Annotated in this window: 48 protein-coding genes, 1 tRNA gene and 2 pseudogenes (1 of these 51 only partly in view); 30 read left to right on the top strand and 21 right to left on the bottom strand. The window is 58.9% G+C overall.

Annotated features, from left to right (window positions below; all coding sequences use genetic code 11):
* Positions 1-529: 529 nt before the first annotated feature.
* The 7 genes and pseudogenes from ALQ04_RS21195 to tnpC all read left to right on the top strand — a co-directional run bounded on the left by ALQ04_RS21195 (position 530) and on the right by tnpC (position 9,643).
* Positions 530-2,029, top strand: coding sequence for a DUF3375 domain-containing protein (locus ALQ04_RS21195; RefSeq protein WP_122317688.1), 1,500 nt, complete (start codon positions 530-532; stop codon positions 2,027-2,029).
* Between the two features lie 2 nt (positions 2,030-2,031).
* Positions 2,032-2,781, top strand: coding sequence for a DUF4194 domain-containing protein (locus ALQ04_RS21190; protein ID WP_183142240.1), 750 nt, complete (start codon positions 2,032-2,034; stop codon positions 2,779-2,781).
* Complete coding sequence (locus ALQ04_RS21185; RefSeq protein ID WP_122317687.1) at positions 2,778-6,083, top strand: ATP-binding protein; 3,306 nt, start codon at positions 2,778-2,780, stop codon at positions 6,081-6,083. The genes ALQ04_RS21190 and ALQ04_RS21185 overlap by 4 nt, the downstream gene beginning before the upstream one ends.
* On the top strand, positions 6,034-7,224 hold the full coding sequence (locus ALQ04_RS21180; RefSeq protein ID WP_259645058.1) for a Wadjet anti-phage system protein JetD domain-containing protein: 1,191 nt from the start codon (positions 6,034-6,036) through the stop codon (positions 7,222-7,224). Before ALQ04_RS21185 ends, ALQ04_RS21180 begins: the two co-directional genes overlap by 50 nt.
* Positions 7,225-7,364: 140 nt before the next feature.
* Positions 7,365-7,685: an IS66-like element accessory protein TnpA gene (tnpA, locus tag ALQ04_RS21175; protein WP_122317685.1), complete on the top strand. Its 321-nt coding sequence runs from the start codon at positions 7,365-7,367 to the stop codon at positions 7,683-7,685.
* Positions 7,686-7,813: 128 nt separating this feature from the next.
* A pseudogene (gene tnpB, locus ALQ04_RS26795) lies at positions 7,814-8,017 on the top strand (IS66 family insertion sequence element accessory protein TnpB); the annotation flags it as partial.
* A 63-nt stretch (positions 8,018-8,080) separates the two neighbouring features.
* Positions 8,081-9,643: pseudogene (tnpC, locus tag ALQ04_RS21165) on the top strand (IS66 family transposase).
* On the opposite strand, the gene ALQ04_RS21160 reads toward tnpC, so the two are convergent.
* Together ALQ04_RS21160 and ALQ04_RS21155 are read right to left on the bottom strand one after the other, a co-directional pair.
* A complete protein-coding gene (locus tag ALQ04_RS21160; RefSeq protein ID WP_122317684.1) occupies positions 9,624-10,073 on the bottom strand; it encodes a GNAT family N-acetyltransferase in 450 nt (149 codons plus the stop codon). The pseudogene tnpC and the gene ALQ04_RS21160 overlap by 20 nt on opposite strands.
* A gap of 161 nt (positions 10,074-10,234) precedes the next feature.
* Positions 10,235-10,311 (bottom strand) — tRNA-Arg (locus ALQ04_RS21155).
* A 387-nt stretch (positions 10,312-10,698) separates the two neighbouring features.
* Between ALQ04_RS21155 and gabD the strand changes: the two genes are divergently transcribed.
* From gabD to ALQ04_RS21140, 3 genes are all read left to right on the top strand, one after another.
* Complete coding sequence (gene gabD / locus ALQ04_RS21150; RefSeq protein ID WP_122317683.1) at positions 10,699-12,141, top strand: NADP-dependent succinate-semialdehyde dehydrogenase; 1,443 nt, start codon at positions 10,699-10,701, stop codon at positions 12,139-12,141.
* 144 nt (positions 12,142-12,285) lie between these two features.
* Positions 12,286-13,566, top strand: a complete 1,281-nt coding sequence (gene gabT / locus ALQ04_RS21145; RefSeq protein WP_122317682.1) for a 4-aminobutyrate--2-oxoglutarate transaminase — start codon at positions 12,286-12,288, stop codon at positions 13,564-13,566.
* Between the two features lie 161 nt (positions 13,567-13,727).
* Positions 13,728-15,113 (top strand): HDOD domain-containing protein, encoded by a 1,386-nt coding sequence (locus ALQ04_RS21140; protein WP_122317681.1) that lies wholly within the window; start codon positions 13,728-13,730, stop codon positions 15,111-15,113.
* Positions 15,114-15,177: 64 nt separating this feature from the next.
* Here the strand turns inward: ALQ04_RS21140 and ALQ04_RS21135 are convergent, their stop codons facing one another.
* On the bottom strand, positions 15,178-16,179 hold the full coding sequence (locus ALQ04_RS21135; RefSeq protein WP_310886514.1) for a sensor domain-containing diguanylate cyclase: 1,002 nt from the start codon (positions 16,177-16,179) through the stop codon (positions 15,178-15,180).
* 137 nt (positions 16,180-16,316) lie between these two features.
* Entirely contained in the window at positions 16,317-17,501 is a 1,185-nt protein-coding gene (desA, locus tag ALQ04_RS21130) for a delta-9 fatty acid desaturase DesA (protein ID WP_122317680.1), read from the bottom strand.
* Between the two features lie 157 nt (positions 17,502-17,658).
* On the opposite strand from desA, the gene dibA reads away from it, so the two are divergent.
* From dibA to ALQ04_RS21100, 6 genes are all read left to right on the top strand, one after another.
* Positions 17,659-19,593, top strand: a complete 1,935-nt coding sequence (gene dibA, locus ALQ04_RS21125; RefSeq protein WP_122317679.1) for a phosphodiesterase DibA — start codon at positions 17,659-17,661, stop codon at positions 19,591-19,593.
* Between the two features lie 206 nt (positions 19,594-19,799).
* Positions 19,800-19,982: a sulfur starvation response protein OscA gene (gene oscA / locus ALQ04_RS21120; protein ID WP_025258055.1), complete on the top strand. Its 183-nt coding sequence runs from the start codon at positions 19,800-19,802 to the stop codon at positions 19,980-19,982.
* Between the two features lie 145 nt (positions 19,983-20,127).
* Complete coding sequence (locus ALQ04_RS21115; protein WP_122317773.1) at positions 20,128-21,135, top strand: sulfate ABC transporter substrate-binding protein; 1,008 nt, start codon at positions 20,128-20,130, stop codon at positions 21,133-21,135.
* Positions 21,136-21,241: 106 nt separating this feature from the next.
* On the top strand, positions 21,242-22,063 hold the full coding sequence (gene cysT / locus ALQ04_RS21110) for a sulfate ABC transporter permease subunit CysT (protein ID WP_025258057.1): 822 nt from the start codon (positions 21,242-21,244) through the stop codon (positions 22,061-22,063).
* A 10-nt stretch (positions 22,064-22,073) separates the two neighbouring features.
* On the top strand, positions 22,074-22,946 hold the full coding sequence (gene cysW / locus ALQ04_RS21105) for a sulfate ABC transporter permease subunit CysW (RefSeq protein WP_122317678.1): 873 nt from the start codon (positions 22,074-22,076) through the stop codon (positions 22,944-22,946).
* A gap of 3 nt (positions 22,947-22,949) precedes the next feature.
* The gene (locus ALQ04_RS21100; protein WP_122317677.1) at positions 22,950-23,936 is read left to right on the top strand and encodes a sulfate/molybdate ABC transporter ATP-binding protein; all 987 of its coding nucleotides are present in this window, start codon (positions 22,950-22,952) and stop codon (positions 23,934-23,936) included.
* Between the two features lie 53 nt (positions 23,937-23,989).
* On the opposite strand, the gene ALQ04_RS21095 is transcribed toward ALQ04_RS21100, so the two are convergent.
* Positions 23,990-24,514, bottom strand: a complete 525-nt coding sequence (locus ALQ04_RS21095; RefSeq protein WP_122317676.1) for a DUF962 domain-containing protein — start codon at positions 24,512-24,514, stop codon at positions 23,990-23,992.
* 84 nt (positions 24,515-24,598) lie between these two features.
* On the opposite strand from ALQ04_RS21095, the gene ALQ04_RS21090 reads away from it, so the two are divergent.
* Positions 24,599-25,309, top strand: a complete 711-nt coding sequence (locus ALQ04_RS21090; RefSeq protein WP_122317675.1) for a Crp/Fnr family transcriptional regulator — start codon at positions 24,599-24,601, stop codon at positions 25,307-25,309.
* A 29-nt stretch (positions 25,310-25,338) separates the two neighbouring features.
* On the opposite strand, the gene ALQ04_RS21085 is transcribed toward ALQ04_RS21090, so the two are convergent.
* Entirely contained in the window at positions 25,339-26,016 is a 678-nt protein-coding gene (locus ALQ04_RS21085; RefSeq protein WP_122317674.1) for an Abi family protein, read from the bottom strand.
* A 254-nt stretch (positions 26,017-26,270) separates the two neighbouring features.
* Entirely contained in the window at positions 26,271-27,263 is a 993-nt protein-coding gene (locus tag ALQ04_RS21080) for an AraC family transcriptional regulator (protein WP_122317772.1), read from the bottom strand.
* Positions 27,264-27,656: 393 nt separating this feature from the next.
* Here ALQ04_RS21080 and ALQ04_RS21075 point away from each other — a divergent pair, with 393 nt between their 5' ends.
* The 11 genes from ALQ04_RS21075 (at position 27,657) to ALQ04_RS21025 (ending at position 40,803) form a co-directional block, all read left to right on the top strand.
* Entirely contained in the window at positions 27,657-28,238 is a 582-nt protein-coding gene (locus ALQ04_RS21075) for an alpha/beta hydrolase (protein WP_122317673.1), read from the top strand.
* Between the two features lie 99 nt (positions 28,239-28,337).
* Positions 28,338-29,270: a sigma 54-interacting transcriptional regulator gene (locus ALQ04_RS21070; RefSeq protein WP_122317672.1), complete on the top strand. Its 933-nt coding sequence runs from the start codon at positions 28,338-28,340 to the stop codon at positions 29,268-29,270.
* Between the two features lie 197 nt (positions 29,271-29,467).
* A complete protein-coding gene (locus tag ALQ04_RS21065) occupies positions 29,468-30,250 on the top strand; it encodes a MetQ/NlpA family ABC transporter substrate-binding protein (protein ID WP_122317671.1) in 783 nt (260 codons plus the stop codon).
* A 234-nt stretch (positions 30,251-30,484) separates the two neighbouring features.
* Complete coding sequence (locus ALQ04_RS21060; protein ID WP_122317670.1) at positions 30,485-31,381, top strand: TauD/TfdA family dioxygenase; 897 nt, start codon at positions 30,485-30,487, stop codon at positions 31,379-31,381.
* Positions 31,382-31,397: 16 nt separating this feature from the next.
* Complete coding sequence (locus ALQ04_RS21055; protein WP_122317669.1) at positions 31,398-32,279, top strand: ABC transporter ATP-binding protein; 882 nt, start codon at positions 31,398-31,400, stop codon at positions 32,277-32,279.
* Between the two features lie 76 nt (positions 32,280-32,355).
* Positions 32,356-33,222: an ABC transporter permease gene (locus ALQ04_RS21050; RefSeq protein ID WP_122317668.1), complete on the top strand. Its 867-nt coding sequence runs from the start codon at positions 32,356-32,358 to the stop codon at positions 33,220-33,222.
* 51 nt (positions 33,223-33,273) lie between these two features.
* Positions 33,274-34,284, top strand: a complete 1,011-nt coding sequence (locus ALQ04_RS21045) for an ABC transporter substrate-binding protein (RefSeq protein ID WP_122317667.1) — start codon at positions 33,274-33,276, stop codon at positions 34,282-34,284.
* Between the two features lie 187 nt (positions 34,285-34,471).
* A complete protein-coding gene (locus tag ALQ04_RS21040; protein WP_122317666.1) occupies positions 34,472-35,434 on the top strand; it encodes an RHS repeat-associated core domain-containing protein in 963 nt (320 codons plus the stop codon).
* Positions 35,435-35,576: 142 nt separating this feature from the next.
* Entirely contained in the window at positions 35,577-36,692 is a 1,116-nt protein-coding gene (locus ALQ04_RS21035; protein WP_122317665.1) for an efflux RND transporter periplasmic adaptor subunit, read from the top strand.
* Positions 36,689-37,759 (top strand): efflux RND transporter periplasmic adaptor subunit, encoded by a 1,071-nt coding sequence (locus tag ALQ04_RS21030; RefSeq protein WP_122317664.1) that lies wholly within the window; start codon positions 36,689-36,691, stop codon positions 37,757-37,759. The genes ALQ04_RS21035 and ALQ04_RS21030 overlap by 4 nt, the downstream gene beginning before the upstream one ends.
* Positions 37,756-40,803, top strand: a complete 3,048-nt coding sequence (locus ALQ04_RS21025) for an efflux RND transporter permease subunit (protein WP_122317663.1) — start codon at positions 37,756-37,758, stop codon at positions 40,801-40,803. The genes ALQ04_RS21030 and ALQ04_RS21025 overlap by 4 nt, the downstream gene beginning before the upstream one ends.
* Before the next feature lie 72 nt (positions 40,804-40,875).
* Here ALQ04_RS21025 and ALQ04_RS21020 read toward each other — a convergent pair whose 3' ends face one another.
* The 13 genes from ALQ04_RS21020 to ALQ04_RS20960 all read right to left on the bottom strand — a co-directional run bounded on the left by ALQ04_RS21020 (position 40,876) and on the right by ALQ04_RS20960 (position 53,761).
* Complete coding sequence (locus tag ALQ04_RS21020; RefSeq protein WP_122317662.1) at positions 40,876-41,337, bottom strand: hypothetical protein; 462 nt, start codon at positions 41,335-41,337, stop codon at positions 40,876-40,878.
* 167 nt (positions 41,338-41,504) lie between these two features.
* Positions 41,505-42,131, bottom strand: coding sequence for a bifunctional 2-polyprenyl-6-hydroxyphenol methylase/3-demethylubiquinol 3-O-methyltransferase UbiG (locus ALQ04_RS21015; protein WP_122317661.1), 627 nt, complete (start codon positions 42,129-42,131; stop codon positions 41,505-41,507).
* A 64-nt stretch (positions 42,132-42,195) separates the two neighbouring features.
* Positions 42,196-42,840 carry a methionine ABC transporter permease gene (locus tag ALQ04_RS21010; RefSeq protein WP_122317660.1) on the bottom strand — a complete coding sequence of 215 codons (645 nt, stop codon included), beginning with the start codon at positions 42,838-42,840 and terminating at the stop codon, positions 42,196-42,198.
* Positions 42,830-43,960 carry a methionine ABC transporter ATP-binding protein gene (locus ALQ04_RS21005; protein WP_122317659.1) on the bottom strand — a complete coding sequence of 377 codons (1,131 nt, stop codon included), beginning with the start codon at positions 43,958-43,960 and terminating at the stop codon, positions 42,830-42,832. Before ALQ04_RS21005 ends, ALQ04_RS21010 begins: the two co-directional genes overlap by 11 nt.
* 1 nt (position 43,961) lies before the next feature.
* The gene (locus ALQ04_RS21000; protein ID WP_122317658.1) at positions 43,962-44,750 is read right to left on the bottom strand and encodes a MetQ/NlpA family ABC transporter substrate-binding protein; all 789 of its coding nucleotides are present in this window, start codon (positions 44,748-44,750) and stop codon (positions 43,962-43,964) included.
* A gap of 16 nt (positions 44,751-44,766) precedes the next feature.
* Positions 44,767-46,164 carry an LLM class flavin-dependent oxidoreductase gene (locus ALQ04_RS20995; protein WP_122317657.1) on the bottom strand — a complete coding sequence of 466 codons (1,398 nt, stop codon included), beginning with the start codon at positions 46,162-46,164 and terminating at the stop codon, positions 44,767-44,769.
* Positions 46,164-47,357 carry an SfnB family sulfur acquisition oxidoreductase gene (locus ALQ04_RS20990; protein WP_122317656.1) on the bottom strand — a complete coding sequence of 398 codons (1,194 nt, stop codon included), beginning with the start codon at positions 47,355-47,357 and terminating at the stop codon, positions 46,164-46,166. Before ALQ04_RS20990 ends, ALQ04_RS20995 begins: the two co-directional genes overlap by 1 nt.
* A 23-nt stretch (positions 47,358-47,380) precedes the next feature.
* Positions 47,381-48,667 carry an SfnB family sulfur acquisition oxidoreductase gene (locus tag ALQ04_RS20985; RefSeq protein WP_122317655.1) on the bottom strand — a complete coding sequence of 429 codons (1,287 nt, stop codon included), beginning with the start codon at positions 48,665-48,667 and terminating at the stop codon, positions 47,381-47,383.
* Between the two features lie 396 nt (positions 48,668-49,063).
* Positions 49,064-49,789, bottom strand: coding sequence for a hypothetical protein (locus tag ALQ04_RS20980; RefSeq protein ID WP_122317654.1), 726 nt, complete (start codon positions 49,787-49,789; stop codon positions 49,064-49,066).
* A 560-nt stretch (positions 49,790-50,349) separates the two neighbouring features.
* On the bottom strand, positions 50,350-51,093 hold the full coding sequence (gene tcyN, locus ALQ04_RS20975; RefSeq protein WP_122317653.1) for an L-cystine ABC transporter ATP-binding protein TcyN: 744 nt from the start codon (positions 51,091-51,093) through the stop codon (positions 50,350-50,352).
* Between the two features lie 3 nt (positions 51,094-51,096).
* On the bottom strand, positions 51,097-51,765 hold the full coding sequence (gene tcyL / locus ALQ04_RS20970; protein ID WP_122317652.1) for a cystine ABC transporter permease: 669 nt from the start codon (positions 51,763-51,765) through the stop codon (positions 51,097-51,099).
* Positions 51,762-52,559, bottom strand: coding sequence for a cystine ABC transporter substrate-binding protein (tcyJ, locus tag ALQ04_RS20965; RefSeq protein WP_122317651.1), 798 nt, complete (start codon positions 52,557-52,559; stop codon positions 51,762-51,764). Before tcyJ ends, tcyL begins: the two co-directional genes overlap by 4 nt.
* 203 nt (positions 52,560-52,762) lie before the next feature.
* Positions 52,763-53,761: a D-cysteine desulfhydrase gene (locus ALQ04_RS20960; RefSeq protein ID WP_122317650.1), complete on the bottom strand. Its 999-nt coding sequence runs from the start codon at positions 53,759-53,761 to the stop codon at positions 52,763-52,765.
* A 197-nt stretch (positions 53,762-53,958) separates the two neighbouring features.
* Here ALQ04_RS20960 and epsC point away from each other — a divergent pair, with 197 nt between their 5' ends.
* Together epsC and betT are read left to right on the top strand one after the other, a co-directional pair.
* Positions 53,959-54,912, top strand: coding sequence for a serine O-acetyltransferase EpsC (gene epsC / locus ALQ04_RS20955; RefSeq protein WP_122317649.1), 954 nt, complete (start codon positions 53,959-53,961; stop codon positions 54,910-54,912).
* 197 nt (positions 54,913-55,109) lie between these two features.
* Positions 55,110-57,104: a choline transporter BetT gene (gene betT, locus ALQ04_RS20950; protein ID WP_122317648.1), complete on the top strand. Its 1,995-nt coding sequence runs from the start codon at positions 55,110-55,112 to the stop codon at positions 57,102-57,104.
* 195 nt (positions 57,105-57,299) lie between these two features.
* Here the strand turns inward: betT and ALQ04_RS20945 are convergent, their stop codons facing one another.
* Positions 57,300-57,671, bottom strand: partial view of a LacI family DNA-binding transcriptional regulator gene (locus tag ALQ04_RS20945; protein ID WP_122317647.1) — the final stretch only. Its footprint extends 675 nt past the window's final position; 372 of the gene's 1,047 nt are visible here — the last part of the coding sequence; its start codon lies off the right edge, out of view — the gene reads right to left on this strand; its stop codon occupies positions 57,300-57,302.

The raw sequence follows: 57,671 nt of genomic DNA, 5'->3' as shown, positions 1-57,671 counted from the left end.
ACTGAAATCGGTTTTTGACCACTAGCTAATCGTGCGTCAACAACTCTGAAGCGATGTGTGAGGGCGATGAACAGAAAGTGCTCGCCGGGGGAGGCAACAGCAAACTTCCACCGAGCAGACGCTAGCGATGCGTTTCTGGTGAAAGACTCTATCCTCGAACGTGCCTAGGCGTGCAGCATGCTTCGAGATAGCCCCCGTGGCTGCACTGGATCGCCGCAGCATGCCAATGGCAGTCCTGCACCACTGAGCCGCCACATGCTCTCACTGGGACCTCTTCGCCGAACTAGCCAAATACACCCTCGTGATGGTGGAGCCCTCCGCCAAATCGCCAATATCCAGTGCGCGCCCCCCCCCCGGAAATATATCGCTAACTCCCCGGCTGGTTTGGTCCTTCACTAACTCTAATTCGAATGACGCAGCCCCTGTGGACCATTAAATGGAGCCCACCCGCCAGGACAAATACGTATTATGAGGCACCGGGCTAGCTTGGTAAGCTCGCTCTCAGACAACCTTTGTCAATGTGGCCGTCATGGAAGAAAGCGCGCAACAGCGTTCAGAACGCTATGTATCCGCCCGCAGCCAACACCCTGCGTGGCTTTTGCTCGCCTCGCGCCGTGCTCCGCTCGTATTGGGCTGCCTGCGGACACTGCTCGAGCGGGCGCATGATGGGACCCCTATGGAGGATGCGCTGCAAGCGTTGTCCGACATGCTGGCTGCTTATGCCAGCCAGGAGCTTTACGAGATCGACCCGGATGCAACGCATCTCCAGGCAGGTCGTGAACTTCGTGAGTGGATTAAGCGGCGTCTGGTCGTAGAACGAGAGGGTCGTATCTACGCAACCGATGCGTTGGAGTCCGCCATCCAATTCGTCGATTCGCTGGATAGTCGGATCATGACCTCCACTGCATCCCGCCTTTCGGTGGTCCAGCGCGAGATCGAGAACCTTGAAATGGGTCTGAACCCCAGCCCAACTGGCCGCATTGTCAGCCTGCGCCGCAGAATCCAGGATTTGGAGCACGAGCTAGCGCAGGTAGAGGCTGGCCACATCATCGTGCTGGATGAAGCGCATGCGATAGAGGGAATACGCGAGGTATATAACCTGGCCGCCAGCTTGCGCGCAGACTTTCGACGAGTTGAAGACTCTTGGCGCGAGGCGGATCGCGCCCTTCGACAATCCATCATTAGCGAACAGTCTCATCGTGGAGAGATCGTCGATCGGCTGTTGGATGGGCAAGATGCTCTACTCAATACTCCGGAAGGACGTGTCTTTGAAAGCTTCCAGCAGCAACTAAGGCAGTCCGCTGAGCTGGAAACCATGCGTGAGCGCTTGCGCGCCATCCTACGTCATCCCGCGGTTCCAAAGGCGCTTAGTCGTCCCCAGCAACGTGAGCTTCGTTGGCTGGCGTTACGCTTGGTTCGGGAGTCGCAGGCTGTGCTCCAAGCGCGCGCCCGAAGCGAGCGCGATGTTCGTGGTTTCATGAAAACGGGGCTGGCTGCCGAGCATCATCGCGTCGGACAGTTACTCAACGACTTCTTCAATCTAGCTCTCAGCGTCGACTGGCAACGCCAGTCAGAACGTCGTAAGCCTGCCTGTATACCACCGGTTGGTGTAGCCATTACTGGTGTCCCGGCAATCGAGCGTCTCCGCTTCAAGAATCTGGATGAAGATGATGCGGGCGAGCCGGATCTGAGTTTAAAGCCTGCTGGGTTGGACCAGATTGAGGATGACTTCTGGGATGCCTTCGACGGGCTGGATCGTGAAGCGCTGATTCATGACACCCTGGCTGTACTGGTAGAGCAGGGTTGCCCTCTGAGTCTCGTGGAGCTTGCGTCTTTGCTTCCACCTGTTCACGACTTGGAAACCTTTGCGCTCTGGCTGGCGATGGCGCGCGAGGCTGGTATCGAGGTTCTGACAGAGGAGCGTCAACTCGTGGAGCTAGTTGACGAGGATGAACAACGCTGGCGTTTCAATCTGCCTTATGTCGGACTCGACCACGAGGCACTCAAGGACATCAATTGGGAGTTGTGAGTATGGCAGGGATCTTCGATCGAATTGCAGGTACCTCTGGCGCCGACAAAACAGATCTGACTGTGGAGCCGATGGCGCTGGAAGACGGCATGGATGAGGAACAGTCTTCCATGAGTGTCGCTTTAGAGGTCGATGAGCGCCGGACCCCGCAACGGGTACGTGAGGCCGTACAGGAAATGCTCAAGTACGGGCTGCTGGAAGAAAGTCACAAGCCCAACCTTTATCGCTCAGCGCTTTCCAATCTTGAGGCGGTCGACAGAACCTTGGAGCCTCTCGACCTTGCCATGGGGGTCGACGAGGTTCGGGGGCTGGTGTTTGTTACCGTTCGCCAGGGCGAGGTATCCGAGCAAGACGACTGGTCGCACCCCCTCGTGCGTCGGCAAAGACTGAATCTGGAGCAATCCCTGCTGATAGCCATTTTGAGACAGCATTTCATTGTGTATGAACAGGAAAGCGGTACAGGTGCCAGTCAGGCACTGATCGCGGTTGATGAGCTGATTCCCCAATTGCAGGTTTACCTGGGCGAATTGGGCAGTGAAGCGAAGGAGCGAAATCGCATCATCACACTGCTGGATCAGCTCAAGGGACATGGTTTGGTGTCGGCTCTGGATGCACATGATCGCGTCATCATCCGCCCTATAATCACTCACTTGGCCAATCCGGAAAATCTGCAGGCACTGGTGGCATGGCTGCGAGAGCAGATGGAGTACCCGGCTACGTCTGCTGCCGATGGTGAGGAGGACGTGGCGTGAAGCAAGAACTCCTCTGGCGTGACAGCGAGACCTTCATTCTCAGCAGCATCGAGCTCTATAACTGGGGCGGCTTTCAGGGCTATCACCATGCCGAGATCGATCCTTCCGGTACCGCCGTGATCGGCCCGACGGGGAGCGGTAAAACGACGTTGGTGGACGCGTTGATGACCTTGCTATGCGCCAGTCCGCGCTACAACTTGGCATCCACGGGAGGACATGAAAGCGACCGGGATCTAGTGTCCTATGTGCGGGGAGTCACCGGTCCTGGAGACGGCGGTTTAGAGCAATCTCATATCGCTCGTCAGGGTAAGACGGTAACCGCCATTGCAGCCACGCTCGAGCGTGATGGTACCCAGGTTCGACTAGGTGCCGTGCTCTGGTTCGAGGGCACAAGCTCCTCGGCATCGGATCTGAAAAAACTTTGGCTGTTAAGCGAGTCCCCCGAGCAGACTATCGAGCATTGGCTATCCCAGCATCACTCAGGAGGCATGCGGGCTCTGCGTCATATGGAGAAGGATGGGACGGGCATCTGGCCTTACCCAAGCAAGAAAGCTTTCTTGGCCAGACTCCGGGATTACTTCGAGGTTGGTGAAAACGCCTTCACGTTGCTCAATCGCGCTGCCGGCCTGAAGCAGCTCAACAGCATTGATGAGATCTTTCGAGAACTGGTACTGGATGACCGCTCCGCCTTCGAGCGGGCTACCGAGGTCGCCGACAGCTTCGATGATCTAACTGACATTCACCGAGAGCTGGAAACCGCTAAAAAGCAGCAGCGCTCATTGCAACCGGTCGCCGATGGCTGGGAGCGTTATAGGGCCTTGCAAGAACAGTTGCAGGATAAACAGGCTCTCGAAGGCATTCTTCCGATCTGGTTCGCCGAACAGGGGTATCACCTGTGGTTCGCTGAAACCAACAGGCTTGAGAAGGCGCACAAACAGGCCGAACAGGATCAGGAGCAATGCAGGGGTCAGCTTGAGATCCAGAGGGGGGTGGTGGATCAACATCGTCAGAGCTATCTGCGAGTAGGTGGCGCAGGGATAGATCAATTACGCGGGCGCATCGCTGATTGGGTCAGGGAGTGTGATAAGCGGCGTCTGAAAGCTGAGCAATACCAACGCTTGGCCAAGGGGCTTGAGCTAGCGAATGATTTATCGGCCGCTGCCCTCAAGGAGAATCAGCAGCAAATCGCGGCACGCAAGGAAATACTGACCCAGCAAATTACTGACGCGCGTCAAAAGGCATTCAATTCAGGTCTCATTCAGCAGGAGCTCAATGGCCGCCTGCAGAGCTTACAGCATGAACATGCTGAGGTTGAGAGACGGCCAGGCTCAAATCTGCCTGGGCATTTTCATGCTTTTCGAGGTGATCTGGCGCAGGAGCTTGGCGTCGATGAGTCGGCCCTGCCTTTCATTGCCGAGTTGGTGCAGGTCAAGCCAGAGGAACTCGCCTGGCGTGGTGCCATCGAGCGGGCAATCGGTAGTCATCGGCTTCGTATCTTGGTGCCGCATGGCTCATCCCAGAAAGCACTGCGTTGGGTGAACCAACGGCATAACCGCTTGCATGTCCGCTTGTTGGAGGTAAAGGAGCCGTCGTCACGCCCTGTGTTCTTCGACGATGGGTTTACCCGCAAGCTGAGCTTTAAGGAACATTCGTATCGAGAAGCGGCAAAGGCACTACTGGCGGACAATGACCGCCACTGCGTCGAAAGCACGGAGCAATTGCGTCACACCCCTCACGCCATGACTGCCCAGGGGCTGATGTCGGGTAAAGAACGCTTCTTCGACAAGCAGGACCAGAAGCGCCTAGATGAAGACTGGCTGACCGGCTTCGATAACCGCGACCGTATGGCGTTCCTGGCTGAGCAGATTCGAAAGGTTAATGAACAGCTCGCGCCTGCCAAGCTGGCCTTGGATGTTGCTCAGGGCGATGTCCGTCAGTTGGAGAGTCAAGCTACGCTACTGCAACGCGTCGAAGAGCTGCAGTTCGAGGATATTGATCTGCCAGGTGCTGAGAGTCAGCTGGAGTCGCTGCGTTCACAGTTGGACACTCTGACCCGTCCCGATTCCGACCTTGCCATGATCAAGGCCGAACTGGATGAAGCCGAAACCCAGCGAGAGTCTCTGGACCAAAAGCTGGAACGACTGATCGAGCAGTGCGTTCAGTTGAGAGTTCAGTTCGAGCAGGCCGCATCCGCTACCCGTAAGGCCTATCGCGGCGCCGAAAAGGGGCTGAACGATACACAGCGGAAACTGGCGCAAGCGCACTTCCCGACCCTGACCGCAGATTACCTCGGCGATGTTGACGAGCTGGAGCGCAAGCATACGCGTGAGCTTCAAGGGCAACTCAAAACACTCGGCGAGAAACTGGGCGACCAGAAATCAGAGCTTGCCAAACGTATGTCTGACGCTCTGAAGGTGGACACTGGGGCGCTTGCAGAGGTCGGGCGAGAGCTGAGGGACGTACCCAGTTATCTGGAGCGTCTACGTGTGCTGACTGAGGAAGCCCTGCCCGAGAAACTCAAGCGTTTCTTGGAATACCTCAATCGTTCCTCAGATGATGGTGTCACCCAACTGCTCAGCTATATCGACCATGAAGTCTCGATGATTGAGGAGCGCCTGGATGATCTGAACAGTACGATGCAGCGTGTCGACTTTCAGCCCGGACGCTATCTGCGCTTGGTTGCGAAAAAGGTGATCCATGAAAGTCTCCGTACCTTGCAACACGCTCAGCGCCAACTGAACTCGGCGCGTTTCATTGATGATGAAGGCGAGAGCCATTATAAGGCATTGCTGGAGCTCGTTGGGCTGCTCAAAAACGCCTGCGAGCACAGCAGGAATCAGGGAGCGAAGGCACTTCTGGATCCGCGCTTCCGTCTGGAGTTCGCGGTATCGGTGATCGATCGAGAAAGCAGGAATGTCATCGAGACCCGAACAGGCTCTCAAGGCGGTAGTGGTGGCGAGAAGGAGATCATTGCCTCCTATGTGCTGACCGCTTCCCTGAGCTATGCGCTCTGTCCCGACGGCAGCAGTCGACCATTGTTCGGCACCATCGTGCTTGACGAGGCGTTCTCGCGCAGCTCCCATGCGGTTGCAAGTCGGATCATCGCGGCGCTGAGGGAGTTCGGCCTGCACGCTGTATTCATTACGCCCAACAAGGAAATGCGCCTGTTGCGCCACCATACGCGTTCGGCTGTCGTCGTTCATCGGCGCGGCGTGGAGTCCAGTTTGGTTTCCCTGAGCTGGGAAGCGTTGGATGAGCATCATCAGCAGCGTATCAAGGCTATGCATGAAGTCGCCCACTGAAATCAGCCGCAACCTAGCGAGACAATGGCAGCGCTCTAGCGTCCGCTTAGAACGCTTGCTCAATCCCGCTAGCTGGCCTCAAAGCCTCAGTATTGGCAAGCCTTCGGCACGCCTGTCTACTGACAATATCCAGGCGCTGCTCTGCCATGTGGAGAACTGGCGGAGCGTGAACGTGGGTGAGGTCGACTGGAAACCCGTCAGCTACCGATCAGGGCTGGATGCCATTTCCCTGCCGATGCGCTGGCATCTGCGCACCCCCTCAGAATGGATTGCCGCGATCAACGATCCAAGAGTCAGCGAGGAATATGCCCAACTCGAGCATCTGGTCGAGCAGGTCGACAGTACATTTCATACTTTGTTGGTGGCACAGCGGAGCTTGTGGTTGGCGAAGACACCTGAAGAAGTTGTGGCCACGGCTCAACTCGCCACCCGGTTGTCTCCAGGCTGTGCCCGAGGCCGTCCACTGCGCCTGCTTGCAGAGCACGGCGTAGACACCAAGTTTTTTGAGCGCAACGCCAGTTTGCTAACTAGGTTCCTTGACGAGCTCTTCGAAGGTGCAGCGTCCGATCAAGGCCTGACGACGTTTTTGGATGCTTTTGAAGAAAGCAGTCACTGGGTTCTAGTCGTTCCCCTTCAGCCTGAGCTGCTGCCTTTCAAGCGGCTTAGGCTGACTACTTCGGAACTAGCCACAACCTCACTTCCCGGTTCACGATTGCTTGTGGTGGAAAATGAACAATGTGTCCACTTGCTGCCAGAAACGTTGCCTGACACCTTGGCTGTGCTGGGAGCTGGACTCGATTTGCAGTGGTTGGCATCTGCTAACTTGGCCGGGAAACAGATTGCTTACTGGGGCGATATGGATACTTGGGGCTTGCTGATGCTTGCGCGAGCGAGGCTCCATCAACCAGCAGTACAAGCACTATTGATGGAGCGGGAGCTATTTGAGCAACACTCTCCGCGTAATGCCGTCGTTGAACCGACCAAGGCTCTAGAGTCGGCCCCACCTGAGTTGCTGGCTGATGAAGCGGATTTCTATCGGCATCTGCTGGTGCAAGAACGAGGGCGTCTCGAGCAGGAGTACCTGCCAAAGGCACAAGTTGAGCACGCTATCGAACAGTGGGCTCGAAAGATCGTTATATAGAGCTGCTGGCGGTGACTTTAAGCACTTTTTAGGCCTTCGCCGTAAGCGTTCGGCGAATTCACCTTCCGAACTCCAGCATTAAGAGCGATGGTGTCCGCGTATTTTAAGCGGACGCGATCGCCCTTATCGCCAGGATTTCCATGCGCCAACGAAGCTCTTATCCAAAACCATTCAAAGCCCAAGTCGTTCAAGAATGCCTGCAACCTGGCGCAACCGTGTCCAATGTCGCCATCAGCCACGGCATCAACGTCAATGTCATTCGCAAATGGGTGCCGCTTTATCGAGACCAGCCCGCCCCAACTTCCCTACCAGCCTTTGTCCTGCTGAAGACCGCCCCTAAACGGCCAGCCGAAGCCTCAGTGATCATTGAGCTGCCCATGGTCGGACAAGTGATCACGGTGAAATGGCCAGCTTCAGATCCCAAGGGCTGCGCGCAATTTATTCGGGCTGTCGCTCAATGATCCGCATCGATGCGATCTGGCTGGCCACCGAGCCGATGGATATGCGCGCCGGTACCGAGACGGCATTGGCTCGGGTGATCGCGGTGTTCGGTGCGGCGAAGCCGCACTGCGCTTAGCTCTTCGCCAATCGCCGGGCCAACCGGATGAAGGTGCTGGTGCACTATGGCGTGGGAGTCTGGCTCGCCGCGAGACGACTGAACCAAGGCAAGTTCCACTGGCCAGGCATTCGTCACGGCGGTGAGGTCGAACTCGACAGCGAACAACTCCAGGCATTGGTGCTGGGCCTGCCGTGGCAGCGCGTCGGCGCAGGCGGTGTGATCAGCATGCTGTAAACGCCGGCCATTTGGCCGGTCTACTTGTCGTCGCATCGTGCCTGCTCTGGCACAATCGGCGGTATGACTTCCTCGCCCAACCTCGACCAGATGACCCCGGAACAGCTTCGTGCCTTGGCGGCACAGGCGTTGCAGTTGCAGTCCCGGGTCGAGGCGATGAGCAGGAAGATCCAGAACGATGAAACCATCATCGAACAGCTCACTTACGAAATCGCCCTGCTCAAACGGCACAAGTTTGCCAAGCGCAGCGAGCAAATCAGCCCTGCGCAAAGCAGCTTGCTGGATGACCTACTCGACACAGACCTTGAAGCTATCGAGGCCGAGCTGAAACAGCTCCTCCCAGTTGCGCCACAGGCCGAGCCACGGCAGTCCCCGAAACGTGCGCCATTGCCGCCGCAGTTTCCACGCACGGTGATTCGTCACGAACCCGAAAACACCCAGTGCGCCTGTGGCTGCCAACTTCAACGCATCGGCGAAGACGTCAGCGAGAAGCTGGATTACACGCCGTGCGTGTTTACCGTCGAGCAACATGTGCGTGGTAAGTGGGCCTGCCGTCAGTGCGAAACACCGATTCAAGCGCCGGTACCAGCCCAAGTTATCGACAAAGGTATCCCGACAGCAGGCCTACTGGCCCACGTGATGGTGGCCAAGTTTGCCGATCACTTGACGCTGTACCGGCAGGAGAAAATCTTTGGTCGCGCCGGGCTGGCCATTGCTCGCTCGACCTTGGCTCAATGGGTCGGGCAAACCGGCGTACGTCTCCAGCCTCTGGTCGATGCACTGCGTGAAACTGTGCTGAACCAGAGCGTAATTCACGCCGATGAAACACCGGTGCAAATGCTTGCGCCGGGCGAGAAGAAAACCCACCCGGCCTATGTCTAGGCCTACAGCACGACGCTGTTTTCGGCGCTCAAGGCGGTGGTGTATGACTTCAGCTCAAGCCGTGCAGGCGAACACGCACGCAACTTCTTGGGCGACTGGAACGGCAAGCTAGTCTGCGATGATTTCGCTTGCTACAAGGCTGAATTTGAGCAAGGTATCACTGAAATCGGCTGCATGGCTCATGCTCGCCGCAAGTTCTTCGACCTGCATGTCGCTAACAAAAGCCAGCTGGCCGAACAGGTGCTGCACTCGATTGGCGGTTTGTACGAGGTTGAACGCCAGGCTCGGGACATGAGCAACGAAGACCGTTGGCGAATACGTCAAGAAATGGCGGTACCGATCATCAAAACACTGCATGACTGGATGTTGGCCCAGCGCGACCTGGTGCCCAACGGATCAGCCACGGCCAAAGCCCTCGATTACAGCCTGAAACGCTGGGTAGCGCTGACGCGCTACCTGGACGATTGAGCTGTGCCCATCGACAACAACCAAGTTGAAAACCAGATACGGCCATGGGCGCTTGGCCGCTCGAACTGGCTGTTTGCCGGGTCGCTGCGCAGTGGCAAGCGGGCGGCTGCAATCATGAGTCTGATCCAGTCAGTGCGCATGAATGGGCATGATCCGTATGCCTATCTCAAGGATGTGCTGACGCGGCTGCTGACGCAGCGGGCCAGTGAGATCACTGATTTTTTGCCGCAGAACTGGGTAAATAGTCTGACTGATCTTACAGCCGCTTCTCCATAACGATGGTGCGCTCCGCTCCATGAAACTCGTCGCGGATTTTCTGATAACCCAACGCGGTATAAAACCTTTCAGCTGTAATCGACGATGGCACACGTATAGCTCCAATTCCTGCGCTGGCAGCAGTTGTATGAATGACATCCATCAAGTGCCCCCCGATACCGCCTTTCTGGTGAGCTGGGTCAACAAAAACACTTCTGACGACATCACTGTCGAGACTGGCAGTGCCAATAATGTTTTCGCCCAATAAGGCAACGAAGACCCTACGCTTCGTAAACTGCGTGGTGATGGCTTCAGGAGAAAAGCTCTGTTCAACCTGAGCGATCACGTCAGGTGGATAGTCCTGTGAATTTGACTCACGCAGGGCTGCTATAACTACGCGGCTTATCGCTGCTGCATCTCTGCTCGTGGCGGGACGAACGTGGCATTCCATGCTGAGACCTCAATCCTAAAGGATTACAGCTTAGCGCATCGCAATGCGCCTTCCCCGGACGCTTACCTCGGATGAAACCTGTATCCGACAGGAATTTGCTTGGCGTAGAGAGATGTCTGGCAGATATGCCAATCCCTTTGGAGCCAAAGGGGAAAAGAAGATGGCGCACTCGGCGGGATTCGAACCCACGACCCCTGCCTTCGGAGGGCAGTACTCTATCCAGCTGAGCTACGAGTGCAGCGCGGGCGCCATGATACTCATCTGATGGGCGGGCGTCCATGCTGGCTTTAGCCTCTTGCGGCAAATCGCGGCTTTTGCTTCTCCGGTTTCACAACTATGCTCATCTGGCGCGCCTGAAATGGCTCGGCGCTGTTCAACTTCCTTGAGTAGCCAGCCACTGCTGCGTGATCGGCATGTTCTTTTTTTTGAACGGCCTATTGTCCTTTACCCCCGCAGTCCCTAGGATTCGTTTGAGATTTCAAACGCTCTTGGTCGGTCTTCCTGTTTCTGGCGATGTGAATCGCCCAGACCGATGGAATGTTTTCCTGGCGATGGCTTCCAAACGGGGTACATCGATAGTCAATAGTTCGCTCCGCCGTTGTGCGGTGCTGTTTAGGAGGCCGACATGCAGCTCAAAGATTCCAAACTGTTCCGCCAGCAAGCCTATATCAACGGCCAGTGGCTGGATGCGGACGGTGGTCAGACGATCAAGGTCAACAACCCTGCAACCAATGAAATTCTCGGTACTGTGCCAAAAATGGGCGCAGCCGAAACCCGCCGTGCCATCGAGGCTGCCGACAAGGCGCTGCCGGCCTGGCGTGCGCTGACCGCCAAGGAACGTGGCAACAAGCTGCGTCGCTGGTTCGAGTTGATGATCGAAAACCAGGATGACCTGGGCCGCCTGATGACGCTGGAGCAAGGCAAGCCACTGGCCGAAGCCAAGGGCGAGATTGCTTATGCGGCTTCCTTTATCGAATGGTTCGCCGAAGAAGCCAAGCGCGTCTATGGCGACGTGATTCCGGGCCATCAGCCGGACAAGCGCCTGATCGTGCTCAAGCAGCCGATTGGCGTGACGGCGGCCATCACGCCGTGGAACTTCCCGGCGGCGATGATCACCCGCAAGGCTGGCCCGGCGCTGGCTGCCGGCTGCACCATGGTCCTCAAGCCCGCTTCGCAAACGCCTTACTCGGCGCTGGCTCTGGCTGAGCTGGCCGAGCGTGCAGGTATCCCGGCTGGCGTGTTCAGCGTGGTGACCGGCAGCGCTGGCGACATCGGCAGCGAACTGACCGGCAACCCGATCGTGCGCAAGCTGTCCTTTACCGGCTCGACCGAAATCGGTCGCCAGTTGATGGCCGAATGCGCGCAGGACATCAAGAAAGTGTCGCTGGAACTGGGCGGCAACGCGCCTTTCATCGTGTTCGACGATGCCGATCTGGACAAGGCGGTCGACGGCGCAATCATCTCCAAGTACCGCAACAACGGCCAGACCTGCGTCTGTGCCAACCGTATCTACGTGCAGGACGCGGTCTACGATGCGTTTGCCGAGAAGCTCCAGGCTGCAGTGGCCAAGCTCAAGATCGGCAACGGCCTGGAAGAGGGCGTTACCACCGGCCCGCTGATCGACGAAAAAGCCGTGGCCAAGGTCAAGGAACACATTGCCGATGCCGTTGGCAAAGGCGCGAAAGTGCTGTTCGGTGGCAACAGCCTGGAAGGCACCTTCTTCGAGCCGACCATCCTGGTCAACGTGCCGAAGGATGCCGCCGTGGCCAAGGAAGAAACCTTCGGCCCGCTGGCGCCGCTGTTCCGCTTCAAGGACGAGGACGAAGTGATCGCGATGGCCAACGACACCGAATTCGGTCTGGCATCGTACTTCTACGCGCAGAACATGAGTCGCGTGTTCCGTGTGGCCGAAGCGCTGGAATACGGCATGGTGGGTATCAACACCGGGCTGATCTCCAACGAACTGGCGCCGTTCGGTGGCATCAAGTCTTCGGGCCTGGGCCGCGAGGGCTCCAAGTATGGCATCGAAGACTACCTGGAAATCAAATACCTGTGCCTGAGCGTCTGACGCCACGCACCTGCTTGTGAAACACTGAAATATCCCACCCGGTAGCCGGGCGTTGCAGCAGTCGATCATCGTATGCTGCTGCAACCCACCCCGGCTGCTTAATCCTTGAACTACGCCGACCGATGAGCGGCGAATGAGGAATACATGAGCAATACAAACGAATCCTTGATGCAACGCCGCCAGAACGCTGTGCCACGTGGCGTTGGTCAGATCCACCCGATCTTTGCCGCATCGGCGAAGAACGCTACCGTGACTGACGTCGAAGGTCGTGAATTCATCGACTTCGCGGGCGGTATCGCGGTACTCAACACCGGTCACCTGCACCCGAAAATCATTGCCGCCGTGCAAGAGCAATTGACCAAGCTGACGCACACCTGCTTCCAGGTGCTGGCCTACGAGCCATATGTCGAGCTGTGCGAAAAAATCAACGCACGGGTTCCAGGCGATTTCGCCAAGAAAACCCTGTTGGTAACCACCGGTTCCGAAGCCGTTGAAAACGCCGTCAAGGTAGCTCGCGCTGCGACTGGCCGTGCCGGTGTGATCGCCTTCACTGGCGCCTATCACGGCCGCACCATGATGACCCTGGGCCTGACCGGCAAGGTGGTGCCGTACTCGGCCGGCATGGGCCTGATGCCGGGCGGCATTTTCCGGGCTCTTTACCCGTGCGAACTGCATGGCGTGAGCGTGGATGATTCCATCGCCAGCATCGAACGCATCTTCAAGAACGATGCCGAAGCCAAGGATATCGCCGCGATCATCATCGAGCCTGTGCAGGGCGAAGGTGGTTTCTACGTGGCGCCGAAGGCGTTCATGCTGCGTCTGCGCGAGCTGTGCGACAAGCACGGCATCCTGTTGATCGCTGACGAAGTGCAGACCGGTGCTGGACGTACCGGCACGTTCTTCGCCATGGAGCAGATGGGCGTTGCTGCCGACCTGACCACTTTTGCCAAGTCGATTGCCGGTGGCTTCCCGCTGGCGGGCGTGTGTGGCAAGGCCGAATACATGGACGCCATCGCTCCGGGTGGCCTGGGCGGTACTTATGCCGGTAGCCCGGTGGCCTGTGCTGCTGCGCTGGCCGTGCTGGACGTGTTTGAAGAAGAAAACCTGCTGGAGCGCTGCAAGTCGGTGGGTGAGCGTCTGGTGTCCGGCCTGCAGGCCATCCAGGCCAAATATCCGGTGATCGGTGAAGTTCGTGCTCTGGGGGCAATGATCGCTGTCGAGCTTTTTGAAGACGGTGACAGCCACAAGCCAAACGCTGCGGCCGTGGCTCAGGTTGTGGCCAAGGCGCGCGACAAGGGCCTGATCCTGCTGTCCTGCGGTACTTATGGCAACGTCTTGCGCGTGCTGGTGCCGTTGACCGCTGACGATGAGTTGCTCAACAAGGGTCTGGCGATTCTGGAAGAGTGCTTCGCAGAGATTGCATGAGAATGCATGGGTCACAAATTGAGTGATTTGTGACCAGACAGACAGAAAAAACCCTGCCTCGGCAGGGTTTTTTCGTCTTGAGAGGTGGATTTCTCACTTGTAGCTATATATCCGAACGAAGGCTTTGGCTAAGGTGAGCGAATCGATGTCGGAGAGTTCTGATGACTGCTGTAGATATGCCTGCGATACCTCGCGTATTGATTGCCGAATCTGATCCGTGGGTTCGGGAAACGCTCAGTGATCTGGTGCTGAGTGTACGGGCTGATGTCGAACTGGATATGTGCAGCGATGGCAAGCAGGCTGTCGAAGGGATAAAAAAACACCTGCCGGATCTGGTTGTAGCCGCCAGAGAGTTGCCTGTCATCGATGGTTTGAGCCTGTTGCGCGGTATTCGCGCGTTGCGCCGCCAGCCGCCGATTCCCTTCATTCTGCTCAGCAACCGCAGCGACAGCGCCAGCGTGCGTGAAGTCCTGCCGTTGGCGCCTACAGCCTATCTGACCAAACCCCTGAACACCGAAGGGCTGCGCCAGCGCCTTGAAGGTCTGCTGCTGGAGCGTCGGGCTCCGGTTCCTGGCGAGATGCCCGCGCTGACGCCGGGATTGACCCTGACCAAGTTTCTCGAAAAACGCCGGGATGTTGCCGACGGTGCGCCACTGTTTGTCGATGTCGAGACGGCACTCAAACTCAGCCAGAGTGCTGGCGTACTTGATGCTGCCTTGCTGGAGCAGGAACTGCGCAAGGATCCGCATATCACGGCGGTCTTGATCGCGGCGGCCAACAGCGCGGCGCAGCATCTGGGCAAGCCGGTCCAGACTCTGGTTGGGGCGATTGGTGTGCTGGGGCCAGTGCAGAGCGGCACTATCGTTACCGGGCTGGCGAAAAAGCGCATGGCGGTATTGACCGACGATGCGTTGCTGGCCGAGGCCAGTCAGCTCTGGACCATGTCGCAGCGCACCGCTGACTACGCACGTATTCTGGGCGGCATGCTGGAGCTGGATGTCGAGCGCTGCTTCTGCGCTGGCCTGCTGCAATCACTGGGCGATCTGGCGGTGCTCGGTTGTTTGCAGGAGTGGTTGCTGGCGGGCGGTCACTTGAACGAAGAAGTGATCAAGCAATCCCTGGAGCAGTATTCCGCCGCATTCGGCTCAGCCTTGCGTACCCGTTGGCGTCTGCCGCTTGAGCTGCGTGAGCTGATTGCCGCTGTGTACCAGTACAACACCGGCATCTATACACGCGAAGTGCTGGCCATGAACCTCGCTGGGCAAATGGCCCGTCTGGGCGAGCACGAAAGTGTCACGACCCTGGTCAAGACCAAGTCCGCCAAGCTGTTGAAGTTGAGCGTCGGCGACCTGCAGCGCCTGCGCAAGAAGCTCACCGGTGTTATCGATCCAAGCCTGCTGGTGCCGGTTGCGGCAGAAGTGGCAGAGCCTGAGCAAGAGCCGGAAGGCGAGACGGATCTGCTGGATATCAGCGCAGAGCCAGTGGACGCGGGCATTGCCAATGCAGAGGATCCCGCTGTCGGGGTTCAGGACCTGCCCAAGACCTGAGTGTTTTCGCGAATGAATTGGTTCCTACAACAGGAGCCAATTCATTCGCGAAAAAGACAGTACGTCACACCAACACAATCTGATTCTTGCCCTGGCGCTTGGCCTGATACATGGCCGCGTCGGCGCGGGCATAGAGCGCTTCCAGGCTGTGATCGTCCGGGCCGAGGTTGGTCAGGCCCTGGCTGGCGGTAATGCCGAAGGTCTTGTTGCTGCACTGAAAGCTCTGGCGCTGGATTTCCCGTTGCAGACGCTCGGCGATCTGCATGGCCATTTCCGGGGCACAGCCCGGAAATACCGCTGCAAACTCTTCTCCACCGATACGCCCGAACAGATCGCCGCGCCTTAATGCCGAGCGACCGCTTTCGGCAATTCGTTGCAGCACCAGATCGCCTTCCTGATGGCCGTAGGTATCGTTGACCAGTTTGAAGTCATCGACATCCAGGAGCAGAAAAGACATTGGCGTGCCGTTCAGCCGGGCCAGTTCAAATTCGCGCTGGGCGCATTCAAAGAAGTGGCGACGGTTGCTGCTCTGGGTCAGCACGTCGGTGGTGGCCAGGCGTTGCAGTTCGTCTTCGAGGTGTTTTTTCTCGGTGATGTCTTCGGCAATCCCGACCACGATCAGGCGCTGGCTGGGGTCGGTCCGATGGCTGACGAAGCATTTGTCGCTCAACCAGCGAATTTCACCATCGGCACGGATGATCCGGTATTCGCGATCTTCGATGGAGCCTTTCTCGATGACGTCGCTCAAGCTGCGCTCGGCGTAGTTCAGGTCGTCCGGGTAGATGCTGTCGCGCCACTCCGAGAAGTCAGCCAGCAACAGACCCGCCGAGCGACCGAAAATGCTCTCGTAGGCCGGGCTGACGTAGATCATGCGCTGGGTTTCCCAATCGAATGCCCAGAGGACGGCATTGACGCTCACCAGCAATGAACTGAAAAGTTGTTCGCGCTCGCTCAGGCGCGCGACCTCTGCCTGGGCATGCATCAATGCCAGCAGGGTTTCGGCTGCTGCGGGCATCTCGCCCATCTGGGCTGCGGTGGGTAGCGCGATTACGGTCTGTTTTTCCATGAGGCTGCATCTCGAATGACGCGCGACCAGAGCCGCAGCATCTACCCAAACTGATTATCGGGAAGCTGTTCAGATCGAATTTGCAGGGGGAAGTTCCGGTATCGGCGCGCCCGCGGGAGGCGCGCCGATCAACGGTGTCAGGCTTGTGCGGGGCGCAGCGAGTAGGTTTTCAGCTGGTCTGCGAAGTCGCGCAGGGACTGGATACCGCTGGCCTCGGCTTCCTGTACCCAATCCTTGATGGCGCTCAGCATGTCATGGCCGTTGCTGCTGGTCTTGAGCCAGATCTGTTGCAGGGCCAGGCGCTTCTCGTAGATCACTTTCAGGGCATGGCTGTGTTCGAGCATGGCCTGGATGCGCACGTGATGCTTGTCTTCCAGCAGGCTGGTTTCCCGGGAAAGCAGACGCTTGGCGCGGTGGAATTGATGGCGGACCGATGCGTCGGCCTTGGCCAGTTCCTGGGCAACCAGCGGGCCGATCACCAGCTTGCGGTACTGTGCCATGATCTGGAAGCGGTTGTTAAGGATCGCCATGGCGGTGTCCATGTCCATGTGGCCCTTGCCTTCGACCCGGTGGGCAATCGGCGCGACCCGCTGGACCTTGGCCAGACGCAGGGCGCTGAAGACCTTGATCCACGCCCAGCCCATGTCGAATTCCCATGGCTTGACCGACAGCTTGGCCGAGTTGGGATAGGTGTGATGGTTGTTGTGCAGTTCTTCACCGCCGATCACGATGCCCCACGGCACCAGATTGGTCGCGGCATCACGGCACTCGAAGTTGCGATAGCCCACGGCATGCCCGAGGCCATTGACCACACCGGCAGCCCAGAACGGAATCCACATCATCTGCACGGCCCAGACCGTGATGCCGATGACCCCGAACAGTGCCAGGTCGATAACCGCCATCAGTGCTATACCGAGCATCTTGTAGCGCGAATACAGGTTGCGTTCGATCCAGTCCTCGGGGCAGTTTTTCCCGTAGATGCGCAGCGTATCCTGATTTTGTGCCTCGGTACGGTACAGTTCTGCACCTTTGCGCAGGACCGTGGACAGACCCTTGACGACCGGGCTGTGCGGGTCGTCGACGGTTTCGCATTTGGCGTGGTGCTTGCGGTGGATGGCTGTCCACTCGCGGGTGTTCTGCGCCGTGGTCAGCCACAGCCAGAAACGGAAGAAGTGCTTGAGACCCGCGTTGAGCTCCAGGGAGCGGTGGGCCGAGTAGCGATGCAGATAAACCGTAACGCCGATGATGGTTATATGGGTCATGACCAGCGTGACCGCAATTACCTGCCAGACGGAAAGGTCGAGCAAACCGTTGTACCACATAGGCTGTTTGGCCCTCGTAGAGACACATGTGAAGAAAAAAGTAACAGAGCGCATTATCACTGAGCGCACACAGAAAACCAGTCGCTCTTTTAGATAAGAGTCGCAGGATGTTTCTTGCTTTATAATCCGGTCATTTTGTAAGGTTTTGTGCATTCTTATGATCAAATCTTCCTGGGACGCCCTGCGTGCGGCTCTTTTGTACGGGCTGCTGTCTCTTCTATGGTTCGTGGCGTGCGATTACCTGCTGCCGCATTTGATCGAAGAACCGGCTCAATTGACCGTCTGGCAACAGGTATGCGGCTACCTGTGGGTGATCCTCAGCGCGGTGATGATTTTCATCGCCCGTGGCAGGTTGCTCAGGTTCATGGGCATCGATGCGCAGTTGCGGCGTCAGCAGGAAGACGACCAGGACCGCCTGCGGCTGGCTTCGGCGGTGTTCGACAGTACCCGCGAAGGAGTATTGGTGACCGATGCCAGGGGGCTGATCGTTCACGTCAACCGGGCCTTCATGGAAATCACCGGCTATCAGGCCGATGAAGTGCTGGGTTTCAACCCGAGCAAGTTCAAGTCGGGCCGGCACGGCCCCGAGTTCTATCGGCAGATGTATCGTTCCATTCTCAGCGCCGGACAATGGAGCGGAGAAATCTGGAACCGGCGCAAAAGCGGTGATATTTACCCGCAATGGCAAAGTATCCGCGGCATCAAGGGCCCGGATGGCCAGATCAGGCATTTCGTGGCGGTGTTTTCGGACATCACGGTCATCAAGCGCTCCGAGCAGGAGTTGAGTCAGCTGGCTCATTACGACGCCCTGACGCAACTGCCCAACCGTCTGCTGTTCACCGATCGTGCGACTCAGGCACTGGCTCATGCCCGCTCCAGCAAGCGCGGCTGTGCCATGCTGCTCATCGATCTCGACCACTTCAAGAATATCAATGACAGCCTTGGCCACAGCGTGGGCGATCAGGTGCTCAAAGCGGTGGCCGAACGTCTCAAGAGTCTGTTCGACAGCGAGTTGACCCTGGCACGGCTCGGCGGCGATGAGTTCGCCTTGCTGGTCAAGAACTGTCAGCAGGCCGTGCAGGCAGCGGCCCTGGCGCAGCAGGTCATAGACAGTTTCAAGAAGCCCTTTCTGCTCGACGACCAGCAACTGTTCATTACTGCCAGCATTGGTATCAGCCTGTTTCCCGGCGATGCGCTGACGGTCGTGCAACTGTTGCGCAATGCCGACTCCGCCTTGTTCAAGGCCAAGAGCGACGGGCGCGAAGGCTATGCGCTGTACACCGAAGAACTCACCGCGCATGCCCAGCAGCGGGTCGAACTGGCCAGTGAGTTGCACCGGGCTATCGAGCAGCAGGAATTGCGCGTGTTCTACCAGCCGATCCATGACCTGGAAAACAGCCATATCAAGGGCGTCGAAGCCCTGGTGCGCTGGGAGCATCCAAGGCGAGGCATGGTGTCGCCGGGAGAGTTCATCCCGATTGCCGAGCAAAGCGGGCTGATCGCCGATATCGATGCCTGGGTATTGAACACGGCCTGTCGGCAGATGCGTGCCTGGCTGGACGCGGGAGTGAACCTGTCCTTTGTCGCGGTGAATATTTCCAGTCGGTTGTTCAGCCATGGCGACCTGGATCGACAAGTGGCCCAGGTGCTGCGCGATACCGGGCTGAACCCTGCCTTTCTGGAGCTGGAGGTCACCGAAAGCGCGGTGATGGATGACCCTGAACAGGCCATCGAGCAACTGCATCGGCTGCGCAATCTGGGCCTGAGCCTGGCCATCGATGACTTCGGCACCGGTTATTCATCGCTGTTACGGCTCAAGCGCATGCCGGTCCAGAAACTGAAAATCGATCAGGGCTTCGTCGCCGGGCTGCCCGGCGATGACGATGATATTGCCATCGTGCGGATTATCATCGCGCTGGCCAAGAGCATGGGCATGCGGGTGCTGGCCGAAGGCATCGAGCACGCCGATCAGGCGGGATTCCTGCTGGATAATGGTTGCCAGCTCGGTCAGGGCTACTGGTTTGCCCGTCCGATGCCGGCTGAAAAGATCGATTGGTTGCGTGCACCGGACTTTCGTCAGCCCGTGATCTGAAGGATTTCTGCTTCTGAAATCCAGGCCCGCCGTGGCGTGCAATGCGCTCCGTCGGGCTGTCGTGGTCCTAAATGACTTTTGGTTATATCTGCATTCTTAAATAGTCTTTTTAAGAATAACTCTGCCTATCTACTATTGCCTCACCGCCATGAGCCATCGCCCCCAGTCGCGACAGGCAGGCCTCTCAAATTTCAAGGAATACGATTATGAGCGCATCTCTACGTAGTGTTGACGGTCAGGACGAAGCAGCAATTCTGCGTGAAATTCAGAGTGCGTTGCGTGACCTGCGTTTTGGAGCCGTCGAAATCACCGTGCACAACGCGCAAGTGGTGCAGATCGAGCGTAAGGAAAAGTTTCGTTTGCAGAACTCCGGCGCCAAGCCGAGCTGATTCCGCACCCGACTGGTTAACCGGAGGGCTTCATCTTGACTCCTGATTCACCCCTGAACAGCAACGCACCCTTCCGAATGCGGTCGTGATGCGCCAAGAAAAACAGAAAAAAGCCAACACACAGAATTTCCAGGAGCTTCACCTTATGTCCATTCGCCGTTTTGCCCTGGCCGCTCTCGCCAGTGCTGTTTTTGCCGGTTCCGCTGTTGCCAAGGATTATGAATTGCTCAACGTGTCCTATGATCCGACACGCGAGCTGTATCAGGAGTACAACGCCGAGTTCGCCAGCCACTGGAAGAAGACTCACCCGGACGACACCGTTACCGTCAAGCAATCCCACGGCGGTTCGGGCAAGCAGGGCCGGGCGGTCATCGACGGCCTGCGCGCTGACGTGGTGACTCTGGCGCTGGCCGGTGACATCGACGAAATCGCCAAGCTGGGCAAGAGCCTTCCGGAAAACTGGCAGACCCGCCTGCCGGATGCGAGCACGCCATACACCTCGACCATCGTATTCCTGGTGCGCAAGGGCAACCCCAAGGGCATCAAGGACTGGGGCGACCTGATCAAGCCTGATGTCTCGGTCATTACCCCGAACCCGAAAACCAGTGGCGGCGCCCGCTGGAACTTCCTGGCAGCCTGGGCCTATGGCCTGAAGTCCGGCGGCAGCGAAGCCAAGGCCAAGGAATATGTGCAGACCCTGTTCAAGCATGTGCCGATTCTGGATACCGGCGCACGCGGTTCGACCATTACCTTCGTCAACAACGGTCAGGGTGACGTGTTGCTGGCCTGGGAAAACGAAGCGTTCCTGGCCCTGAAGGAAGACGGTGGTACCGACAAGTTCGAGATCGTCGTGCCTTCGCTGTCGATCCTGGCCGAGCCGCCAGTCGCGGTAGTCGACAAGAACGCCGAGAAGAAGGGCAATACCGAAGTCGCAACCGAATACCTGAAGCACCTGTACAGCAAGGCTGGTCAGGAAATCGCGGCCAAGAACTTCTATCGCCCGCGTGATGCTGAAGTCGCTGCCAAATACGAGAAGCAATTCCCCAAACTGGAGCTGGTGACTATCGACAAAGACTTTGGCGGCTGGAAAACTGCGCAGCCGAAATTTTTCAATGACGGTGGTGTGTTCGACCAGATTTACCAGGCGCAGTAATAATCTGTGCAACCTGGCGGCATTGCCGACAAGGCTCTGCCGCCAGGACACGTTCATTAGCCCGGATTCGATTCCGGGCTTTGTGCAAGCGTAACCAAGGACTTTTATGTCGCGTCGTATCTCCCCCGTCATACCCGGCTTCGGGCTGACGCTGGGTTACACCTTGGTGTACCTCAGTCTGATTGTGCTTATACCGCTGGCGGCCATGTTCGTGCATGCCGCGCAGCTTACCTGGGATCAGTTCTGGACCATCATCACCGCTCCACGGGTGATCGCGGCCTTGAAGCTGAGTTTCGGCACCGCGTTCTATGCAGCCCTGATCAACGGCGTCATCGGTACGCTGCTGGCCTGGGTGCTGGTGCGCTATACCTTCCCCGGACGCAAGATCATCGATGCGATGATCGATCTGCCGTTCGCCCTGCCCACTGCCGTGGCCGGTATTGCGCTGACCGCGCTGTATGCGCCCAACGGGCTGGTCGGGCAGTTCGCCACGGACCTGGGTTTCAAGATCGCCTACACCCCGTTGGGTATCACCCTGGCGCTGACCTTCGTGACCATGCCGTTTGTGGTGCGGACCGTGCAGCCGGTGCTGGCCGATATCCCGCGTGAGGTGGAAGAAGCGGCGGCCTGCCTGGGCGCTCGTCCGCTGCAGGTGTTCCGCTACATTCTGGTGCCTGCCTTGTTGCCTGCGTGGCTGACCGGTTTTGCCCTGGCGTTTGCCCGTGGTGTCGGCGAGTACGGCTCGGTGATTTTCATCGCGGGCAACATGCCGATGAAAACCGAGATCCTGCCGCTGCTGATCATGGTCAAGCTCGACCAGTATGACTACACCGGCGCGACGGCTATCGGCGTGATGATGCTGGTGGTTTCCTTCATTCTGCTGCTGCTGATCAACTTGTTGCAGCGGCGCATCGAAACCCCATCCTGAGGAGGCGCGCATGTCTTATTCATCTGTTTCTGCCGCCGCCGATGCCAATGCTGCACGCCGTGGCAACTCGGTTGCACGCCGGGTCCTGATCGGTCTTGGCTGGCTGATCTTTGCCCTGTTCCTGGGGTTGCCGCTGTTCATCGTGGTTTCTCAAGGCCTGAAAAACGGCCTGGGTGCGTTCTTCTCGGCAATTCTTGAGCCCGATGCGCTGTCGGCGCTCAAGCTCACGGTGATTGCGGTGCTGATCTCGGTGCCGCTCAACGTGATATTCGGAGTCAGCGCGGCCTGGTGCGTGAGTAAATACTCGTTCCGCGGCAAGAGCATTCTGGTAACCCTGATCGACCTGCCGTTTTCGGTGTCGCCGGTCATCGCCGGTCTGGTGTATGTGCTGATGTTCGGTGCCCAGGGCTTTTTCGGGCCATGGCTACAGGATCACGATATCCAGATCGTATTTGCCTTGCCGGGCATCGTACTGGCGACCATCTTCGTGACCGTGCCGTTCGTGGCGCGTGAGCTGATCCCGCTGATGCAGGAGCAGGGCACGCAGGAAGAAGAAGCTGCGCGCCTGCTGGGCGCCAACGGCTGGCAAATGTTCTGGCACGTCACGGTGCCCAATATCAAATGGGGCCTGATCTACGGCGTGGTGCTCTGTACCGCACGGGCCATGGGTGAGTTCGGTGCGGTGTCGGTGGTTTCCGGCCACATCCGCGGCGTCACCAACACCTTGCCGCTGCACGTCGAAATCCTCTACAACGAGTACAACCACGTCGCAGCCTTTGCCGTGGCAAGCCTGTTGCTGATCCTGGCGCTGTTCATCCTGCTGCTCAAGCAGTGGAGCGAATCCCGCATTAACCGTCTGCGCCAAAGCGCGGCGGAGGAATAAATCATGTCGATCGAAGTCCGTAACGTCAGCAAGAACTTCAACGCCTTCAAGGCCCTGAACAACATCACTCTGGATATCCAGAGTGGCGAACTGGTTGCCTTGCTCGGCCCGTCAGGCTGCGGCAAGACTACCTTGTTGCGCATCATTGCCGGTCTGGAAACCCCGGATAACGGCAGCATCGTGTTCCACGGCGAAGACGTCTCCGGGCACGATGTACGTGACCGCAACGTCGGGTTCGTATTCCAGCATTACGCGCTGTTCCGGCACATGACGGTGTTCGACAACGTCGCGTTTGGCCTGCGCATGAAGCCCAAGAATCAGCGCCCGAACGAAACCCAGATCGCCGCCAAGGTTCATGAGCTGTTGAACATGGTGCAACTGGACTGGCTGGCCGACCGTTACCCCGAGCAGCTTTCCGGTGGTCAGCGTCAGCGTATTGCCCTGGCGCGTGCCCTGGCGGTCGAGCCCAAGGTGTTGCTGCTGGACGAACCGTTCGGTGCGCTGGATGCCAAGGTGCGTAAGGAGCTGCGTCGCTGGCTGGCGCGCCTGCACGAAGACATCAACCTGACTTCGGTGTTCGTGACCCACGACCAGGAAGAGGCCATGGAAGTGGCTGACCGCATCGTGGTGATGAACAAGGGTGTGATCGAGCAGATCGGCTCGCCTGGAGAGGTTTACGAGGCACCGTCCAACGACTTCGTCTACCACTTCCTTGGCGACTCGAACCGCTTGAGCCTCGGTGATGGCCAGGTGTTGTTCCGCCCGCACGAAGTATCGCTGTCACGGCAGGAGCTGGAAGACCACCATGCCGCCGAAGTCCGCGACATCCGCCCGTTGGGCGCCACCACGCGAGTGACCCTCAAGGCTGAAGGTCAGAGCGAGCTGATCGAAGTCGAAGTGGTGAAGGATCACGACAGCCTGGTCGGTCTGGCGCGGGGCGAGACGCTGTTCTTCAAGCCCAAGGTCTGGCAGAAGCTCCAGGGCGTCTAGCCGCCACCTGTAGAGCGAATTCATTCGCGAATGAATTCGCTCCTACGCAGGCTTTACACTGCTGCTTTTGGCGTGTTGCGCCTGACCGGGCCGACACGCTCTTCGATGCTGTGCTGCAACGCCTTGCGCATGCCCATCAGAAACGCCAGTTCCGCGACCACGAACAGGGGGCCGATGATCAGGCCCATCACGTCATCCACGAACGCCGGTTTGCGGCCTTCGTAATAGTGGCCGATGAACTGGATGATCCAGCCGATCACGAACAGCCCGACACCCGCACTCAGCCAGACCATGGTCGCTTGTTGCGCCAGGTTTGCGCCCGCCCAGATACAAAGTCCCAGCATCACCGCCATCACTACGCCCAGCACCCGGTCGAGCCTGAGGTAGAACACGGTCGAAGCCAGCGCCACCAGCGCCGCAGGCGACAGCCAGAACCCGGCCACTTCCCAGCCCGGACGCGACAGCAACACCGCTACAGCAAGCACAATCAGCGGAATACCTACGAAGTGGGTCACGATATTGCGCGAATCACGGTGATAGGCGGCGTATTGGCTGAGATGATCGACAAGGTTTTTCATTATTATTCCTGCCTGAGACGATTATCGGGTTGAGCTACCGTATCGCTTTTGCAATACGAGCGTTTGGAAAAAAAGGGAGCAAACATGACAAATGGAGCGGGATGGCGGTCACGATTACTGTCCGATTACTGGTTTACACATTTACCTGCCGATTTGCAGGATAGCCTGCTTGACGCCGCTCGGCAGCGACGCAAGACACCCGGCAAGCTGCTGTTTGAAAAAGGCGACCCGCCGTGCGGACTGTATGTGCTGCTCGAAGGCACGGTACGTATGGGCGCCGCTCATGAACAACGCCTGACGCCACGACTGGCGGAAGTCAGACCGCCTTACTGGTTTGGTGAGGTTTCGCTGTTCGACGGCATGCCGCGTATGCAGGACGCCTACTCGGTGGATCAGACGATCTTCCTGCATATTCCCCAGGAAACCCTGATTCAGTGCCTGGAAAACAACCCGCAGCACTGGCGTGCCTTCGAGGCGCTCCTCAGCCAGAAACTGGGCCTGGCCTTGCCCGCTCCCGAGAAACTGAAACAGCTACCGGCCAGGGCACAAGTGGCCTGGCGCTTGCTGCTGCTATGTGAAGGCTATGGCAATTTGAGCCATGCACGGCGCCTGATTGCACTGGACGATATCCACGCCATGGAAACCTTATCGCTGTCCCGAGCAGCCTTGCTGGAAGAGCTCGAAGACCTGCAGCAGCGCAAGATCGTGCGTCTTGGAGACGAGCAACTGGAAGTCTTCGATGTGCTCGGGTTGCGCAAGGTGGCCAATTATTCACGGGCAAAGGTGGTGAGCTGACTCACATCGAATATCGCTGAGCAGTCGCCTCAAAACGGTTTGGCCTGGATAGCTGCAAGAGCCATTTGCTCCCCTAGCATCCATGCTGCCGATACTTGGCACCGAGCCTCAACCAGATCATGCACCTTTGAAAACTCCTCGCTCAGGTTGCGCTTGAAGATCGGTTCATGATGGGCAATCCGGTTACGCAGCAGGCGGATAGCCTCCAGATCCGTTGCCAGCCTCAGTCTGTGAGCTGAAACCGTCTGCGTCGGGTCCAGGTTCGGAAACAGCGAAAAGAGGTGCGCGTTCCAGATTCGTTGATCGTGGCGGCTGGTAAACATCTTTTCCCAGAACACGAATTTGAGTTCGACAACAATGCGGTCTGTGGTGCGGAACCGGGTACGGGTGTTGATCAGGTCCTGCCGCTGCTGGTAACCAAGCCCTTTGGATATCGGCAGACTGTTTTCAAAATTTCTGTCCCAGGGCCAGTGTTTTCCATAAACAGCCGTCAGGGCATCCGCTACTGCATTGCGCACAGCTACCTCACAAATGTGCAGTGGAGTCAGCAGGGCTCCTGAAACGTGGGCGTTCCATGCATACAGCGTCACTGCATCTTCAGGGGAGAGCCCTGATGCTCTGGCTGCGGCTTCGTAAGTTGCAAATCTTGCCGGCGATAAAGCGAGGCGGATAGCTGGTGCGAGAGGTTGGGCAAGCGTTGACGACACCCGTGAATATCCTTATATTGCGGTCACTAGCCGAGGGAAACGAGGGCGAAAGCCTCCACCCGCGGACATGCGAAAGTGATTCACGAAGAACCCACCTTACGGTGGGTTTTTTCGTTTTCGGCGGCGAATTTACCAGCAAACCTTTAAAGCCTCCACGTTTGATCGTGACCAGTGGACATGAGGTTTTCATGGCGTTTGGATTTACTGAGACCGTCTGAATACAACAGGTGGTCAAGTGATGGCAGCGCTGCAGTTCACCTCGCCAACGCATTGCGATACTGCTCCGGTGTCTGCCCCGTCCAGCGTTTGAAGGCGCGGTTCAGGCTGTCGGTATCGGCAAATCCCAGCAGGTAAGCGGCTTCGCTCAGGGAAACCAGCGGGTCATTGATGTGCAGCAACGCCAGGTTCTGGCGACATTGCTTGAGCAGCAGGTCATAACGGCAGCCTTCGTCGGCCAGGTGTCGTTGCAGGCTGCGCGGGCTCAGGTTCAAGGCCTGGGCAATGCTTTCGGCCGAGGGTTCGCCTTCCGGGAGCAGGCTTTCGATGGCTGAACGCACGCGCTGTTCCCATATCAGCGGTTGATGTTGTTCCGCGTACTGGCTTGGCTCGTTCAGGGGCGCCAGGTTGTCGTCCAGATGGCTGTCAAAGTCAGCGCTGGCGAATTCCAGCAGGTTTTCTTCCGCCGAGAAGTGCAGCGGTGCACGGAAGAAGTCGTGCCAGGGTTGCGGGTTTTCCGGTGCGCGGCGCTGCAAGTGGACACTCAGCGGCGCATAGCCTCGTCCCAGCCGGTTACGACAGGTGCGTACATAGATGGCGGCGAAGGCATCCAGCACTTCGGGGGCGGGTAGCGGGGCATCTGCCGGTGCATTGAAACTCAACTCATAACGTTCGCCGACTCGCCTGAAGCTCAGGACCAGTGCGTCATTGGCCACCGAGTGGTAGCGCACGATGCGCTCGAAGACTTCGCGCAACGACTCGCTGGCCACCAGGGTGTAGCCCAGCGCATGAAAGGTGGTCGGGCTGACGAAGCGTGATACCCGCAAACCCAGTGCCGGATCACCGCTGGCCTGGACTGCCAGTTGCCAGAAGCGCCGGGTTGCGTGCGACGTGTGTCCGGCGTCGGGTGCATCGACGTGCAGTGGATCGAGCCCGGCAGCCTTGCACAGCTCCAGGCTGTCGAGGTTCAGGGCGTCGAGTTGTTTGCGCAGGGCGCGGTTCCAGGTGGCAAGGCTGTTTGACTCGGGCATATGCATGACCCTTCCTGTCATCGGTTGGTGCAAGGTCGGGCGTGCCCGACAGGGTACCCGGTGGCAACTCCTTTGCCCGGTACCGCTGTCAAAGAATGGAAGCATTTATGACAATTGTGCAAGTGTTGCCTGACTGAATGCATACCCGGTCATATAGGGCGCAAACGTGTTGTCGGAGTTTTCCTTTGTTGTCGTCATCCTGTAACCGAAGGTGTTTATCTTCCCCTGTGAAAGCGATTTTTAGAGGGATCGTCCTTGAGACAGGGGGCGGTTCCTTTTTTTTTGGCTTTGCATATTCCTTAAGGGTATTAATAAATAGCTACTTATTCCTTATCGGATATAAGTTTCGTCCCTATACTCGTTCCATGAATGCCCATCTGCAGGAGGCAACCCATGCACAACGAGTCGATCCGTTATCTGATCGTGCCAGGCTGGCAAGGGTCGCCTGAAGATCATTGGCAAAGCCACTGGCAGGCCAGTCTGCCCAACAGTGCGCGAGTGGAGCAGTCCGACTGGCTCCGCCCTCGTCGTGAAGACTGGGTCGGCGAGTTGCAGCGGATGATTTCTGCACATGACACGCCAGTGATCCTGATCGCGCATAGCCTGGGTTGCATCACGGTGGCGCATTGGGCGCAACTGGCTCCGCTGGAATCCTTGCGCCAGGTGCATGGTGCCTTGCTGGTGGCGCCGGCCGACGTCGAGCGTCCCAACTGTCCACCAGCGTTGCGCAATTTTGCCCCGATCCCCAAGGACCTGCTGCCGTTCCCGACACAGATCGTCAGTTCGGACAACGACCCTGCCGTCAGCTCCCAGCGCGCTCTGGAAATGGCCCGTCGCTGGGGCGCAGAAGTCGGATTCCTGAGTCAGGCAGGGCACATCAACGTCAAGTCTGGCCATCAACGCTGGGAACAGGGTTTCGCTTACCTGTACCGCTTGCAGAACCGGCTGGAACAGCACGCACGCCGTCGGGCATGAGTTCATACCCTGCCGACCCCATCATGTTTTCGTCGGGCCATTGGGGCCTGTCTGTTTTTTAACGCTTGAGCCTCGCATGGGCTCAGGCGGGAGTTTGTCATGAGCCTTGAAGTTTTCGGTCAGCCGTTGCTGACGTTCCCCGAAGCGGACAAGAGTCCCCTGAGCATCCGCGCCAAGGCGCTGGTTTTCGTCGATCCGCGTTCTCGTCAGTTGCGTGAAGAAATGGAGCAACTGGCGCCTCGCTCGCTGCCTGTCCTGATCCGTGGCGAATCCGGCACCGGCAAGGAACTGCTGGCGCGGCACATTCATCGTGGCAGTGACCGTTCCGGTCTGTTCGTGTCGGTCAACTGCGGTGCCATCAGCCCTAATTACGCCGATGCCGAGCTGTTCGGCTATGCCGCAGGTGCCCACAGCGTCTCGGGCAGCAGCCGTGCCGGATGGTTTGGCTCTGCCAATGGCGGCACCCTGTATCTGGATGAGATCGGTGATTTACCGCTGCCCATCCAGATCAAGTTGCTGTCCGCTCTGGAGAACCATGAAGTCACGCGCGTCGGCGCGCAGCAGCCAAGCCCGGTGGATGTGCGGCTGGTAGCTGCAACCAGCATCGATCTGGCCCAGGCCGTCGAGGCCGGCAAGTTTCACGAGCGGCTTTACCATTACCTGAGCGAAGGGCGTCTCGATCTGCCGGCCCTGCGCGAACAGCCAGGCAATATCCTGCCGTTGGCGGAGTATTTCGTAGGCATCTACAGTCAGCGTCTGAACCTGCCGGTGCAACTGATCAGCGATGAAGCGCAGCATGTGCTGCAAGCCCATAGCTGGCCCGGCAATACCCGCGAACTGGAAAACGTCATTCACTTTGCGCTGCTGGTCAGCAGCGGCGAAGAGATTCTGCCGGAGCACCTGAACCTGCCGGAAAGTAGCAACCCGCTGGCGGAGGTCGAGCGGCTGGTCGGGCGGATTCTGGTGGAGGCCAAGGAGGAGCAGCTTCTGGCGGTGAAACGCTTGCTGGAGCGTATCCAGTTTCCGGGATGAGCACTGCTTTCCGGGGGGGCTGGTTGCCTGTCAGGGGTGGCAGATAGCAATCAAGCATAAGCACTTAGCAAAAAGATATTTTCTTGGAATAAGAAACCCCGGTAATGTCCGCTCCACGCTTGCGATGGTAATGGCATCGTGAGCAACACACTGGTGAGCTGTCGTTTTCCACGACTTTGATTTCCTAAGGATATTGCATGAAAAAGACCTTGTTGATGACCGCTCTGGCGGCTGCGTTTTCCATTGGCCTGGCTCAGGCTGGCGAAAAGCTGGTGGTAGGCGCGACACCTGTTCCACACGCTGAAATCCTGGAGCTGATCAAGCCAACCCTGGCCAAGGAAGGCGTGGACCTGGAAATCAAGGTCTTCACCGATTACGTCCAGCCTAACGTCCAGCTCAACGAAAAGCGCCTGGACGCCAACTACTTCCAGACCAAGCCTTATCTGGATGGCTTCAACAAGGGTAAAGGCGCCAAACTGGTAACCGGCGTAGGTGTTCACGTCGAACCGTTCGGCGCTTACTCCAGGAAGCACAAGAGCCTGGCCGACCTGCCTGAAGGCGCAACCGTGGCCATTCCAAACGAAGGCAGCAACGGTGGTCGTGCCCTGCTTCTGCTGCAGAAAGCTGGCCTGATTACCCTTAAGGACCCGACCAACGCTCTGTCGACGACCAAGGACATCGCCAGCAACCCGAAAAAGCTGAAGTTCCGCGAACTGGAATCGGCGGTATTGCCGCGTGTGCTGGACCAGGTTGACCTGGACCTGATCAACACCAACTACGCCCTGGAAGCCAAGCTTAGCCCGCGCAAGGATGCACTGATCATCGAAGGTGCTGATTCGCCTTACGTGAACTACCTGGTAACCCGCGAAGACAACGCCAACAGCGACGCGATCCAGAAGCTGTCCAAGGCGCTGACCAGCCCTGAGGTCAAGGAGTACATCAACAAGAAGTACGACGGCGCGGTATTGCCAGCGTTCTGATTGAGCTGTTTTTCGCGACTAGAGTTGGCCCTGCAAGATCACTGCAGGAGCGACTTTAGTCGCGAAAGCGCTGTGAAGTGCGCCTTTTAGCGCATGAATTCGCTCCTGCGACATGTTAAATGCCTTCAGCTCGTTCAGCGCTATGAATATTCCATAACGGTATTTAAATTTAGTTTCTTATACCTATAAAGTTCCTTCTCTCAGTCATCTACATGTCTTGGAGTCGGAGTCCACATGCCCGCAGCCGCCCTCGCTTCATCGTCTACCCAAGCCGCCGAGCAATCGTTCGAGGTGCGTCCACTCACCGGCAAGGTGGGCGCGGAAATAGTCGGGCTGGATCTGTCCAGGCCTCTCAATGACACCGACTTCGCCCGGCTACACAAGGCCCACCTGGACCATCACCTGATCGTCTTCCGCGATCAGCAGATCACCCCGCAACAGCAGATCGATTTCAGCCGCCGTTTCGGCGTGTTGCAGATCCACGTGCTCAAGCAGTTCCTGCTGGCCAACCACCCGGAAATCCTGATTGTCTCCAACATTGTCGAGAACGGTCAGCCTGTGGGCCTCGGCGATGCCGGCAAGTACTGGCATTCGGATCTGTCCTACAAGGAACTGCCGAGCCTCGGCTCGATGCTCTACGCCCAGGAACTGCCAAGCGAAGGCGGTGATACGTTGTTCGCCGACATGCATCTGGCCTGGGACACCTTGCCGCAACATCTGCGCGACGCTGTGCAAGGCCGCTCTGCCGTGCACAACTACACCGCACGCTATGCCGAAGGTCACAACGCTGCCAGCTGGCGCCCGACCCTGACTCCAGAGCAACTGGCCCAGGTAGTGGAAGTGGCTCACCCGATTGTGCGCACTCACCCGGAAAACGGCCGCAAGGCGTTGTTTGTCAGCGAAGGGTTCACCACCCGCATCGTGGGACTGCCGGAAGACGAAAGCCGCCAGATTCTCGACGAGATTTTCGCCCACAGCGTGCGTCCCGAGCATATCTATCGCCATCAGTGGCAGCCGAACGACATGGTGTTCTGGGACAACCGTTCGCTGATCCACCTGGCTGCCGGTTGCCCGACGCATCTGCGCCGCAAGCTGTATCGCACCACCATTCAAGGCAATGCGCCGTTCTGATTCAGGGGAGTTGTTCATGAATGCTGTCGTGCAAAGCCATACGGCTAGCGAAGGTTCGATCACGCAACAGGCCGCTCAGCATGCCACTGAAGCCTTGTTGAAGGTTCAGGGTGTGAGCCTTGAGTACCGCACACCCGAGCGGGTCGTGCGGGCGACCCATCAAGTCAGTTTTGAGGTCGATCCGGCGGATCGCTTCGTATTGCTCGGCCCGTCCGGGTGCGGCAAGTCCACCTTGCTCAAGGCGGTGGCCGGGTTCATTCAGCCCAGCGAAGGGCAGATTCGTCTGGCTGGCGTGCAGGTCAAGGAGCCTGGCCCGGACCGGATTGTGGTGTTCCAGGAGTTCGATCAGCTACCGCCGTGGAAAACCGTGATCGAAAACGTGATGTTCCCGCTGCTGGCTTCACGCACCCTCAAGCGTCCCGAAGCGCTGGAACGGGCGCGTTACTACCTGGAAAAGGTCGGCCTCAGTGCGTTTGCCGATGCCTATCCGCATACCTTGTCCGGCGGCATGAAAGCTCGCGTGGCGATTGCCCGTGCCTTGGCGATGCAGCCGAAAATCCTGCTGATGGACGAGCCTTTCGCGGCGCTCGATGCGCTGACCCGTCGCAAGATGCAGGAAGAACTGCTGGAGCTGTGGGACGAAGTGCGTTTTACCCTGCTGTTCGTGACCCACTCCATCGAAGAAGCGCTGGTGGTCGGTAACCGCATCCTGTTGTTGTCGCCCCATCCGGGCCGGGTGCGAGCGGAAATCAACAGCCATCAGTACGACCTGAAAAGCCTCGGTGGTGTTGGTTTTCAGCAAACGGCACAGCGTATTCACCGCTTGCTGTTCGATGAAAACGAAACCGGTCAGGCCGAGTCCGAGCTGAATTTCCAGGATATCCGCATCGCCTATTGAGGCATCGCAGGCTGAGCAGGCGTGGATTGATCCGCGAACCATGCCAATGCCTCGACATGACCACAGAGAACCCGACATGAGTCTTTCATCCCCCGTTCGCGAAGAATACGAAGTCACGCTGGAGCCCTTCACCCAGAAGGATCTGGCGCGTGATATCCCTTTGGTACAACGCATCTGGCAACTGGGCTGGGTACGCAAAAGCGTGATCATGATCCTGCTCGCGGTGCTCTGGGAAGTCGCTGCGCGCATCCAGAACAACGACTTGCTGCTGCCCAGCTTCCTGCAAACCGCCACGGCGTTCTATGACGGCATCATCACCGGTGAACTGCCGGGCAAAGTCTGGATTTCCCTGACTGTGCTGATCCAGGGCTATCTGATCGGCATCGTCCTGGCATTCGGCCTGACGACTCTGGCCGTCTCGACCCAGTTGGGCCGCGACCTGCTCAGCACCCTGACCGCGATGTTCAACCCTTTGCCGGCCATTGCCCTGTTGCCGCTGGCACTGCTGTGGTTCGGTCTGGGGCAGAACAGCCTGATCTTCGTGCTGGTGCATTCGGTGCTGTGGGCACTGGCGCTCAACACCTATGCCGGGTTTCTCGGAGTGTCGGAAACCCAGCGCATGGCCGGTCGCAACTATGGCCTCAAGGGCTTGCGCTTTGTCTGGCACATCCTGATTCCGGCGGCGCTGCCGTCGATCCTGGCGGGTTTGAAAATCGGCTGGGCCTTTGCCTGGCGGACCCTGATTGCTGCCGAGCTGGTATTCGGCGCGTCGTCGGGCAAGGGCGGTCTGGGCTGGTACATCTTCCAGAACCGTAACGAGCTGTACACCGACAAGGTATTTGCCGGGCTGGCGGCGGTGATTCTCATCGGCCTGCTGGTGGAAAACCTGCTGTTCGCCAATATCGAGCGCCTGACGGTCAAGCGCTGGGGCATGCAGCGTTAAGCGTCAGGAATGCTGGGGTTTATCTCTTCTTGAGTTTTTTGTGAGGGTTCCATGGTTACTTCTTTAAAACTGACCACACTGGCTGCCGCGCTGGGCCTGGCTGGTGCTCTGCTCAGCGGCGGCGCGCAGGCCGAAGGCAAGATCAGCATCGCCCAACAATTCGGAATCGGTTACCTGATTCTGGATGTGGTGCGCGATCAAAAACTGATCGAGAAGCACGGCAAGGAGCAGGGGCTGGATATCAAGGTCGACTGGAACAGCATTTCCGGCGCCACGGCGATGAACGAAGCGCTGCTGGCCGGTGCCCTGGATGTGGTGTCGGCCGGTGTGCCGCCGATGCTGACCATCTGGGACCGGACCAAGGGCAAGCAGAACGTCAAGGCGATTGCCTCGCTGGGTTCGATGCCCAACTACCTGCTGACCAACAACCCGAACGTCAAGACCATCAAGGACTTCACCGACAAGGACCGCATCGCGGTGCCAGCAGCGGGCGTAGGCTTCCAGTCGCGCACCTTGCAGATCGAGACGGCCAAGGAGTTCGGTAACGCCAACTTCAAAAAGTTCGACAACATCTCCGTCAGCCTGGCGCACCCTGACGCCACTGCGGCGTTGATTGCCGGTGGCTCGGAAATCAACTCGCACTTCTCCAGTCCGCCTTTCCAGTATCAGGCGCTGGAAAATCCCAACGTGCATAAAGTGCTGAGCAGCTACGACGTGCTGGGCGGTCAGGCCACTTTCAACGTGCTTTACACCACCCAGAAATTCCACGACGAGAACCCCAGGACCTACAAGGCGTTCTACGCCGCGCTGGCGGAAGCCGAGAAGATCATCAAGGCCGACAAACCGGCTGCCGCGCAGACCTATATCCGCGTCGAACAGTCGAAACTGCCGTTGCCGCTGGTCGAGAAAATCGTCTCTGACCCGGAAATCGATTTCACCGTCACCCCGCAACGCACCTTCATCTATGCCGAAAAGCTGCATGAGCTGGGCGTTTTGAAGAACAAGGCCGAGAGCTGGAAGGATTACTTCTTTGAAGAGGCCCATGGCGGGTCGGGGAACTGAAATCTTCGCGAATGAATCCGTTTCTACAGACGATGTGGGGGCCAATTCATTCGCGAATAGAGGGCGAACCTGTCATTTCTACGAGTAGCCAATGCTGCGGTGAGGGTTCATTGTGAAGGTGTGAGCGAGGCAAGCCCTGCTCATGCAGATTGTTCAGGCAGTCTTACTTTTACAATGGTTACCCGTCATGCCGCATCGAACTGTCCTGTGTCGCTACACCTACGACCCGCTGGATCGTCTCGCAACCCGCACGCCGACCAACGATGCATTCACTCGGTCTTTCTACCGGGCTGAAAGGCTGGCCACTGAAATCCAGGGTGCCGAGCAGCGCAGTTTCCTGCATCGAGAACATCAACTGCTGGCGTTGCACACACTGGCGGGCAAGCGCCCTATTGCGACCCTGGCCGCGACCGATCAACACCATAGTGTGCTTAATACAGCTACTTCCGGGCAAAGCACCCTCATTGCCTATGCACCGTTCGGTCATCGTGAACCGATCCGGCATCTGCCTGGCTTCAATGGCGAACAACCCGACCCGCTTACCGGGCATTATCTGCTGGGCAAAGGCTATCGCGCCTACAACCCGGTGCTGATGCGTTTCAACAGCCCGGACAGCCTGAGTCCGTTTGGCGAGGGCGGGTTGAATCCATATGCCTATTGCCTGGGTGATCCGGTCAATCGTCTCGATCCGACGGGGCATGTGCCTTGGCAGTTACTCGTCGGTGTTGGTCTCACCATTACCTCCTTTTTGATTTCAGGCGGCGCCTTGTTCCCTTCGTTGCCTTTCATGCTGTCCATGCAGGCTGCCCAGGTCGGCTTTGTCAGTGCTGGCAGCCTCTCGACGATTGTCGCGGGTACGAGTGGTGTAGCAGTCGCTGTGCTTGGCATTACCCGCACGGTTCTGGGGGAGCTTGTGCCCGATTCGCCGCTGCTGGAGCCTTTGGGCTGGATTACGTTGGCGTTGGGTATTGTCTCTTCAGCTACGCGGATAGGTTCGATCATTGCCGCTAGAAATCCGCAGAATCTGACTGACATACAGAATGTGGCAGTCCCGAGACTGATTTCCAGAAGATCCATCCCGTTGGACTCGTTTGATGCATCACCGCGCTTGTCGTCTGCGATAGATATACGACGCACTTCTGTTCTATGACCTGCCCGCTTTCCTGAAAGCAAGACACTCCCCCAAGACTTGAGCCTCCTCAAGGAACCCTCTGGCCTGCGCACAGTCGCATGTTCACGTTCCTCTCGCGTGATATCACATTCGCACCTGGCAGCTGTAAAAAGGAGTCTGCATGCCTGCTCGTTCCTCTGGATTGGTCATGCTCGGTCTTGCGGCGGCTCTGCTGCTGGCTGGCTGTGGCCAGGAAAAACCGGCCGCTCCCGATCTGCCGCGGGTGTATGTGCAGACGGTGAAAACCGCCGATTTTGCCGCCAGCGTGGCGCTGACCGGCGATATTCAGGCGCGGGTGCAGACCCGGCTGTCATTCCGGGTCAATGGCAAGATCATCCAGCGCAATGTGGATGTCGGTGATCGGGTGACGGCCAATCAGGTCCTGGCCCGGCTCGATCCCAAGGATTTGCAGATCAATGTCGATTCGGCGCTCGCCGCGGTGGCTGCCGAGCAGGCGCGAGTGACCCAGACTCGTGCTGCCTTCGTGCGTCAGGAAAAACTGTTGCCCAAGGGTTACACCAGCCGCAGTGAGTACGACTCCGCCCAGGCAGCATTGCGCGGCAGCGAGAGCGCCTTGAAAGCCGCGCAGGCGCAACTGGCCAATGCCCGCGAGCAACTGAGTTACACCGCGCTGGCTGCCGATACGGCGGGAGTTATCACCGCACGTCAGGCCGAGGTCGGGCAGGTGGTGCAGGCCACCGTGCCGATCTTCGACCTGGCCCGCGATGGTGAGCGCGATGCGGTGTTCAATGTCTTCGAGTCGCTGTTCGTCCAGCCGCCCACCGACCAGCCGGTGCAAGTAACCCTGCTCGACAACCCGGCGATCAAGGTCAACGGCAAGGTGCGTGAAGTGACGCCGGCCGTTTCGGCTGAAACCGGGACCTTGCAGGTCAAGATTGCGCTCGATCCGTTACCCGAAGGCATGGACCTGGGTTCGGTAGTGAGCGTCGCCCTGAGCGCACCGGCCAATGCCAGCGTCGAGTTGCCGTGGTCGGCCTTGACCAAGGACCTTGGCGAGCATCTGGGCAAGCCTGCGGTGTGGGTGGTAGACGAGCAGGGCAAGGTCAATCTGCGCAAGGTGCAGGTGGTGCGTTACCTGACCTCCAGAGTCATCATCGGTGACGGGCTCAAGAGTGGCGAGAAGGTCGTGATCGCGGGCGGACAGTTACTGCATCCGGACATGCAAGTCGAAATCGCCGACCAATCCCAACAGCAAAACGCCCGGGTGCAACCATGAAGCGTCTGTCCTGCCTGTTGTTGAGCGGCCTTGTATTGAGCGGCTGTGGCAAGGAAGAAACACCACCCGAGCCGGTTCGTCCGGTGGTATTTGTCGAGGCCCGGCCCGATTCGCTGCAGGAGTTCGGACGTTTCGCGGGCAATATCCAGGCGCGTTACCAGAGTGTGCTGGGCTTTCGCGTGCCGGGGCGCATTTCTCGTCGCGATGTCGATGTCGGCAGTGAAGTGAAGAAGGGCGACCTGCTCGCGACCCTCGATCCGACCGACCAGCAGAACAACGTGCGTGCTCGCCAGGGTGATCTGGCGCGAATCGAAGCGCAATGGATCAATGCCCAGGCCAATGCCCGCCGTCAGCAGGAATTGTTTGACCGTGGCGTCGGTGCCCAGGCCCAACTCGACAGTGCCCTGACCGAGCTGAAAACCACCCGCTCGTCGCTGGACCAGGCCAGGGCGGCAGCCCGGCAGGCCAGTGACCAGTTGAGTTACAGCGAGTTGCGCAGTGACGACGATGCGGTGGTCACCGAATGGCGAGTCGAAGCCGGGCAGGTCGTCACGGCAGGCCAGGAGGTCGTGACCCTGGCGCGGCCCGATATCAAGGAAGCGGTGATCGACCTGCCGGCTTCACTGGCCGAGCAGTTGCCCGCCGATGTGGTGTTTACCGTAGCCAGTCAGCTTGATCCCTCGGTGAATACCACCGCAACCCTGCGGGAAATCGAGCCACAACCCGATCGCTCGACCCGCACTCGCCGCGCCCGTCTGTCACTGGCACAAACCCCGCCGGCCTTGCGTCTTGGCACCGCGATCAGCGTGACCCTCAGTTCGGCGATTGCACCCCGCATGCGTTTGCCGGTCAGCGCCTTGCAGGAAGCCGACGGTAAAAGCCGGATCTGGGTCATCGACCCGCAAAACCAGACCGTGAACCCCAGAGACGTGACGGTTGTCAGCCGCGAGGGCGACAGTTTTCTGCTGGCCGCTGGCGTGAATGCCGGAGACAAGGTGGTGAGTGCGGGCGTCAACAGCCTCAAGCCGGGGCAGAAAGTCAAAGTCGATGAGGAAAGCCCGCGATGAAAGGGAGTTTCAATCTGTCCGAGTGGGCCATCAAGCATCAGTCGTTTGTCTGGTATCTGATGTTCGTCGCGCTGCTGATGGGCGTGTTTTCCTATATGAAACTGGGGCGCGAAGAAGACCCGTCCTTCACGATCAAGACCATGGTTATCCAGACCCGCTGGCCGGGCGCAACCGTGGACGAAACCCTGAAGCAGGTAACCGACCGGATCGAGAAGAAGCTCGAAGAGCTGGACTCGCTGGACTACGTGAAAAGCTACACCCGGCCGGGTGAATCCACGGTTTTCGTGTACCTGCGCGACACCACGGATGCCAAGGAAATACCGCAGATCTGGTATCAGGTGCGCAAGAAGATCGACGATATTCGCGGACAGTTCCCTCAGGGCCTGCAAGGCCCGGCGTTCAACGACGAGTTCGGCGATGTGTTCGGTTCGATCTACGCCTTTACCGCTGACGGTTTTTCGATGCGCCAGTTGCGCGATTATGTCGAGAAGGTCCGCGCCGACATCCGCGAAGTGCCTGGCCTTGGCAAGGTGGAGATGATCGGCCAGCAGGACGAAGTGATGTACCTGAACTTCTCCACCCGCAAGCTGGCAGCCCTCGGGCTGGATCAGCGGCAGGTGGTGCAAAGCCTGCAATCGCAGAACGCAGTGACACCTGCCGGGGTGATCGAAGCCGGGCCTGAGCGGATTTCCGTGCGCACCTCCGGGCAGTTCGCCTCGGAGAAAGACCTGGCGGCGGTCAACCTGCGGCTCAATGACCGTTTCTATCGCCTGAGCGATATCGCCGAGATCACCCGCGGCTACACCGACCCGCCTGCGCCGCTGTTTCGTTATAACGGCAAACCGGCGATTGGCCTGGCCATCGCGATGAGGAAGGGCGGCAATATTCAGGCGTTCGGCAAGGCGCTGCATGAACGTATGGACACCACCACTGCCGAGCTGCCGGTCGGCGTCGGGGTGCATAAAGTGTCGGATCAGGCCGAAGTGGTGGACAAGGCGGTGGGCGGCTTTACCAGTGCGTTGTTCGAGGCGGTGATCATTGTCCTGGTGGTCAGCTTTGTCAGCCTTGGGGTACGCGCCGGCCTGGTGGTGGCCTGTTCCATTCCGCTGGTGCTGGCGATGGTGTTCGTGTTCATGGAGTACAGCGGCATCACCATGCAGCGAATTTCCCTCGGCGCGTTGATCATCGCCCTCGGGTTGTTGGTGGACGATGCCATGATCACCGTGGAAATGATGGTCACGCGCCTGGAAATGGGGGAAACCAAGGAGCAGGCCGCAACCTATGCCTACACCTCGACGGCGTTTCCGATGCTGACCGGCACGCTGGTGACGGTGGCCGGTTTCGTGCCGATTGGTCTGAACGCCAGTTCGGCCGGGGAATATACCTTCACGCTGTTCGCCGTGATTGCCGTGGCGATGCTGGTTTCCTGGATCGTGGCGGTGCTGTTTGCGCCGGTGATCGGTGTGCACATTCTGAGCAGTAACATCAAACCCAAGTCCGAAGAACCGGGGCGCGTAGGCCGGGCATTCAACAGCAGCATGTTGTGGGCCATGCGCAATCGCTGGCTGGCAATTGGCATGACGATCCTGCTGTTCGCAGCGTCGCTGTTCTCCATGCAGTTCGTGCAGAACCAGTTCTTTCCGTCCTCGGACCGGCCGGAAATCCTGGTCGACCTGAACCTGCCGCAAAACGCCTCGATCAACGAGACGCGCCAGGTGGTCGACCGTTTTGAGGCGAGTCTCAAGGACGATCCCGATATCGAGCGCTGGAGCACCTATATCGGCCAGGGCGCGTTGCGTTTCTATCTGCCGCTGGACCAGCAACTGGAAAACCCGTTCTACGCCCAGTTGGTGATTGTCAGCAAAGGTCTGGAAGAGCGCGGTGCCCTGACCGCACGTCTGCAGAAGCGCTTGCGCGATGAATACGTCGGCATCGGTTCCTACGTGCAGCCGCTGGAAATGGGCCCGCCTGTGGGCAGGCCGCTGCAGTATCGCGTCAGCGGCGAGAACATCGACAAGGTTCGCCAGCACGCCATCGAACTGGCCACGTTGCTGGGCAAGAACACTCACGTCGGTGAAGTGATCTACGACTGGAACGAGCCGGGCAAGGTGCTGCGTATCGACATCAATCAGGACAAGGCGCGGCAGTTGGGGCTGTCTTCCGAGGACGTCGCGCAATTGATGAACAGCGTGGTCAGCGGCTCGGCGGTGACTCAGGTGCGTGACGATATCTACCTGATCGACGTGGTGGGGCGCGCCGAGGATGCCGAGCGCGGTACGCCGGAAACCCTGCAGAACCTGCAGATCGTGACCCCGGCCGGGACTTCGATTCCGCTGCTGGCGTTTGCCACGGTCGGCTATGAACTGGAGCAGCCACTGGTATGGCGCCGTGACCGTAAACCGACCATCACCGTGAAAGGCGCGGTGCGCGACGAGATCCAGCCGACCGATCTGGTCAAGCAACTGCAGCCGGACATCGACAAGTTCGCCGCCGGTTTGCCGGTGGGCTACAAGGTGGCGACCGGTGGCACGGTGGAAGAGAGCAGCAAGGCACAGGGACCGATTGCCAGCGTCGTGCCGTTGATGCTGTTCCTGATGGCGACTTTCCTGATGATCCAGTTGCACAGCGTGCAGAAAATGTTTCTGGTGGCCAGTGTCGCGCCGCTGGGGTTGATCGGCGTGGTGCTGGCGTTGATCCCGACCGGCACACCGCTGGGCTTCGTGGCGATTCTCGGGGTTTTGGCGCTGATCGGTATCATCATCCGCAACTCGGTGATCCTGGTGACCCAGATTGATGCCTACGAACAGAGCGGATACGCGCCTTGGGATGCCGTGGTCGAGGCCACCGAGCATCGCCGCCGGCCGATTCTGCTGACGGCGGCTGCGGCCAGCCTGGGCATGATCCCCATCGCCCGCGAGGTGTTCTGGGGACCGATGGCCTACGCGATGATCGGCGGCATCATCATCGCCACGCTGCTGACCCTGTTGTTCCTGCCCGCCCTGTATGTGGCCTGGTACAAGATCAAGGAGCCAAAGACGGCGTAGCCCACAGGTTGAATTGATCGTGGGAGCGAATTCATTCGCGAAGCTTTTCGCGGATGAATCCGCTCCTACAGGCTACTGGGCATCATTCAGGCTGAAGTTGCCGAACCTGACTGGTCCCATTGCGGGGGCTTTGGCCGAAGTGCTTTCAGAAGTGGCGGGGCGGGGTGTGGATACGTTCAGGAAGCAGTAGCTCAGGTCTTCCAGGAAATACATGTTTACCGAGAAGCGTTGCCAGTCCGGGGTCGCGATGCCGCTGACCGGCGATACCTGCGCGGAGCCTTCAGCGTTGAAGCCTCCCACGCTGGCCACAAATATGGCTTCGTCGACGTTTGCATCGACGCTGCGTGCATCGAATTCGATACGCAGGGTCTTGCCCGGCAGGTCCGGCAAGGACTGGCTGATAACCGTTGCCACCGGAAGCAGAATGCTTTGTCCTGTGCCGTAGCGCTCGAAGTCGGGGGTAAAACCCGCTGCTGCTTTCCAGTACTCGAAACCGTCACTGAAATTGCCGTTCTGAATATATTGCGTTGCCATGATCACATCCTTGATCGATTAACGTTCGGGGTCCACGAATACCTTTTCGTAGGCCCATCCTGAGCGCTTTACTGCTGCGCCGGTACTGGCAAAAATGCCAGTTACGCAAGGCACGCAATAGGAATCGAAGGTTTTCGTCAAGTCGATGGATGGTCTTTGAGCAGCACTCAGGAACGGCGCCAGACACTCGCCAGCCATGGCTGTTGCTCACGTGGCAAGCCGTCTGGCCGGTAGTAGTGTTCCAGCTCGCTGAAACCTGCTTCCGTCAGCAGTTCGCGCCATGACCCCACGTCGTGATAGGAGCCATAACGCTCGCCTTTCCAGCCTTCCTGGTTCTGGCCTCGCGGGTTGGAACTGAACAGCACGCCGCCTGGTTTGAGCGTGGCGTGCAACTGGCGCAGGACTCTGGGCAGTTCCTGTCTGGGCACATGAAACAGCACTGCATTGGCGAAGATGCCGTCGAAGCGTTCGGCAGGCAGATCCAGTTCCAGGAAGTTCTGCTGCAGCACTTCACAGCCGCTGTCGGCGCGGGCCATACGGGCAAACTGTTCGCTGCCATCGAGGCCAACCGCTATGTGGCCCATGGCGCTGAAGGTCTTCAGATCGCGACCCGGCCCGCAGCCGAAATCCAGAATCTGCCAGGGTGCAGCGCCTTCGATATGGCGCAACAGCGCGGCGATGTTCTGGCTGACGTCGTGGTCGCGAGTGCCTTCGCGAAAGTCGTCGGCTACCTGGTTGTAATGACCGACAGTGGTGGCGGTGATCAGGGCGAGGTCTTGGGCGTCGAGCTTCATGGCAAACGGCTGTCCGGGCAGGAGGAACGGCCAATATACCTCCCGCCCGGCCTGACGCAATGGCTCAGCGCTTGTTCAGGACCCGCGCCAGCCGGTCGCCACCGAGCTGGATGGCCGCTACCAGTACCACCAGCAACACGATCACGGTCAGCATGATCTGGGTGTCGAAGCGCTGATAACCGTAGCGATAGGCGATGTCGCCCAGCCCACCGGCACCGATGGCGCCGGCCATGGCCGAAGAATTGATCATCGTCACCAGAGTAATCGTGAAACCGCCGACGATGCCCGGCAGCGCTTCGGGCAGCAGCACATGCCAGACGATATGCCAGCGCCGACAGCCCATGGCCTGGGCCGCTTCGATCAGGCCATGGTCGACTTCACGCAGGCTGACTTCGGCAATCCGCGCAAAGAACGGCGTGGCAGCGATGGTCAGCGGCACCACGGCCGCCCAGACGCCATAACTGGTGCCGACGATCAGACGGGTGAAGGGGATCAGCGCGACCATCAGGATCAGGAACGGGATCGAGCGGAACAGGTTAACGAACGCGCCGAGGATCCGGTTCAGTGCCGGTGCTTCATAGATGCCGCCTCTGGAACTGGTGACCAGAATCACCGCCATCGGAATGCCCAGCAACAGGGCCACGAAGGAAGACACGCCGACCATCAGAAAGGTATCGATCACGCCTTGCAGCAAACGATCAGTCCACATAACCCAGTACCTCCGCCTGAGGCGCGTGCTGACGCGCGCGGGCCAGTAATTCGTCCCGGGTGTGTGGCGAGTGGGCAATCGACAGGATCAGATGCCCGACGGCCCGCTCCTGAATGCGCTCCACGCCGCCCTGCAATAACTTCATCTGACCACCGAGGCTCGCGAACAACGCGGCCAGATCCGGCTCCTCGGCGCTGGCGCCGGTAAAGCTCAGGTCCAGCAGCAGTGCTGAGTCGGGATGTTCCGGCTGGGCGGTCAACCGTTCCAGCAAGGCTTTTGGCAGGCCGATTTGCAACGGCGCGAGCAGGGTTTTGCTCACCTCATGCTGCGGGTTGCCGAAGACTTGCCAGACCGGGCCTTGCTCCACCACCTGGCCCTTTTCGAGCACCACCACGCGGTTGCAGATATCGCGGATCACCGCCATTTCATGGGTGATCAGCACGATGGTCAGGCCCAGGCGCTGGTTGATTTCGCGCAGCAGGCCAAGGATCGACTGGGTGGTTTCCGGGTCCAGCGCCGAGGTGGCTTCGTCGCACAGCAGAATTGCAGGGTCGTGCACCAGTGCCCGGGCAATCCCGACACGCTGTTTCTGCCCGCCCGACAATTGCGCCGGATAGGCCCTGTGCTTGTCCTGCAACCCCACCAGTTCCAGCAGTTCGGTGACCTTGCGCTGGCGCTGCTGTTTGGCAACGCCGGCGACCTTGAGTGGCAGTTCGACGTTCTGCCAGACGGTCTTGGCCGACATCAGATTGAAGTGCTGGAAGATCATGCCGATGCGGCGGCGCAGATCCACCAGTTGGTCTTCATTGAAGGCGCCGATGTCCACCTGATCGATCAACACCCGGCCACTGCTGGGTTGTTCCAGGCGGTTGATGGTGCGGATCAGCGATGACTTGCCAGCGCCGCTGCGGCCGATGATGCCGAAGATCTCGCCGCGCTGGATCGCCAGTTCGATATTGCTCAGGGCCTGTACCGGGCCTTGCTGGCCGTGGTAAGTCTTGCCCAGATTGATGAAGCGTACGTGGGCGTGGTTCAGGTCCGGATGCAGCTCGGTCTGGCTGGCTGAAGGTGCGGACGCTTCCGGGGCGGTCGGCTGTTGCCGTTGCGCAAGTGCGTTCATGTCATTCCTTCCAGCCCGGCTGGTAGAGCTTGCCGTTGACCTTGTCCAGCGAAGCGCGGACCACTGGCGAGTGCTGATAGATATCGACGAATCTGGCCAGGCGCGGGTCGTCCTTGCGCTCAGGCTTGATCACGAACTGAATCACGTATTCCGGATGATCCATCCCATCGAAGAGGATGGCCGAGTCGGCCGGGAAGGTCTTGGCCAGGCGAATGTAGGCCGGATAACCCTGGACCAGATCGGCATCGTCGTAGGCGCGCACCAGTTGCACGGCCTCGACCTGGATGATCTTGAGCTTCTTCGGGTTGGCGGTGATGTCTTCCTCAGTGGCCTTGTAGCCCACGCCTTGCTTGAGGGTGATCAGGCCCGCCTTGGCCAGCAGTTGCAGGCCGCGGCCGCTGTTGATCGGGTCGTTGGCAATGGCCACCGTGGCACCATTGGGCAGTTCCTCGAAGCTTTTGTACTTCTTCGAGTACAACCCGACGTTATTGATGATCCCCGGTGCATAGGACACCAGGTTATAACCGGCAGCCTCGTTGGCGTTGGTCAGGAACGGGATGTGCTGGAAGTAGTTCACATCGATATCGCCCGCCGCCAGCGTGACGTTGGGCGCGATCCAGTCGGTGAATTCCACCAGCTCGACCTTCAGGCCTTGCTTGGCGGCCTCTTCGACGGCGGCTTCCAGCGGAATGGCAAAGGCTGCCGTGGTGCCGACCTTCAAGGGCGCATCAGCGGCGTGGGCGGTGATGCTCAGCAGGCTCAGGGCCAGGGCGATAAAGGGTTTTTTCATGGTGTGGTCCATCAGGTTATAAGTCGTTTATGGCTGTGTGCTTGTCTGGAATCCCGCGACTCGCCCGATAGCCTGATCCCGCATGGTTATCCGGCAGATGCGCGCTGCCCTGGGGAAACAGCTTCTGGCGCAGGCTGCCGTCCGCATAAGCGGTCTTGTACGAGCCCCGGCGTTGCAGTTCGGGAATCACCAGATCAATGAAGTCTTCATAGCTTTCCGGGGTGACGGTGCGGGTCAGGTTGAAGCCGTCCAGGCCGGTTTCCTCGATCCAGGATTCCAGCTCGTCCGCCACCTGTTCAGGCGAACCGACCAGGGTGATGTAGCGCCCGCCCAGGGCGTGCTGGTCGAGCAGACGCTGGCGGGTCCAGTCGTTGTTCTTGAGGTTTTTCGTCGCCGACTGGATGGCGTTGCTTTTCACGTACTGGATCGGCTCATCCAGCGCGTACTCGGCGAAGTCGATGCCAGTGGAGGCCGCGAAATGCGCAACGCCGGCTTCGGCGCTGGCATAGCGGCGGTATTCGGCGTGTTTGTCCCGGGCAATCGCCTCAGTGGCTCCGACGATCACATTGAGACCCATGAACAGTTTGATGTCGTCCGGATTGCGGCCAGCCTGTATAGCGCTGGCGCGGACCTTGTCGACCTGCTCACGGGTTGCGGCCTTGTTCTGGCCGCTGATGAACACGCACTCGGCATTCTGCCCGGCGAACTGCAGGCCACGCTCCGAACTGCCGGCCTGAAACAGCACGGGTGTGCGTTGCGGCGAGGGTTCACACAGGTGATAGCCCTCGACCTGATAGAACTCGCCCTTGTGGCGGACCTTGTGGACCTTTTCAGGCCGGGCATAGATGCGCTGTTCACGGTCATTGATGACCGCGTCGTTCTCCCAACTGCCTTCCCAGAGCTTGTACAGCACCTCCAGATATTCGTCGGCCTGATCGTAGCGCCGGTCATGCTCGACCTGCTGGTTCAGGCCCATGGCCCTGGCCGCGCTGTCGAGGTAGCCGGTGACGATATTCCAGCCCACCCGGCCACGGCTCAGGTGATCGAGCGTCGACATGCGCCGGGCAAACAGATAGGGCGCTTCATAGGTCAGGTTGGCGGTGAGGCCGAAGCCCAGGTTGCGGGTCACTGCGGCCATGGCCGACACCAGCAGCAACGGGTCATTGACCGGTAGCTGGATCGACTCCTTGAGTGGCACGTCCACCGAGTTCTGATACACGTCGTACACGCCAACGATATCGGCAATGAACAACCCGTCGAACAGACCACGCTCCAGCAGTTGCGCCAGTTCGGTCCAGTATTCGATGGTCTTGTACTGGGTGGAGTTATCGCGTGGATGGGTCCACAGGCCATGGTTGATATGGCCGATGCAGTTCATGTTGAACGCATTGAGCAGGATCTTCTTGCGCGCCATCAGATGGTCCCTCGACGTGGAGGGTTGATGTCGTTGAGGTAGTAGTTGCCGATGGCGTTGTACTTCCAGCGCACCGGATCGTGCAGGGTGTGCACGCGGGCATTGCGCCAGTGCCGGTCCAGGCCATGCTCGGCCAGCGTCGACTGACTGCCTGCCAGTTCAAACAGCCTGCTGCCCGCTTCCAGGGAAATTTCGGTACTGATGGCCCGAGCCTCGGCAACCGCAATGGAAGCCGCCGCCAGGGTCTGATCGTTGCTGTCGGCCTGGGCAATGTCGAGGTATTCGCCAGCCCGTTCAAGCAGGGCTTCGGCGGCATGCAGACGAATCCCGAGCTTGCCGAAGCTGTGCAGGGTCAGGGGGTCGTCCACAGCTTTTTCGATGCCTGAATCGATCCATGGTCGAGTGCGAGTGCGCACGAATACCAGAGCGTCCTCGAAGGCTGCGCGGGCAATACCGGTGTCGATGGCCGCGTGGAGAATCTGCGCCAGCGGCCCGACGGTGGTGGGGCGCTCGAACGCGCTCTGGAATGGAAGCACATCCTCGGCATCGATATACACGTTGTCGAACTGCACCGAGCCGCTGCCCGTGGTGCGCTGGCCAAAGCCGCTCCAGTCGTCGATCACGTTCAGGCCGACGCTGTCATGCGGGACGAAGGCCAGATGCTGAATGCCTTGTTCGTCGATGACCGAGGTCGGAATCCGCTGCGCATAGAGCGCACCTGTGGCGTAGAACTTGCGACCGTTGATGCGGTAGCCGTCGCCTTCACGCTGCAGGCGCGTGGTGCGGTCGTTTGCGGTTTTCGTGCCCAGTTCGGCCAGTGCATTGCCGAAGCGTCTGCCAGCCAGTACTTCGGCATACAGGCGTGCCTGCTGTTGCGGGTTGCCATTCACGCGCAGCACTTCAAGTGCATAGAAATGGTTTTGCGGAATCTGCCCCAGCGAGCCATCGGCCTGGGCGATGATCTGCACGACTTTTGCCAGGGTTACATTCGATACGCCAGCGCCGCCGAAGGCCTTGGGGACGCTGATGCCCCACAGTCCTGAGTGGCTGAACAGTTCGAGTTCCGGGTTCGGCAGCCGGCGTTCACGGTCGCGCACGGCGCTGTCGTGGCTCAAGGCCCGGGCCAGTTCGCTGGCCACGTGCAGGGCCTGTGCGTCACTGCCGATCAAGGCCGTGGATGAAGAAAGGCTCATACGAAGTTCTCCAGTGGTCTGGTTCAAATCCAGGAGTGGCGCGCAGGCAGGCTGCCATTCAGGTGCCAGGCGCCGACGGCGTAGTACTTCCAGCGCACCGGATCATGCAGGGTGTGTACGCGGGCGTTGCGCCAGTGCCGGTCAAGGTTGAACTCCGCCAGGGTGGCGCGACTGCCGGCCAGCTCGAACAGCTTTTCACTGGCCAGCAACGAGATTTCCGTGGTCAGCACCTTGGCTCGCGCCACGGCAATCGAGGCCCGCGCTGCGGAGTCTTCATCGATGGGCGCGGCGTCGACTTCATCGAGTGTCCGGGCGGCCTGGCGCAACAAGGCTTCGGCGGCATGCAGGTCAAGTTTCAGCTTGCCGATTTCGGCGATGACATAAGGATCGTCGCTGGCCCGCTCGACATTGGCGTCGACCCACGGACGCGAGCGTTCGCGAACAAAACTGATGGCGTCATCGATGGCTTCGCGGGCGATACCGGCATCGATTGCAGCCTGGATCAGTTGCGACACCGCGCCCTGAATATTCGGGGTCAGCGCCAGGCGCCAGTTGTCGACCACATGCTCGGCATCCACCGGCACGTTATCCAGCAGCACCGTGCCACTGGCGGTGGTGCGCTGGCCGAAGCCCGACCAGTCATCCACGATGCTCAGCCCCGGCGAGCCGCGTTTCACAAAGGACATGACCTGGCGTCCCTGATCATCCAGCGCCTTGACGGCGACCCAGTGAGCGAACAGGGCGCCGGTGGAATAAAACTTCTGGCCATTGATGAGCAGGCGCTCGCCATCGGCAGTGATCCGGGCCTTGAGTTCCAGAGTGTTTTTCGTACCGCGCTCGGGCCCGGCATTGCCGATGCGCCAGCCGTCGAGGACGCTTTGATACAGGGTTCTTTTCTGTTGCTCGGTGGCGCTGTCGCGCAACAGGTGCAGGATGCCGAACTGGTTCTGCGGGATCTGCCCGAGCGCCGGGTCGGCGGCCGAGATAATCCTGAACACTTCAGCGATGGTTACGAAGGAAACCTGTGGCCCGCCATAGGCCCTGGGAATCGAGATGCTGCCCAGCCCGTTGCGGGTGAACTGTTCGATTTCCGCCCAGGGCAACTTGCGTTCCTGGTCGCGTCGGGCCGCACTCAGGCGGGCAATGTCTGCCAGTTCCCGGGCGGCGGCAATCGCCTGGGCATCGTTGTGCAAGACTCTGGCAGGCAATAGCAAGGGCGCAACATCCGGCTCTTGAACCGAGGTGTGCCGGGTCGTGGTGGTCGGTAATGCCCTGGTGTTATCCACGGGGGTGATCGTGAGAGAAGCCATCGGAACCTCGTAGCGGGATGCTGCCCAAATGGCAGCAAGAGAACATCACGATGTCCGGTGGTCCGGTGCATATACCCTAATCTTGTATCAGTCATTTTAAAACGTGAATTTTGGAATAAGCATAGATGGCAAATGCTGGCTGGGCAGGAAGGAGGGGGGCTCTTGGGTTATCTTTTAAAAACTCGCCAGTCAGCCAGGCAAGATGGCATGTATTCGGAGTGTAGTTGTATACATTTATATAGAGGGTGGCGAATAAGTAAGTTCGCCTCTGGCAAGTATTAAGTTGTGCGGCTGGTAACGATTACAGTCGTCAGGTAACAAGGAACCAGCGTTCCATGAGCAGAAATTCTGATTCATGTAACGCTGGCGTGCATGAGTTGCAGAAAGGTAGACATGTCACCGGGCGAATTCATCTGAAGTCCGGATCTTTATCTCCCGTGGTGGAGCCCAGAGTGAATTGTTTCCTACGCGGTCAATGACGCAATAAGTAGCCTCCAGTTGTTCGCAGCCAGCCTCACGTATCAAGGTTGCAGGTACGACCAGATCGATAGGTTCACCGACGTCTTCCTGTGTCAGAGGTGGCAGATCCATACGCAGGTCACCCCAGCGCAAGGTGATCTCGTCATGGGGGGCCATGTTCAGGTAGGGCTCGATAGTCATCGGCAGGCCACTGTTCATATGCCGGGTACTCAAGCCGCGGCGCACCACCGAAGGCGGTAGAGACAAGGGCGCCAGCCCCTGGTTTTCCTCCTCGACAGGGTCCAGCAACTGACCGCCCGGTGCATCCAGCTTGACCCATATCTTGCGGCTGGGTGAGGTGACGGGCATGCCGCCCACTTTCATCATTCGGTAGTAGGTCCGGGCCTTGCCGTTTTGCAGGAAGCTTTCCGGTACGCGCAGGGTGATGGTCTGGTTGATGTCGGCTGCGCTCAGGATCTTCGAGGCCGCGTAGCAGCCATCCCAGAACAGTTCGATCAGATCGCCTTCATCCATACCGTCATAGGGATGAATATGGACCATCAAGTGGGACGCTATCCTGACCCCGATGCCATGGCGGCTGGCCTGGGGAATGGAGGGCGGTAAAAGTTTTATAGAACCGGCGTTGCAATGTGTGGAAGTCATGTCCGAATACTCTTGGTTAACAGAAAGTGCAAGTAACTGATCATTATGGTGTTCACAATTTTCTTTGAGGTTAAATCGCTGAAGAAGCAGGGCGATAAGTACCTTAAAGTTCAGAGTTGTGGCAAATATTACAGGGTGTTGTAAATGTGTACTTGCAAGTTTCTGGTGGTGCCAGATCTGTTGTTCGGAGTGAGCTAATGGGTTTTGTGAGCGTCTGTCAATATGCGAATGATGGGTTATGTAGGAGTTCCGAAAAATTAGATAATTCCTACATGCATATATCAATGCTGTTTACTTTTAAACAAAGGATCGTCCTACTCTTGCTAGGTCACCGCTTATGTTCGTCTCATGCACAGCGGAAAGCAGGTGTCTGTGTGCAGGCACCAGAATTAAGGGATAGTTGTGGGAAGCTGGCAATTTCTACGGTAACAATTCGATGTTTTTCCCTGGTTGAGTGCGTTTGCCTACCAAGGATTTTGATCGATCAATACGTATAAGAATATAACGCCGACAGAAGCAGCGCCCGATGGACGCCGCTTTCATGAGGGGAGGCTGTAGGATCAGGCCCGGGTGCGTTCCAGAAATTGCCTGGTACGTTCTTCCTGCGGATTGGCGAACAAGGCCTTTGCTTCGCCTTGCTCAACGATGACGCCCTTGTCGATGAAAATCACCCGGTTGGCAACATCCCGGGCAAAGCTCATTTCGTGAGTGACGATGACCATGGTGCGATTTTCCTTGGCCAGTGCCCCAATGGCGGTCAGCACTTCGCCAACCAGTTCAGGGTCCAGCGCCGAGGTGGGTTCATCGAACAGGATCACCTGAGGTTCCATGGCCAGAGCGCGGGCAATTGCCACCCGTTGCTGCTGCCCGCCGGACAGACGCCGCGGATACGCATCTTCCTTGCCCGACAGCCCGACCTTGGCCAGCAGTTGCCGGGCCAGGGCCACGGCTTTTTCCCGTGCCACTTTCTTGACCACGACCGGGCCTTCGATCACGTTCTCCAGGGCTGTGCGATGGGGAAAGAGATTGAAGTTCTGGAACACAAAGCCGACCTGCTGACGCAACTGGCGGATCAGGTTCTGCTGCTGGCTCAAGGTACGGTTGCCATCAATCTGGATATCGCCAACCTTGATCGTCCCGCTGGTAGGTGTTTCCAGCAGGTTCAGGCAGCGCAGCAGCGTGGTTTTTCCCGAGCCGCTGGGGCCGATGATTGCCACGACTTCGCCGGCCTCGATGCGCAGGTCGATGCCCTTGAGCACCTGCTGGCCCTTGAATTCCTTGGTGAGGTTTTCAACCACGATCATGCTTCAGGACTCCAGATCATGCCGATTGACCCTTGCTTCGAGACGGTTTTGCAGGTGCGAAAGCAACGAAGCAAGAACCCAGTAGATCAGGGCGGCGGCAAGGTACATGGTGAAAATTTCAAAGGTGCGTGCGGTGATCAGTTGCGCCTGGCGGAACAGTTCCGGTACCTGGATGGTCGCGGCCAGGGCCGTGTCCTTGACCAGCGAAATGAAACTGTTGCCCAGCGGCGGCAAGGCGGTGCGTGCCGCTTGCGGGAGGATCGCCCGGCGCATGGCCTGCCAGCGGGTCATGCCGATACTGGCTGCTGCTTCCCACTGCCCGCGTTCCACGGCACCGATGGCGGCGCGCAGGATTTCACAGGCATAGGCAGCCATGTTCAACGAGAAACCGATCAGTGCTGCAGACAGCGGCTCCAGTTCGATCCCCAGTTGCGGCAGGCCGTAATAGATCACGAACAGTTGCACAAGCAGCGGCGTGCCACGAAAGAACGAGACGTAGACACGTGCCGGCCAGCTTATCAGCCGGAAACGCGACAGGCGCATAAGTGCCAGGCCGAAGCCCAGCAGCAAGCCGAAAAACATTCCGCCCAGACTGAGAATGACCGTGTAGTACGCGCCCTTGAGGAGAAAGGGCGCAGAGTCCGCTACGAGCTTTAGGCTCTCTTCGATCATTTGGTCACATCAGCGTTGAAGTACTTTTGCGACAGCTTGGCCAGGGTGCCGTCGGCGCGCAGCTTGTCGAGGGCCTTGTTGATGGCGTCGAGCAATTCAGGCTCGCCCTTGCGCAGGGCAATACCGGATTCCTGACGGGAGAACGGAGCACCCGCGACACCAAAGGCATTCTTGGTCTTGGCTGCGATTTCCAGAGCGGCCAGGCGGTCGACCAGAATGGCGTCGATACGGCCTACGCGCAGATCCTGGAACTTGGTCGGATCATCGTCGTAGGTCTTGACGATGGCTGTCGGGACATTGGCCTTGATCCACTGCTCATAGTTGGTGCCCAGGCCTACGCCGACTTTCTTGCCTGCCAGATCCTGAGGCGTCTTGATGGTGTCTTCATTCTTCTTCTGGGTGAGCGCCTGCAGGCCGGAGATGGTGTAGGGCTGGGAGAAGTCGTACTTCTTCTTGCGCTCGTCGGAAATGGTCACCTGATTGATCACCACATCCAGGCGCTTTGATTCCAGGGCCGCGAGAATACCGTCCCATTTGCTCGGTTGTACCTTGGCCTTGACGCCCAGTTCCCTGGCCAGAGCTTCGGACAATTCGACTTCAAAACCCGTGAGCTTGCCGTTTTCGTCCACGAAGCTGAAAGGTGGATAAGTGCCTTCCAGGCCCACATTGAGGGTGCCGCTGTCCTTGATCTTTTGCAGTTGTTCGCCGGCCATGGCTTGCCCCGCGATGCCGGTGCCCAGCACCAGCGTCAGAGCCGAGAAGAGAAACGTGCGACGAATGGCGGAAATGTTCATGCGAGCCCCTTGTTGGTGTGAAGTGTCAGGCAGGTCGAACCTGGCGACAGCGAATCGGACTGAATTATCTGCGTGTTTCAGCGCCCTGTGGCGCTTCGGCGGTCGCGAATATAAAGCGAGTTTCTTATAAACAAAAAGAACTAAAAAGCATCTTCAGTTTTTCTTTTGGCATATGGGTCAAACCTGTGCAAAGCACGGTCCGGTCAGTTGCCAAACACATCCGGATAAGCGAACAGCGCGGGTGCTCCGCCGGTGTGCAGGAAGATCAGCGGGCCATCATTGAAGCGCTGGCGCCCGATGCCATCGAGCAACCCGGCCATGGCCTTGCCGGTGTAGACCGGATCGAGCAACAGACCTTCGTGGCTGGCCATCAGTTTGATCGCCGAGAGTGTACCTGCGTTCGGTTCACCATAGCGCGGGCCGAAGTATTCGTCCCACAGTTGCACCTTGAAGGCCGGCGGGAGGGCGATATCGAGCAATTCGGCAGTGCGCTCGGCCAGACCTTGGACCTTGGGCAACTGCGCTTCTTCGCTGCGCGAAACGGTGACGCCAATCACTGGCAATTCGGGCAATTGCTCAGCCAGGGCCAGCGCCAGGCCGCTGTGGGTACCGGCGCTGCCGGAAGCCAGCAGAACAGCGGCAAAATCCAGCCCGGTCTGCTTGATCTGCTCGGCCAGTTCCAGACCGGCCCGCACATAACCCAGCGCGCCCACGGCACTGGAGCCGCCAATCGGTACCAGATAAGGTTTCTTGCCACTGGTGCGCAGACGGGCAGCCAGGGCTTGCAGTTGCTCATCGGCGTTATCGAGGTTTTCCACCAGCTCGACCTTGGCGTCGAACAGTTCCAGCAGCAGGCGGTTGCCGTTGTTCAGGTAACTGGGGTCTTCGCTGCCGATCGGATTTTCCAGCAGTGCGACGCAACCCAGGCCGAGACGCGCGGCCAGCGCAGCGGTCTGGCGGACATGGTTGGACTGGATCGCGCCGGCGGTGATCAGCGTGTCGGCACCCTGGGCCAGCGCATCGGCGGCCAGGTATTCGAGCTTGCGGACCTTGTTGCCACCCAGCGCGAGGGTCGTGGTGTCATCGCGCTTGATATAGATATCGCGGCCTGCCCAGGTCGACAGGCGTTCGAGCTTTTCCAGCGCGGTGGGCGCGTCGATCAGGTCGAGGCGATTGAAGCGTGCCAGCTGTTTATTGATCATTGTGATAGATAAGCCGAGAAGGGAGTTATCGGACTATATGCAGACGCTCCCTGCACGGCAACCCACTGTGGTTTATGTGATAGAAGCTAAAGCCCTACGCAAATTGTTATTTTTTCCACGCAAATGTTTGCCGTAGAGTGGAGATCGCAGTGGCCGCCATCATTGGGTTGCCTTCTTTGAATCAAGGAGAGTTCAGCGTGAGCGATATTCCAGAAGCACCTGCCGCAGGCCGTTCCAGCCACTGGCAGTTGCAGCGGATCGTCAGCCAGTTGCGCACCGCGCGTGAAGACTGGCGTACTCGTAACAGGCGGGTGAGCGGTGAACATGGTGGCCGGGAGCTGCCTTCCCGAGAGGCCATGCGCGATATTCTCGAAGCCCTGAGTGGCGCCTTGTTCCCCATGCGCCTGGGCCCGGTGGACCTGCGTGAGGAAAGCGAGGATTTCTACGTCGGCCACACTCTGGACGTGGCGCTCAATGCGCTGCTGGCCCAGGCCCGGCTGGAGCTGCGTTATGTGGCGCATCAGCAGGGCGACGCCACCGGAGGAATCGACGAACGGGCCCTGGCATTGATCCAGGAATTTGCCAGCGCCTTGCCCGCGATTCGCCTGCTGCTCGATACCGATGTGCTGGCGGCCTATCACGGCGACCCGGCAGCGCGCAGTGTCGACGAGGTTCTACTGTGCTATCCGGGCATTCTGGCGGTGATCCATCACCGTCTGGCGCACCATCTGTATCGGGCCGGCCTGCCGCTCCTGGCGCGGATCAGTTCGGAAATCGCCCACTCGGCCACCGGCATCGACATTCACCCGGGCGCGCAGATCGGGCCGAGTTTCTTTATCGACCACGGTACCGGCGTGGTGATTGGCGAAACGGCCATCATCGGTGAGCGGGTGCGTATCTATCAGGCGGTAACCCTGGGCGCCAAGCGCTTCCCGGCGGACGAGGATGGCCAGTTGCAGAAAGGCCATGCCCGCCATCCGATTGTCGAGGACGACGTGGTGATCTATGCCGGTGCGACCATTCTGGGGCGCATCACCATTGGCAAGGGCTCGACCATCGGCGGTAACGTCTGGCTGACCCGCAGCGTTCCGGCCGGCTGCAACCTGACTCAGGCCAACCTGCTGCAACAGGATGACGGCACCCAGAAGTAGGTTGCCGAAACCCTTCAAACAGGGCGCTGGGGAACGATCCGGCGCCCTCATGCGTCATACCCTCGTCTGAGCCCGCATCCCCCCCTGTATGCGATTTGTTTTTTGCAGGTAGTTTTCTGCCCGCTCATGTCAGGAGTCCTTCCCGTGTTGCCCCTTTTCCCTGGAGTGTTTTGTCTGAATCCAGAGGCGTACCGTCCATGAGTACGTCCGTGTCTTCACCCAACAGTCAGGTCCGCATGAATGCCCCGGTGTTCTATTTCGCCGCGAGCGTCATCCTGATCTTCGGTGTCACCGTAATTGCCTTTCCGCAAGCCAGCGGCGAATGGTTGCTGGCAGCGCAGAACTGGGCGGCCAATACGGTCGGCTGGTACTACATGCTGGCAATGACGCTGTATCTGGTCTTCGTGGTGGTCACCGCCTTGTCTGGCTACGGCAAGATCAAGCTCGGTGCCGACCACGACGAACCCGAATTCAGCTATCTGTCATGGGCCGGCATGCTGTTCGCGGCCGGGATCAGCATTACGCTGTTCTTCTTCTGTGTCTCCGAACCGCTGACCCACATGCTGCAACCGCCGCAAGGCGAGAGCGGAACCCCAGAGGCCGCGCGCCAGGCCATGCAGTTGCTGTTTCTGCACTGGGGCCTGCATGGTTGGGGCGTATTTGCCTTTGTCGGCATGGCGCTGGCGTACTTCGCTTACCGGCACAACCTGCCGCTGGCCCTGCGTTCGGCGTTGTATCCGCTGATCGGCAAGCGGATCAACGGCCCCATTGGCTATGCGGTCGACGGCTTCGGCATCATCGCGACCATTTTCGGCCTTGGCGCCGACATGGGCTTTGGCGTGCTGCATCTGAACTCGGGGCTGGATTACCTGTTCGGCGTGTCCCATACCCAATGGATTCAGGTCGGGCTGATTACCCTGATGATGGGCGCCGCAATCCTGGTGGCCGTTTCTGGCGTCGACAAGGGCGTGCGGGTCATGTCCGATATCAACATGCTGCTCGCTTGTGCGCTGCTGCTGTTCGTCCTGTTCGCCGGTCCTACCCAGCATCTGCTCAATACCCTGGTGCAGAACATCGGCGATTATCTGGGCTCGCTGCCGACCAAGAGTTTCGACGTCTACGCCTATAACGAACCCAACGACTGGCTGGGTGGCTGGACCGTGTTCTATTGGGCCTGGTGGATTGCATGGTCGCCTTTTGTCGGCCTGTTCATCGCGCGTATTTCCCGTGGCCGGACCATCCGCGAGTTTGTCTTTGGCGTGCTGTTGATCCCGCTGGGTTTCACCCTCGCGTGGATGTCGATTTTCGGTAACAGTGCCATCGACCAGGTGCTCAACCATGGCATGACCGCGCTGGGCCAGTCGGCTATCGATGATCCGTCGATGACCCTGTATCTGCTGCTGGAAACCTACCCATGGAGCAAGACCGTGATTGCCGTCACGGTGTTCATCAGCTTCGTGTTCTTCGTCACTTCGGCGGATTCGGGCACCGTGGTGCTGTCCACTCTGTCGGCCAAGGGCGGCGGCCCGGATGAAGACGGTCCCAAATGGCTGCGGGTTTTCTGGGGCGTGGCGACGGCGGTGATTACCAGCGGGTTGCTGTTCTCCGGCAGCATCGATGCGTTGAAGTCGGCGGTCGTGCTGACCTCGTTGCCGTTCTCGCTGATTCTGCTGTTGATGATGTGGGGACTGCACAAGGCATTCTTCATGGAGTCCCAGCGCCAGATCGCCCAGTTGTATTCGCTGGCTCCGGCTTCCGGTGCGCGGCGTGGCGGCTGGCGTCAGCGCCTGAGCCAGGCGGTGCATTACCCGTCGCGCGACGAGGTCTACCGCTTCCTCGACCAGACCGTACGCCCGGCCATCGAAGATGTGACCGCCGTGTTTGTGGAAAAGGGCCTGAGTGTCGACACTCAACCCGACCCTTCAAACGACTCCGTCAGCCTGGAAATCGGCCACGGCGAAGAACGACCGTTCATTTACCAGGTACAGATGAAAGGCTTCTTCACCCCTTCGTTTGCCCGTGGCGGCATGGGCTCCAAGCAATTGAACAACCGCCGTTACTACCGGGCTGAAGTTCACTTGAGCGAAGGCAGCCAGGATTACGATCTGGTCGGTTACACCAAGGAACAGGTGATCAACGACATCCTGGACCAGTACGAGCGGCATATGCAGTTCTTGCATCTGGTGCGGTAACAGTTCCTCTGCGGGGCCTACGCGGTAGGAGCCCCGCAGTGTTCCTGACACTGCGCTGTCGTTCGGCAAACAGGCAGCATGTGGGACAGGATCGGGCGGCGTTCCGCTTATCCGGGAGGAGGTCCGTATATTCACAGAACCTGCGTCGCCAGAAAGAATGTCTTCCCGGATAAATCCGGTCCTACTGCCGATAGTTCAGGTACTTTCCCGCTCCACCAGGCTGCAATCGAGCAGGTTCAGCCGTTCTATTTCGCCTTCCAGCGGCAACACGCCCAGGCTTTCCAGAACGCGCTGTGCGGCCAGCAGGCCGATTTCCAGGGCGGGTGGTTTGATGGTGCTGAGGCTGGGCATCATCATTTCTGCGAAGGCGTAATCGCCAAAACCCATGACCGCACAATCCTCCGGTATCCGCAGCCCGGCACGCTGGCTGGCGAGCAATCCGCCAGCGGCGAGGTTGTCGTTGGCGAAGAAGATGGCGTCAGGTCTGACCGGGCCGCTCATGAGCGTATGCATCGCCTGTTTGCCGGCCTCGAAAGGCGCGAGTCCTGCATCCGGGACGAACACCCA

Source organism: Pseudomonas cichorii (genome assembly GCF_003700275.1).
GTDB classification, from domain to species: domain Bacteria; phylum Pseudomonadota; class Gammaproteobacteria; order Pseudomonadales; family Pseudomonadaceae; genus Aquipseudomonas; species Aquipseudomonas cichorii_B.
This window is presented reverse-complemented; position numbering and strand designations above follow the sequence as displayed.

Excerpts from the sequence above, each read along its gene's own strand:
- ALQ04_RS21020 (WP_122317662.1), bottom strand. The coding sequence starts at position 41,337 with ATGGCAACGCAATATATTCAGAACGGCAATTTCAGTGACGGTTTCGAG.
- ALQ04_RS20990 (WP_122317656.1), bottom strand. The coding sequence starts at position 47,357 with ATGAGCCTTTCTTCATCCACGGCCTTGATCGGCAGTGACGCACAGGCC.
- ALQ04_RS21010 (WP_122317660.1), bottom strand. The coding sequence starts at position 42,840 with ATGTGGACTGATCGTTTGCTGCAAGGCGTGATCGATACCTTTCTGATG.
- ALQ04_RS20980 (WP_122317654.1), bottom strand. The coding sequence starts at position 49,789 with ATGACTTCCACACATTGCAACGCCGGTTCTATAAAACTTTTACCGCCC.
- ALQ04_RS21070 (WP_122317672.1), top strand. The coding sequence starts at position 28,338 with ATGAGCCTTGAAGTTTTCGGTCAGCCGTTGCTGACGTTCCCCGAAGCG.
- tcyN (WP_122317653.1), bottom strand. The coding sequence starts at position 51,093 with ATGATCGTGGTTGAAAACCTCACCAAGGAATTCAAGGGCCAGCAGGTG.
- desA (WP_122317680.1), bottom strand. The coding sequence starts at position 17,501 with ATGTGGTACAACGGTTTGCTCGACCTTTCCGTCTGGCAGGTAATTGCG.
- ALQ04_RS21160 (WP_122317684.1), bottom strand. The coding sequence starts at position 10,073 with ATGGAATGCCACGTTCGTCCCGCCACGAGCAGAGATGCAGCAGCGATA.
- ALQ04_RS21140 (WP_122317681.1), top strand. The coding sequence starts at position 13,728 with ATGACTGCTGTAGATATGCCTGCGATACCTCGCGTATTGATTGCCGAA.
- ALQ04_RS21195 (WP_122317688.1), top strand. The coding sequence starts at position 530 with ATGGAAGAAAGCGCGCAACAGCGTTCAGAACGCTATGTATCCGCCCGC.
- cysW (WP_122317678.1), top strand. The coding sequence starts at position 22,074 with ATGTCTTATTCATCTGTTTCTGCCGCCGCCGATGCCAATGCTGCACGC.
- ALQ04_RS21180 (WP_259645058.1), top strand. The coding sequence starts at position 6,034 with ATGAGCATCATCAGCAGCGTATCAAGGCTATGCATGAAGTCGCCCACT.
- ALQ04_RS21115 (WP_122317773.1), top strand. The coding sequence starts at position 20,128 with ATGTCCATTCGCCGTTTTGCCCTGGCCGCTCTCGCCAGTGCTGTTTTT.
- betT (WP_122317648.1), top strand. The coding sequence starts at position 55,110 with ATGAGTACGTCCGTGTCTTCACCCAACAGTCAGGTCCGCATGAATGCC.
- ALQ04_RS21080 (WP_122317772.1), bottom strand. The coding sequence starts at position 27,263 with ATGCCCGAGTCAAACAGCCTTGCCACCTGGAACCGCGCCCTGCGCAAA.
- ALQ04_RS21100 (WP_122317677.1), top strand. The coding sequence starts at position 22,950 with ATGTCGATCGAAGTCCGTAACGTCAGCAAGAACTTCAACGCCTTCAAG.
- gabT (WP_122317682.1), top strand. The coding sequence starts at position 12,286 with ATGAGCAATACAAACGAATCCTTGATGCAACGCCGCCAGAACGCTGTG.
- ALQ04_RS21050 (WP_122317668.1), top strand. The coding sequence starts at position 32,356 with ATGAGTCTTTCATCCCCCGTTCGCGAAGAATACGAAGTCACGCTGGAG.
- ALQ04_RS21005 (WP_122317659.1), bottom strand. The coding sequence starts at position 43,960 with ATGAACGCACTTGCGCAACGGCAACAGCCGACCGCCCCGGAAGCGTCC.
- ALQ04_RS21190 (WP_183142240.1), top strand. The coding sequence starts at position 2,032 with ATGGCAGGGATCTTCGATCGAATTGCAGGTACCTCTGGCGCCGACAAA.
- ALQ04_RS21060 (WP_122317670.1), top strand. The coding sequence starts at position 30,485 with ATGCCCGCAGCCGCCCTCGCTTCATCGTCTACCCAAGCCGCCGAGCAA.
- cysT (WP_025258057.1), top strand. The coding sequence starts at position 21,242 with ATGTCGCGTCGTATCTCCCCCGTCATACCCGGCTTCGGGCTGACGCTG.
- ALQ04_RS21055 (WP_122317669.1), top strand. The coding sequence starts at position 31,398 with ATGAATGCTGTCGTGCAAAGCCATACGGCTAGCGAAGGTTCGATCACG.
- gabD (WP_122317683.1), top strand. The coding sequence starts at position 10,699 with ATGCAGCTCAAAGATTCCAAACTGTTCCGCCAGCAAGCCTATATCAAC.
- ALQ04_RS21000 (WP_122317658.1), bottom strand. The coding sequence starts at position 44,750 with ATGAAAAAACCCTTTATCGCCCTGGCCCTGAGCCTGCTGAGCATCACC.
- ALQ04_RS21045 (WP_122317667.1), top strand. The coding sequence starts at position 33,274 with ATGGTTACTTCTTTAAAACTGACCACACTGGCTGCCGCGCTGGGCCTG.
- ALQ04_RS20960 (WP_122317650.1), bottom strand. The coding sequence starts at position 53,761 with ATGATCAATAAACAGCTGGCACGCTTCAATCGCCTCGACCTGATCGAC.
- ALQ04_RS21065 (WP_122317671.1), top strand. The coding sequence starts at position 29,468 with ATGAAAAAGACCTTGTTGATGACCGCTCTGGCGGCTGCGTTTTCCATT.
- tcyL (WP_122317652.1), bottom strand. The coding sequence starts at position 51,765 with ATGATCGAAGAGAGCCTAAAGCTCGTAGCGGACTCTGCGCCCTTTCTC.
- ALQ04_RS20995 (WP_122317657.1), bottom strand. The coding sequence starts at position 46,164 with ATGGCGCGCAAGAAGATCCTGCTCAATGCGTTCAACATGAACTGCATC.
- ALQ04_RS21075 (WP_122317673.1), top strand. The coding sequence starts at position 27,657 with ATGCACAACGAGTCGATCCGTTATCTGATCGTGCCAGGCTGGCAAGGG.
- tcyJ (WP_122317651.1), bottom strand. The coding sequence starts at position 52,559 with ATGAACATTTCCGCCATTCGTCGCACGTTTCTCTTCTCGGCTCTGACG.
- ALQ04_RS21135 (WP_310886514.1), bottom strand. The coding sequence starts at position 16,179 with ATGGAAAAACAGACCGTAATCGCGCTACCCACCGCAGCCCAGATGGGC.
- tnpA (WP_122317685.1), top strand. The coding sequence starts at position 7,365 with ATGCGCCAACGAAGCTCTTATCCAAAACCATTCAAAGCCCAAGTCGTT.
- ALQ04_RS21015 (WP_122317661.1), bottom strand. The coding sequence starts at position 42,131 with ATGAAGCTCGACGCCCAAGACCTCGCCCTGATCACCGCCACCACTGTC.
- ALQ04_RS21035 (WP_122317665.1), top strand. The coding sequence starts at position 35,577 with ATGCCTGCTCGTTCCTCTGGATTGGTCATGCTCGGTCTTGCGGCGGCT.
- ALQ04_RS21090 (WP_122317675.1), top strand. The coding sequence starts at position 24,599 with ATGACAAATGGAGCGGGATGGCGGTCACGATTACTGTCCGATTACTGG.
- ALQ04_RS20985 (WP_122317655.1), bottom strand. The coding sequence starts at position 48,667 with ATGGCTTCTCTCACGATCACCCCCGTGGATAACACCAGGGCATTACCG.
- ALQ04_RS21025 (WP_122317663.1), top strand. The coding sequence starts at position 37,756 with ATGAAAGGGAGTTTCAATCTGTCCGAGTGGGCCATCAAGCATCAGTCG.
- ALQ04_RS21030 (WP_122317664.1), top strand. The coding sequence starts at position 36,689 with ATGAAGCGTCTGTCCTGCCTGTTGTTGAGCGGCCTTGTATTGAGCGGC.
- oscA (WP_025258055.1), top strand. The coding sequence starts at position 19,800 with ATGAGCGCATCTCTACGTAGTGTTGACGGTCAGGACGAAGCAGCAATT.
- ALQ04_RS21040 (WP_122317666.1), top strand. The coding sequence starts at position 34,472 with ATGCCGCATCGAACTGTCCTGTGTCGCTACACCTACGACCCGCTGGAT.
- ALQ04_RS21095 (WP_122317676.1), bottom strand. The coding sequence starts at position 24,514 with ATGAAAAACCTTGTCGATCATCTCAGCCAATACGCCGCCTATCACCGT.
- dibA (WP_122317679.1), top strand. The coding sequence starts at position 17,659 with ATGATCAAATCTTCCTGGGACGCCCTGCGTGCGGCTCTTTTGTACGGG.